We start from the raw sequence: 54,951 nt of genomic DNA, 5'->3' as shown, positions 1-54,951 counted from the left end.
CGCTTTGCAATAATGCAGTGCGACGGGTGTGGTTGGCCGCCTTAGTGATGATTTGCGTTTTTGCATGGCGAAAATCAGAAATGGTGCGCGCAGTCGCCGATACCTGCAAAGCAAAAGACATGCGTTAACTGTCCACCCGGCATCGCAGCGCAGCCAGTTTGACTATTCGAAGCTTCAAGCGGTTTTTACGTTAACCAGGCTTCTGGCGCTTCATCGGCATTCAGCCGAAAGCAGCAGCGCCTTTTTCTTTGCAGAGTTCCCGGTCCGGCTCCTGAGGGCAATATTGCAAAGCAATCTTGCATAAACGCAGCGCGAAGCGGACTCCGCGCTGCTGCTTGGCATTCAGAAAAAGGCCTGCAATCCCGTCTGAGCCCGGCCCAGGATCAGCGCGTGGACGTCATGGGTGCCCTCATAAGTGTTCACGGTCTCCAAGTTCACCATGTGGCGGATCACGTTGAACTCCAGGCTGATGCCGTTGCCGCCGTGCATGTCGCGCGCCATCCGGGCAATTTCCAGCGCTTTGCCGCAATTGTTTCGCTTGATGATCGAGATCATCTCCGGAGCGGCATTCGCCTCATCCATCAACCGGCCAACACGCAAGGACGCCTGCAGACCCAGGGTGATTTCGGTCTGCATGTTTGCCAGTTTCAGCTGGAACAGCTGTGTGTTCGCCAGCGGCCGGCCGAATTGAATGCGGTCCAACCCGTATTGACGGGCAGCGTGCCAGCAGGCCTCCGCCGCGCCCATAGCACCCCAGCTGATGCCGTAACGCGCACGGTTCAGACAGCCGAACGGCCCTTTCAGCCCTTCAACATGGGGCAGCAGCGCGTCCTCACCAACCTCAACGCCGTCCATCACGATCTCACCGGTGATCGACGCCCGCAAAGAAGCTTTGTTTTCGATTTTCGGCGCGCTGAGGCCCTTCAGGCCCTTGTCCAGCACAAAGCCGCGGATCTTGCCGCCATGGGCTTCGGACTTGGCCCAGACCACAAACACATCGGCAATCGGTGCATTGGAGATCCACATCTTGGACCCCTTAAGCCTATACCCGCCATCAATTTTTTCGGCGCGGGTTTTCATGCTTGCAGGGTCGGAGCCGGCATCCGGTTCCGTCAGGCCAAAGCAGCCGATCCACTCACCAGAGGCCAGTTTCGGCAGGTACTTCTGGCGCTGCTCCTCGCTGCCGTATGCGTAGATGGGATACATCACCAGCGAGCTTTGCACCGACATCATCGAGCGGTAGCCGCTATCCACGCGCTCCACCTCGCGGGCCACCAGGCCATAGGACACATAACCACCGCCAAGCCCGCCATACTCCTCCGGAATGGTGGTGCCCAGCAGGCCCATCTCGCCCATCTCCCGGAAGATTTCGGGATCGGTTTCCTCGTTTTCATAAGCACTTAGCACGCGCGGCTGAAGCTTTTCCTGGGCATAGGCGCGGGCCGAGGCGGAGATCATCCGCTCGTCTTCGGTCAGCTGGTCCTCCAGACGCAGGGCGTCTTCCCAGTTAAAACGGCCCAGATCCGGGGCATCCTTGGCGCGCAGGGCGGGTTTGTCGGTCATCTTGTCACCTCAGTGGTTCGCGATTTGGCCAGACCCTAACGGGAGGTGAACGGAAAAAACAGCGAGACTTTGGCAACAAAGCATGACAAACACTCATACATGATAGTGCCACGCAAGTTCCTGCCCTCGATTTCCTCCCTGCGAGCCTTGGAGGCGCTGGACCGGCTTGGCAGCGCCTCCGCCGCAGCGGATGAGCTGGCGCTGACGCAGGGCGCTGTCAGCCGCCAGCTGCAGACGCTGGAGCGGCAATTGGGGATGGAGCTGGTGCAGCGCGACCAAAAGAGGCTGGCGCTGACAACGGAAGCGCAGGATTACGCTGCGGAGATCCGGCAGGCCTTGAACCAGATCGTGCAATCCACCTTGCGTTTGCAGGCCGCACCGCTGGCCGGGACGCTCAACCTGGCGATCCTGCCAGCCTTCGGGATGCGCTGGCTGATGCCGCGGCTGCCGGAGTTTGCCCGGCTTCATCCGGATGTGACCATCAACATGGCCACCCGTCTGGAACCATTCAATTTTGCTACAGAACCCTTTGATGCCGCGATACATTTCGGAAACGCCGAGTGGCCGGGCACGCAATCTCTGCTTCTGAAGCACGAGCAGTTGCTGCCCGTCTGCGCACCGCAGCTTTTGGAGGGGCGCAGGGTTGAAGAGCCGAAAGACATTCTGAAGCTGCCGCTGCTGCACATTCAGACCCGGACAACCGCCTGGAAGGATTGGTTTGAGCAGAAAGGCATTGAGGCTGCCGCGGGATTAAGTGGTACAATCTATGATCAATTCGCAACCATCACCCAGGCGGCCCTGCATGGGCTGGGCGTTGCGCTGATGCCGGATTACCTGGTGGAGCAGGACTTGGCGACAGGCCGGCTGGTGGCGCTGCATCCGGAGGCGATTGAGACTGCAGGCGCCTACTACCTGGTCTGGCCGGAGCGGAAATCAAACGCGCCGGCTCTGATGAAGTTCCGCGGCTGGCTGGCAGGACAAGCGCAGCCGGAGGATCCGCTGCCGCGGTAAAAGTCAGGGGGTGACATGCGTGCACCCCCTGTACACCCCTTGTGCACCCCCCCGGTGCAGTTTCAGCCAGGCTTCAGCCCAAGGCGTAGCCGGCGCCGCGCACAGTGCGGACGGGATCGTCGCCGCCGTGCTGGGTCAGCGCCTTGCGCAAACGGCCGATATGAACGTCGACTGTGCGGGTGTCGACATAGATGTCGCGGCCCCAGACCCGGTCCAAGAGCTGTTCCCGGCTCCAGACCCGGCCCGGCTTCTCGATGAAGGTGGAGAGCAGCCGGAATTCGGTCGGCCCAAGCTTGAGCGGGTTGCCGCCCCGGCTGACCTTGTGGGTTTCGGCATCCAGAACGATGTCGTCGTATTCCAGCCGCACCCCGACTGTGGAGGGCCGGACCCGGCGCAGTTGGCTGCGCACGCGGGCCATCAGTTCCACCACCGAATAGGGTTTCACCACGTAATCATCGGCGCCGGTTTCAAGGCCACGCACCTTGTCCACTTCCTCGGACCGGGCGGACAGCATGATTACCGGGATATTGCGGGTTTCAGCGCGAGTCTTGAGGCGGCGGCAGACCTCGATGCCGCTGAGGTTGGGCATCATCCAGTCGAGGATGATGATGTCCGGCATGTCCTCCTCGACCACCAGCAGCGCTTCCTCGCCGTCCTTGGCCTTGAGCACGCGGAACCCGTCAGCTTCGAGATTGTAAGCCAGCACTTCCCGCTGCGCCATTTCGTCTTCTACAACCAGAACGGTGGGCTGGTCGGCAGCCATCGGTCAGATCTCCTGCGGTGTGGTCGAGGTGGTGTCGGCTTTCTTGCGGTCTTCTTCCGGCTTCTCGCCGGTGACCAGATAGATCACCTGCTCGGCGATCGCAGTCACATGGTCACCCATGCGTTCGGTGTTTTTTGCTATGAAATGCAAGTGCATACAGGCGGAAATGTTGCGCGGGTCTTCCATCATGTGGGTCAGGAACTCACGGAACAGGGCGTTGTACATCTGGTCCACATCGCGGTCGCGGGCGATCACGTCCGCCGCCAGTTCGGCATCACGCTGGATGTAGGAATCAAGCGCATCTTTCAGCATCCGCTCTACCTCGCGCGCCATACGGCGCAGGGCGGCAGTGCCTTCGCTGATGTTCGGCCCCTGAGCCAGAACCGTGGTCCGCTTGGCCATGTTTTTTGCATAGTCGCCAATGCGTTCCAGGTTACCGGCGATCTTCATCACCGACAGCACCAGCCGCAGATCAGAGGCGGTTGGCGACCGCAGGGCGATCAGCCGGGCGGTTTCCTCGTTGATCAGCTCTTCCAGCCCGTCGATGGCCTTGTCGCCCTGGCGCACGGTCAGCGCCAGTTCTTCGTCGCGGGTCTCAAGGGCACGGGCGGCTTCGCGGATGGCGTCCTCGACCAGACCGCCCATTTTCATGATCCGGGCTTGAATTGCCTCCAGATCGCGGTCGAATGCAGATGCAATATGCTGTGCAGTCATTTGTTTTTCCTAGAAATCAGCCGATCCGGCCGGTGATATAGCTTTCGGTGCGCGGATCTTCGGGGTTGGTGAAGATCTGGCCGGTGGGGCCGAATTCAACCAGGTTTCCGAGGTGGAAGAAGGCGGTCTTCTGGCTGACCCGCGCGGCCTGCTGCATCGAGTGGGTGACGATCACCACGGAATACTGGCTGCGCAGTTCGTCGATCAGTTCCTCAACCTGCGCAGTGGCAATCGGGTCCAGCGCCGAACAGGGTTCGTCCATCAGCAGCACCTCGGGTTCGGTCGCAACAGCGCGGGCGATGCACAGGCGCTGCTGCTGGCCGCCGGAGAGGCCGGTGCCGGGCGCATCAAGGCGGTCTTTCACCTCATCCCAGATGGCGCCGCGACGCAGGGATTTCTCCACGATTTCATCCAGTTCCGCCTTGTTCTTCGCCAGGCCATGGATGCGCGGGCCATAGGCCACGTTGTCATAAATCGACTTGGGGAACGGGTTCGGCTTCTGGAACACCATGCCCACCTTGGCGCGCAGCTGCACCGGGTCGACGCGCTTGTCGTAGATATCCTCGCCGTCCAGCAGGATGTCACCCTTCACGCGGCAGATGTCGATGGTGTCGTTCATCCGGTTCAGGCAGCGCAGGAAGGTCGACTTGCCGCAGCCGGAGGGGCCGATGAAGGCGGTGACGGTGTTGTCCTCGATCTCGACGTTCACGTCTTTGATCGCGTGGCTGTCGCCGTAATAGACGTTCACGTCCTTGGCGGCGATTTTGATGTTCTGGGTTTCCACGGTCTTATCCATCACGGTCATGTCGTTCATTGCACTATGCCCCTTTTACCAGCGGCGTTCAAAGCGGCGGCGCAGGATCACGGCAAGCGTGTTCATGGTCACCAGGAAGAGAAGAAGGATGATGATGCCGCCCCAGGCGCGTTCGTAGAATGCGGGGTCGGCGCGTTTGGCCCATTCGTAGATCTGGGCAGGCATGGCGGAGTTCGGCGCCAGCAGGCCGTCGGCAAGGGTTTCCGGCGCGTTGGAGGCGATGAAGCCGACCATGCCGATCAGCAGAAGCGGTGCGGTTTCCCCCAGCGCCTGTGCCAGGCCGATGATGGTGCCGGTCAGGATGCCGGGTGCCGCCAGCGGCAGCACATGGTGGAACACCGCCTGCATCTTGGAGGCGCCGACGCCCAGGGCAGCGTCACGGATCGAAGGCGGCACCGATTTCAGCGAGGCGCGGGTGGAGATGATGATGGTCGGGAGTGTCATCAGCGTCAGCACCAGGCCGCCCACCAGCGGCGCCGAGGTCGGCAGGTGCATATAGTTGATGAAGACCGCCAGGCCCAGGATGCCGAATACGATGGAGGGAACTGCTGCGAGGTTGGAGATGTTCACCTCAATCAGGTCGGTGAGCCAGTTCTGCGGCGCGAACTCTTCGAGGTAGATCGAGGCGGCGACGCCGATCGGCAGCGCCAGCGCCAGCACCACAAACATCATGAACAGCGAGCCCAGCATGGAGACGCCGATACCAGCTGCCTCCGGGCGGGCGTCGGAGGCATCCGCGCCAAAGATGAAGTCGAGGTTGAAGGTCTTCTCCAGCACCCCGGCAGCGGCCAAGGCGTCAACAAGATCAAGCTGTTCCGCAGAGATGTTCTTGTCGTTGACGATGCTTTCCCGGGTGACGCGGCCCTTCAGGTAGCCATCGACACGGCTGGATGCGAGGAAGCGGAACTCCACCGTCTGGCCGATCTGGTCCGGGTTGGCGATCACGTAGTCGCGCAGCTGAGCGGCGACGTCTTTGGACAGGATGCCGGCCAGCTCCTTGGACTTGAGGCCGGTCTCGATGCCCAGGTCCTCAATCGCGGCTTCCATCGCACCCTTGATGATCGGCGCGTATCCGAAGGTGGTGACCTTCTTGATGTCTTCAATGTTGCGCTCGCCCTTCTTGTCGAGCTTTGCTTCCAGCAATTCCACATTCAGCGTGACAAAGGTCTGCTGGAAGGCACCGGTGCCCTTGCTTACGATGGTGGTCACCAGCACCAGCAGCATGATCAGGCCCGCAGTAATCGCGGCAATGCCATAGGCCTTGAACCGGGTTTCAGCAGCGTTGCGTTTGCGGGTTTGTGCGGATTTCTCCAGCAGCGAGCCGCCGTGTTTACGGGGCGCAGCACCTGCGGGATTTTGGCTGAGGTCAGTCATTAGTCGTACTGCTCCCGGTATTTGCGCACGATATAGAGCGCCAGGACGTTCAGGCCGAGGGTCAGGACAAACAAGGTCAGGCCCAGAGCAAAGGCAACCAGCGTTTCGGGGCTGGCAAAGTCGGTGTCGCCGGTCAGCTGGCTGACGATGCGGGTGGTGATGGTGGTCATCGATTCCAGCGGGTTGGCGGAGAACTTGGCAATTGCGCCCGCCCCCATCACCACAATCATGGTCTCGCCAATGGCGCGGGAGGCGGCCAGCAGAACCGCACCGACGATGCCCGGCAGGGCTGCAGGCATCACAACCTGGCGCACGGTCTCGGACTTGGTGGCGCCAAGGCCCAGAGAGCCGTCGCGCATCGCCTGCGGCACTGCGTTGATGATGTCATCGGACAGCGAGGAGACAAAGGGGATCAGCATGATGCCCATCACGAGTCCCGCGGTCAGAACAGAGGTGGCGCCGGCCATCCATTCGACGCCCAGCAGGCCGCCCTTGCCGAAGAGGTCCGCCAGCGCGGGGCCAACAGTCAGCAGCGCAAACAGGCCGTAGACGATGGTGGGAATACCCGCGAGGATTTCCAGCAGCGGCTTGGCAAAGGCACGCACGGCGCCGCTGGCGTATTCCGACAGGTAGATGGCGGCAAACAGGCCAACCGGAACCGCCACCAGCAGGGCGATGAAGGAGATATAGAGCGTGCCCCACAGGAGCGGCAGGATCGACAGCTCACTGCCGCCGCGGAAGTTCGGCGCCCAGGTGGAGCCGAAGAAGAAGTCGGTCCAGCTGTGCAGGCCAAAGAAGTTCTTGGTTTCAAACAGCATCGACAGAACGATGCCAACGGTGGTCAGGATCGCCAGCGAGGCAGCCAGGATCAAGAGCGCCAGCACCACACGTTCCACCACGTTGCGGGCGCGGAAATCCTTGTGGGTGCGGCTGTAAGCGAAGGCAAAACCGCCAAGCGCCAGCAGCGCGACAACAACGGTCATGGCGGTGCGGCCGGTGTTCGACAGGTTGCGGTAAGCCTGTGCGGCATTCAGCACTTCGGGGCGCACGTCGTCGCCCAGGGCCACGCCAACCTCGCCCATCAGGGCGCGGACGTCCTGGCCGCTGTCAGCGACATTGCGGGCCTCGCGGGCGGTCAGCAGCCCCTGCTCCACTGCCAGGTCCAGGCCTTCGGCCACGCGGCGCACGTCGCTCATCACCAATCCGATGGAGGAGCTTTCCGGGATCGCCTCTGCCGGGATCATTCCGGAGACGCGGGTCTCGATAAACATCGGCTGGGCCAGCAGCCAGATCGCCAGGGCTCCGATGGCCGGCACAAAGGCAGCAAGAGCCACGTGGTAGCCGTAATATGATGGCAGCGAATGAAGGTCTTTGACGTTGCCCGCAGCGGTGGCAATCGCACGGCGGCGGCCGCCGTAGTAACCCGCGGCAGAAAGCGCAAGCAGGAGGGCAACAAGCCAGAAAGTGGGCATGAAAAGCTCCGGTTTTGGCGGTGTCTTTTATGGTGCGGCAGCCCTGCCGCGGAAGAAGCGCCGGGGCGGAGGTAGGCTCCGCCCCGGCAAGGATCAGATCACAGGCAGGACAGCTTAGGAGTTGCCGCCCATCACGGCTTCGTTGGCAACCGCTTCCTGGGTGTCCGCCAGTTCCGGGTCGGCAACCAGGCCGTATTCGGCCAGCGGGCCGTCTTCGCCGGCAACCTCGTCTGCGACGAAGAACTCAGCGTATTCCTTCAGGCCCGGGATCACGCCGATGTGGGCTTTCTTCACGTAGAAGAACAGCGGGCGGGAGACCGGGTATTCGCCGGTTGCGATGCTCTCGGTCGAGGGAACCACGCCGGACATGGTGGCAACCTGCAGCTTGTCGGTGTTGTTCTCGTAGAAGGCCAGGCCAAAGACGCCAATGCCGTCTTTGTTGCTTTCGATGCGGGCCAGGGTTTCGGTGTAGTCGCCGTCGATGTCGACCGATTTGCCGTCGGTGCGCAGGGCAATACAGGCTTTCTCAGCCGCTTTCTTCTTGGCTTTGTCGCTGTCGCCTTCGGCGTGGGCCAGCAGATGCTCAAACGCGCCGGTGGCTTCGCAGCCGGCCAGGATCACCTTGTCTTCGAACACTTCGCGGGTGCCGTGCTTGGTGCCCGGAACGAAGGCCTGGATGTCGACCGCCGGGAAGTCGGCGTTCACGTCGGCCCAGGTGGTGTTCGGGTTATCGACCAGCTCACCGTCAACCATCACCTTGTCGGACAGGGCCAGGAACCAGTCGGTCGGGGTGAACTCGAAGGAGTTTGCGCTGCTGTCGGAAGCAAACACGATGCCGTCATAGCCGATGCGCACTTCGATGATGTCGGTCACGCCGTTTTCGGCACAAGCGGCGATTTCCTTGTCTTTGATCTGGCGCGACGCGTTGGCGACGTCGATGGTGTTTTCACCCACGCCTTCGCAGAAACGCTTGAGGCCAGCGGAGGAGCCGCCGGATTCCACAACCGGGGTCGGGAAGTCAAAGTTTTCGCCAAAGGCTTCTGCCACGATGGAGGCGTAGGGCAGAACGGTGGACGAACCGGCAACCTGCACCTGGTCGCGCGCAGCAGCAGCGGTTGCGGAAACGGCGGCGATTGCCAGGGTGGATGCGGTCAGTTTCACAAAGGACATTTGTGTCTCCAAGAGTTTCATAGGTCGATCACCCCCTCGATGATCTTGCCGCCTCTCCTATGGGGTGGTGATGAGGCTTTTGTGACAGGTGTGTAACAGCCGTATGACAAAGCCGGTTTTTGGCGAAAAAATTCCGTCACAAATGAAAAACTGCCGGTCGTGGGACCGGCAGCGTTCTTTGACGGCCTGGTCGACGGCACAGCTGCCTACTCAGGAAGAATGACGGTAAAAACAGACCCTTGCCCCAGGTCGCTTTCAACACGCAGCCTTCCGCGGTGGCGGTTGATGATGTGTTTTACGATCGCCAGGCCAAGTCCGGTGCCGCCCATCTCGCGGGAGCGGTGGCTGTCGGCGCGGTAAAAGCGCTCTGTCAGGCGCGGCAGGTGGACGGCAGCGATTCCGGGGCCGTTGTCGATCACCTGGACCCGCGCGGCAGGCGCGCGCACCGACGGGTCGCGCTCAGTATGGGTCAGCACAACCCGCACCTGATCGCCGCCGTATTTCACCGCGTTTTCAACGAGGTTGGTGAACACCTGCTGCAGCTGATCCGGGTCGCCGGTAACACAGACCGGGTCCTCCGGCGCTTCCAGCGTCATTGTGGCGCCGCGGGCCTCTGCCACTGGCGCCAGCGTTTTGAGAGTGGAGGCCAGATGCGCGGTCAGGTCGACTTTCTCCTTGGGGCGGACCCGCTCCTCGCTTTCCACGCGATTGAGCGACAGAAGGTCCCCGACCAGGCGGTTCATCCGGCTGGCCTCGCCCTCCATGATCGTGAGGAACCGGTCGCGCGCGGCGGCGTCATCCCTGGCCGGGCCGCGCAGGGTTTCGATGAAACCGATCAGCGCCGTCAGCGGCGTGCGCAGTTCATGGCTGACGTTGCCGACGAAATCGCGGCGCATCTGGCTGGCCTGCTCGCGTTCGGTGATGTCGTCGAAACAGGCCAGTACCGCGCCGCCGCCCACCGCGCCGATGCCGGGCACATAGCGAAGTGTCACCGTGTAAGTGGTGTCCTGCGCGCCGTCGTTGGACAGGTGCCGTGCGGTGCGGGGTTGCTTGTCGTGCAGGCAGGCCTCAATCGCGGTGGCAACGCTAGGCTGGCGCAGGATGGTGGCGAAATGGCGCCCCTGGACGCCCTGCCCCAGCAAAGCTTCGGCGCCGCTGTTAATGGCGATGAAGCGTTCGGTCTGGTCCACCATCACCGCCGGCAGCGGAATGGCCGCCAGAAATCCTTCTATCAGATCAGTCGTCATATGTTCCCCGCTGTTGACCAGTCCGGCCTGCCTACTGCCCCAGTGTGAACCTGTTGTGGCAGCAACCGTTCAAGCAGCGCAAAACCGCCCGGTTTTCGCCGGTTACAGCGGTTTCAGCTCCGCCCGGAAGCGGCGCATGTTGTCCTGATAGAGCAGCGCGCTTTGCGTCAGCTTTTCAGCCAGCGCCGCGTCCACCTCCCGGACCACCTTTCCGGGGCTGCCCATCACCAGGGAGTTGTCGGGGATTTCCTTGTTCTCGGTGATCAAGGCTCCTGCCCCGATCAGGCAGTTCTTGCCGATCTTAGCCCCGTTCAGGATGGTTGCGCCCATGCCGACAAGAGAGTTCTCGCCGATGGTGCAGCCGTGTAGCATCGCCTTGTGGCCGATGGTGCAGTTTTTGCCGATGGTCAGCGGGTAGCCCGCATCAATATGCATGACCACGTTTTCCTGCACGTTGGTACCTTCGCAGATGCGGATTTCCTCGTGGTCGGCACGGATGGTGACGCCGAACCAGACTGAGGACCCTGCCTCCATCACCACCTTGCCGATCAGGTTGGCATCGGGGGCGACCCAGGTGTCTTCGTGGATTTGCGGCTGATCAGCGCCAAGAGCAAAAAGGGTCATGACTGTTCCTCGAACTGGGTTTGCAGGGCACGGACGTGATCCTGCAGCTTGGGCTGCTGGATGCGGCGCATGCGCTCGGCCTCGACGATGGTTTTCAGCTTGGCCTCTGTCTCGTCCAAGTCGTCGTTGACCAGCACATAGTCATAATAACCCCAGTGGCTGATCTCATCCCAGCTTTTCATCATCCGCTTGGAGATCACCTCGTCGCTGTCCTGCGCCCGGGTTTCCAGACGGCGGCGCAGTTCGGTGATCGAGGGCGGCAGGATGAAGATTGACAGCGCGTGCTTGCCCAGATCGGAGTTGCGGATCTGGATCTCACCCTGCCAGTCGACGTCGAACAGCACGTCCTGACCGGCCTCGATGGTGTCCTTCACCGGGCCAGCGGGCGAGCCGTAGAAGTTGCCGAAGACGTGGGCGTGCTCCAGCATGCCGCCCTCAGCCACCTTCTGCTTAAACTCGTCTTCGGACATGAAGTAGTATTCGCGGCCGTGCTCCTCACCCGGGCGCGGGGCGCGGGTGGTGGCGGAGACCGAGAAGGCAAGGCCCGGGTCCCAGGCCATCAGGCGGCGGGCCAAGGTGGATTTGCCTGCGCCCGAAGGCGATGAGAGGATGATCAAAAGGCCGCGGCGGTCCGCCATCAAAGCACTCCTTTTCTTATTCTATGTTCTGCACCTGCTCGCGCATCTGGTCGATCACGGTTTTCATCTCAAGCCCAACTGCCGTCAAGCCGGCATGCTGCGCCTTAGAGCAGAGAGTGTTGGCCTCGCGGTTGAACTCCTGCATCAGGAAATCGAGTTTGCGGCCCACAGCGCCGCCCTTCAGCAGCAGATCACGGGCAGCAGCCACATGGGCGCCAAGGCGGTCCAGTTCCTCGGTCACGTCGGCTTTGACCGCAATCAGCGCCAGTTCCTGCGCCACCCGGTCAGGGTCGGCGCCATCGGCGTTATCCATGACACGCGCCAGATTGGCCCGGAGCGTTTCGGCCATCTTGGCCTTGCGCTCTTCGGCGCGCTCTGCCGCTTGTGCGGTCAGCGCGGCGACCTGCTCCAGCTGGGTGTTAAGAATTACGGCAAGCGCCGCGCCCTCGGCCTCGCGCATCTGCACGAATTCCGCCACAAGGGTTTCCAGTTCCTTTGCAAGCGCAGCCACCAGAGGCGCCGGATCATCATCACCCGCGGACTGTTCCAGCACGCCCTTGAAGGACAGAAGCTCCGCTGCCGAGGCCGGACGCACCTCCACCCGGTTCTGCTTGGCGAGCGACTGCGCCTCTCCCAGTGCCTTGACTACGGATTTCAAAACCGCGGCGTTGACTTGCACCTGCCCGGCGCCGTCCTCAGTCCTAGTGATCCGGAGTGTCAGCGAGACATTGCCCCGCGCCAGCGCTTTGGACAGGGCGGAACGGGTCAGGTTTTCAAGGCCTTCCAGCCAATCCGGAACCCTAAGCCGGATATCCAGCCCCTTGGCATTGACCGACCTGAGCTCCCAGCTCCAGCTGTGCTGATCGGAGCTGCCCTGTGCCGAGGCAAAGGCGGTCATGCTGCGGATGGTCATAAGAAAGCCCCCTGTTCGCTGGTGATTAAACTGCTCTACTGTCTTGAAACTACAGGGTGCAAGCGCAATTGCAAAAACGGGCGCAAGCGAAGGCGTTAACCATTGCTTTAAGATTTAGTCCAAATTTGAATTAGATTGTGTCATCTTAACTTCAGGGTAACCATACCGGCCCTAAGTCTTAAGGCAGCAAGGAGCTGCGCGGGGACCACGGGATGTCCGGTGTTGCAGGGGATAATGAGATGATTTTTGGCAGCCGCAGTGGAGATGGCCTGTCTGACGGACAGGGAAACGTTGTATCCATGAACCGTTTCCGCAAGGGCGGCGCACTGTCGCCGCTGCGTCAGGCGGAAGCCTATTGGACCGCGCTGCGCCGTGGAGACGATGTGCCCAGCCGGTCGCAGATTGATCCGCGCGGTCTGGAAAACATCCTGAGCAACACCTTCATTCTGGAACGGATTGCGCCGGGCATCGCCCGTTTCCGTCTGGCCGGTTCGCTGGTCAATGAAATGGCGGGCATGGAAGTGCGCGGGATGCCGGTCACGGCGTTTTTCACCACAGATGCACGCAAGCAGCTGAGCAATGCGATGGAGCATATGTTCGACACGCCCGCGGTTGTGGAACTGGAGCTGCAGATTGAGGCGCCGCGCCTGAGCAAACCGCGCGAGGCCCGCATGCTGCTGCTGCCGCTGCGCAGTGATCTGGGCGATATCAGCCGGGTGCTGGGGGTTCTGGTGGCAGACGAAGCCGCTTCGGTCACATCGCAGCGGTTCTCGATCACCTCGATCGAAATGCGTGCCGTTGGCAAGCCTTCGGGCGCCGCGGAGTTCAAGGCTAAGCCGCGGGAAGACGCGAAGGAAGACCATGCAGATGTGAACCAGCCCAATCCCGGCTTTGCCGAGGTTCAGGCCCGTTTCAAGCCGGAGCGGTCGCTGCTGGAAGAGGCCAAGGCGCTGCTGGACCGCAGCCGGGCCGGCAAAGCGGCCGAACCGGCGGACCCTGCCCCTGCCAAGCACAAGGGCGCACCGCATCTGCGGCTGGTGGTCAGCCGCGACTGATCCGGTGCCGGCACTGGAAGATTTCTGAATTCAAGTACAAGGTCATAGCTGCTTGAATTGACTGCGCCCCGGAGGAGAACCTCCGGGGCGCCTTTTTGTTTGCCGCCAGCTGTCGCAGGCGGCCTTAGCCCGCCTGGCGCGCAGACTGCTCTGCGCGCAGGGCGGACAGTTCTTCGGCCACTAGGAAGGCCAGCTCCAGCGACTGGCTGGCATTCAGGCGCGGATCGCAGGCGGTGTGGTAGCGGTCGCTCAGGTCTTCTTCGGTCACCGCGCGGACGCCGCCGGTGCATTCGGTCACGTCCTGGCCGGTCATTTCGAAATGCACGCCGCCGGGGATGGTGCCCTCAGCCTTGTGAACACCGAAGAAGTCGCGCACTTCGCGCAGCACGCTGTCGAAGGGCCGGGTCTTGTAGCCGGTGGAGGACTTGATGGTGTTGCCATGCATCGGGTCGCAGACCCAGGTGACATTGGCACCCTCTTCCTTCACGGCCTTGACCAGCCGCGGCAGATGCTCCCCTGCCTTACCGGCGCCAAAACGGGCAATCAGGGTCAGCTTGCCGGCCTCGTTGTCCGGGTTGAGGCGTGACATCAGCACCTTCAGATCCTCGGCGCTGGTGGTCGGGCCGCACTTGAGGCCAATCGGGTTCAGCACGCCGCGGCAGAATTCCACATGAGCGCCGTCGGGCTGGCGTGTGCGGTCGCCGATCCAGATCATGTGGCCGGAGCCGGCCAGCCATTTGCCGGAGGTCGAATCGAGGCGGGTCAGCGCCTCCTCGTATTCCAGCAGCAGGCCTTCGTGGCTGGTGTAGAACTCCACGGTGGAGAATTCATGAGTGGTGTCGGCGGTAATGCCGGCGGCGCTCATGAAGTCGATGGTGTCCTGAATGCGGGTTGCGATCTCGCTGTACTTCTGGACTTCCTGCTCATCGGTGAAGCCGAGGGTCCAGGAGTGCACCCGGCTCATGTCGGCGAAACCGCCGGTGGAAAAAGCGCGCAGCAGGTTCAGCGTTGCAGCCGCCTGGGTGTAGGCCTGCAGCATCTTCTGCGGGTTCGGGATGCGGGCATCGGGTGTGAACGCCAGTTCATTGATGATGTCGCCGCGATAGCTGGGCAGTTCCACGCCATCAATGGTTTCGGTCGGCGCACTGCGCGGCTTGGCGAACTGGCCCGCCATGCGGCCAACCTTCACCACCGGCACCTTGGCACCATAGGTGAGCACCATGGCCATCTGAAGCATCACCTTGAAAGTGTCGCGGATGCCGTCGGCGCTGAACTGGTCAAAACTCTCGGCGCAATCGCCCCCCTGAAGCAGGAATGCCTCGCCGCGGCCAGCCGCGCCCAGGTGCTGTTTCAGGCGGCGCGCTTCGCCGGCAAAGACCAGCGGCGGATACTTGGACAGCTGAGCCTCGACAGCGTTCAGCGCTGCGGCATCGGTGTAGTCCGGCATCTGCACCCGCGGCTTGTTGCGCCAGTCCGATTTTTGCCATTCGCTCATGACTTTATCTCCGCATCAGAGGTCTTTAGAATATGTTGTGTGCTCTATACAAAATCCGCCGGGGGGAGACCAGTTTAGAATTGCGGAGACTTGACCCCGCGTCCAAGCTGTGAGCACGGTTTTCCGACTTGCCGCGGAGCGTGCTCCCGCGGCCCGACTTGTTTCTTGAAGGACGCCCGCCATGCAGACGCCACGCAAGCCTGCTGTTTCAGGAGTAGCCACCGGCCAGCCCAAGAGGTTTGTCTTTGTACTCCTCGACAAATTCACCCTGCTTTGCTTTTCGGCCGCCATGGAGTCGCTCCGGATCGCAAACCGGATGGCTGGGAAAGAACTGTATACCTGGTCCGTGGTGGGCGAAGGCGGCGAAACGGTAACCTGCTCCGCGGGCACCGTCTTTCAGCTTGATTCGGATCTGGACGAGCTGCAGCGCGACGACACCATCATGCTGTGCGGCGGTATAGACGTGCAGGATGCGTCTACCAAGAAGGTGCTGTCATGGCTGCGCCGCGAAGCCCGCAAGGGCCTGATGGTCGGCGGATTGTGCACTGCGTCCTACACCCTGGCCAAGGCCGGCCTGCTGGACGGCAAGCGCGCGACCATTCACTGGGAGAACGCCGACAGCTTCAGCGAGGAATTCGACGAGGTGGAGCTGGCAAAGTCTGTCTTTGTCATCGACGGCAACCGGCTGTCGACAGCCGGCGGCACCTCCTCCATCGACCTGATGCTCAAGCTGATCGCCAATGACCAGGGCGAGGATCTGGCCAATTCGGTGGCGGACCAGCTGATCTATTCCTCGATCCGGACCGATCAGGACACCCAGCGGCTGTCGATCCCGACCCGCATCGGCGTGCGCCATCCCAAGCTGTCGATGGTGATCCAGATGATGGAAGCCAATATCGAAGAGCCGATCAGCCCGTCAATCCTGGCCCAGGATGTGGGCATGTCCACCCGGCAGCTGGAGCGCCTGTTCCGACGCTACCTGAACCGCTCCCCCAAGCGCTATTACATGGAGCTGAGGCTGCAGAAGGCGCGCAACCTCTTGATGCAGACGGATATGAGCGTGATCAACGTGGCGCTGGCCTGCGGCTTTGCCTCGCCCTCTCATTTCTCTAAATGCTACCGGGCCCATTACGACACCACCCCCTACCGCGAGCGCGGCAGCAAGGCGGCGGCGTATAAGACCTAGGGAGCCTAAGGAACTGGTTCGGGAAGCTTTCAAAGCTTCCCGAAAACAACATCTGAGTTTGTGTTGAGGTCAAATTTCAGCACCACGATGCTATCGCCGCGGTCGTGAATAAAGGCATAATAGTAGCAGTAGTTCAGCACGTCCTCATTCCAATAGATCCGAACCTCCTTCTTGAAGCCGTTCATCAATTCCTTGCGTGCCGCTACGCTGCCGCCGGTAAAGCCGTGCGGATAAATTGCCGCCAATTGCTGCTGCGCGCTTTGCAATTGCTCGGGGGTGTATTCGTCACGGCCGCCCAGCCGGGTAATCAGCTGTTTGAAGTCACGTTGCTTGATGACTGTATCCACAAAGCGTTCATATGCTTCATACGAACTGAATACGCTGTCCTGCGCCAGAGCGGTAGCTGGAAGCAGCGCAATCAGCGCCGCGGCGAGAAATTTCCTCATATCAATCTTCCTGTTTTAGCTATTTTAAACGTGTGTCTCAGTTTTCGGGTGGCGCGGTTAATTGGAGATGCGAAACACCGCCCCTTCGCTCTCTGATGCGAACCAGATGCTGCCATCGGGCGCTTCCTGAACATCGCGGATGCGCCCGGTTTCGCTGCTGCGTATCTGCTCCACCTCTTTAAGGGGGGATCCGGATAGGCGGGAAATGTAGTCGAACTTGAGAGAGCCGACGAAAATATCGCCCCGCCACTCAGGCCACATCCGCCCGGAATAGATCATCATGCCCGACGGTGCGATGGACGGATCCCAGTACCACGCGGGCTGCTCCATGCCTTGCTTCAACGTGCCCTCGCCGATTTTTGCGCCTGAGTAATGCCGGCCGTAGGAGATCACCGGCCAGCCGTAGTTGGCGCCTTTGCGGACCCGGTTCACCTCATCGCCGCCCTTGGCGCCATGTTCCGCCACCCAAAGACTGCCCTGCAAATCAAGCGCCATTCCCTGCGGGTTGCGGTGGCCGTAGGACCAGATCTCTGGCTGGGCATCCGTGCGGCGGACGAAAGGATTGCTGCCTGGCACGGCGCCCTTCCTGTTGATCCGCACCACTGACCCCTGATGCAGCCGCAGGTTCTGGGCGCTGGGACGGTCGCCGCGCTCGCCCAAAGAAATGAACAACGTGCCATCCCGCGCCTCTACCACGCGGGAACCGAAGTGGCGGCCGCCGGTGGCGCCGGGCGCTGCCTCAAACAGGATGCGCAGGTCCGTCAGAGACCTGTTGTCCGCGCTGAGCCGGCCTGCGGCCAGGGCAGTGCCCGCGCCGCGCCCCTGCCGTTTGGCGAAGGTCAGGAATATCTCCTGGCTGGTTGCAAAATCGCGCGGCACCATCACGTCCAACAGGCCGCCCTGCCCCTCGGCAACGACGGCAGGCGTGCCGCCTATGCGATTCTTTTTTCCGTCCCGCACATGGAAAAGCGCGCCATCCCGTTCCGTCACCAGAACCGCGCCGTCCGGCAGAAACGCAAAGGCCCAGGGCACATCGAAGCCGCCTGCCATCTTCGTCACGCGAAGCTGACCCAGTCTGCTGTTCATCGTATCCGCTTGAACTGTTGGAGAAAACGGCAGCAGCAGAAGCACAGCCGTCAATATGCGTAACCAATGCAACATTTCCGCTTCCCCTTCTGTTACTTTAAGCTTAAATTAAACTCAGCTCCGCACCACATGACCTGATAATAGCGGAGAACAACGGGACGGACTCTTTGCTATCTCACGCCTCAACGGGACTTTTCTTTTCCAAACGGCTTGCCTAGGGTCCGATGTGAACATTTTTGTTCCAACAATGGGAGTTCTCAAATGAAGAAACTGCTGATGGCCACCGCGGCCGCTGCGCTGACGGCTGGCACCGCAAATGCCGGCGGCCATGCCAAGGAAGTGAAACTGGGCGTTCTGTTCGGCTTCACCGGTCCGATTGAATCGCTGGCACCGGCCATGGGCGACGGCGCCGAGCTGGCCATGGAAGAAGTCACCAAATCCGGCAAGCTGCTGGACAGCGCCACCGTGACTTCCGTGCGCGCTGACACCGGCTGCATCGACAACGGCCTGGCCGTGGCAAACGGCGAGAAACTGGTAGCCGAAGGCGTGAACGGCATCATCGGCGGCGACTGCTCCGGTGTGACCGGCGCGATCCTGCAGAACGTGGCGATCCCGAACGGCATGGTGATGATCTCGCCCTCCGCAACCTCGCCCGGCCTGTCGACCATGGAAGACAACGGCCTGTTCTTCCGCACCTCGCCGTCGGACGCACGCGAAGGCCAGGTGATGGCCGAGATCCTGAAAGAGCGCGGTATCAACTCAATCGCCCTGACCTACACCAACAACGACTACGGCAAGGGCCTGGCGGACGCGATCCAGTCCTCGTTCGAGGAAGTTGGCGGCGAAGTCACCATCGTGACCGCGCATGAAGACGGCAAGGGCGACTACTCCGCGGAAGTCGGCGCGCTGGCCTCCGCTGGCGGCGATATCCTGGTGGTTGCAGGTTACCTGGACCAGGGCGGCCTGGGCATCATCCAGGGATCGCTGGACTCCGGTGCGTTTGACACCTTTGGCCTGCCCGGCGGCATGATCGGCGACAGCCTGCCCGCAAATGTTGGCGCGGACCTCGACGGCTCGTTCGGCCAGATCGCGGGTTCCGACAGCAAAGGCGCGGAAATCTTTGCCGAAATGGCAAAAGAACGCGGCTTTGACGGCACCTCGGCCTACGCGTCCGAGTCCTATGACGCAGCGGCGCTGTTCCTGCTGGCAATGCAGGCCGCCAACTCCACCAACCCGGCGGATTACGTCGGCAAGATCCTGGACGTGGCAAACGCCCCGGGCGAGCCGATCAACCCGGGTGAGCTGGGCAAGGCGCTGGAAATCCTCGCCGCTGGCGGTGACATCGATTATCAGGGCGCAACCGGCGTTGAGCTGATCGGCCCGGGTGAGAGCGCAGGCTCCTACCGCGAGATCGAAGTGAAGGACGGCAAGAACGAAACCCTTCGCTTCCGCTGATAAGCATCTGAAAAGCAACCAAGATAGGCCAGCCCGGGTTCCGCCCGGGCTGTTCTAAATTAAAAACGCCGCGAAAACGCGGCAGGGGATGAAATGACATGATCGTCGTCGAGGACTTGCACAAGCACTTCGGCGGGTTCCACGCGGTTGACGGCGCCTCGCTGGAAATCGCCAAGGGGTCCATAACCGGTTTGATCGGCCCGAACGGGGCTGGAAAGACCACACTTTTCAACGTTATCGCTGGCGTTCTGGAGCCGACTTCGGGCCGGGTCACTATGGACGGTGAGGATATCACCGGCCTGCCGCCGCATGAGCTGTTCCACAAGGGGCTGCTGCGCACCTTCCAGATCGCGCATGAGTTCTCCTCGATGACCTGCCGGGAAAACCTGATGATGGTTCCGGGCGCGCAATCAGGCGAGACGCTGTGGAACACCTGGTTCGGCCGCAAGCGGATCGCTGACGAGGAACGCGCACTGCGGGCCAAGGCCGACGAGGTGCTGGAGTTCCTGACGATCAGCCATATCGCGGATCTGAAAGCGGGCCAGGTATCCGGCGGCCAGAAGAAGCTGCTGGAGCTTGGCCGCACCATGATGGTGGACGCCAAGATCGTCTTCCTCGACGAGGTTGGCGCCGGTGTGAACCGCACCCTGCTATATACCATTGCTGACGCCATCAAGCGCCTCAACGAGGAGCGCGGATACACTTTTGTCGTCATTGAGCACGACATGGAATTCATCGGCCGCCTGTGCGACCCGGTGATCTGCATGGCCGAGGGCAAAAAGCTGGCCGAGGGCACCCTGGACGAGATCAAGGCAAACGAACATGTGATCGAGGCCTATCTGGGCACCGGTCTGAAAAATAAAGACAAACTGGAGGCGGGCGCATGAGCGACAACCCCTACCAGGACGATCATGGCAACAAGGATGCCTCGATCACCAACACGAAAGGCATCGGCACGATGCAGCCCGCCCATCTGAAAAGCGGCCCCACCCACAAGGTCGAGGGCGGCCCGTTCCTGATCGGCGACACCATGACCGGCGGGTACGGCAAGGGTCCGGACATCCTGCATGACTGCACTATCGCCGTCGACAAGGGCGAGATCGCTGTGATCGTCGGCCCCAACGGCGCCGGCAAGTCGACCGCGATGAAGGCTGTGTTCGGGATGCTGAACGTGCGCTCCGGCGCGGTGCGGCTGGACGGCGAGGACATCACCCAGCTGACCCCACAGGACCGGGTGGTCAAGGGCATGGGTTTTGTGCCGCAGACCAGCAACATCTTCACCTCGATGACGGTGGAGGAGAACCTGGAAATGGGCGCCTTCATCCGCACCGATGATTTCCGGGACACGATGGAGCAGGTCTATGATCTGTTCCCGATCCTGCGCGACAAGCGCAACCAGCCCGCCGGCGAGCTGTCCGGCGGCCAGCGCCAGCAGGTGGCTGTGGGCCGCGCGCTAATGACCAAGCCCAAGGTGCTGATGCTGGACGAGCCGACAGCGGGTGTGTCCCCCATCGTGATGGATGAGCTGTTCGACCGCATCATTGAGGTCGCCCGCACCGGGCTGCCGATCCTGATGGTGGAGCAGAACGCCAAGCAAGCGCTTGAGATCGCGGACAAAGGCTATGTTCTGGTGCAGGGGCGCAATGCCTATACCGGCACCGGCAAGGAGCTGCTGGCCGATCCCGAAGTGCGCAAGTCGTTCTTGGGGGGGTGAGATGAAGAAAAACTTTGTGATCCCATGCATGTGTTTTTTAGGTGCTGCGTGCAGCACGTCTGAACCACATGATCAAACGACTGTAGCGTTGGACTGCCTCCTTGATGGCAAACAGGAAACCCAGAACCGGCTAGGAGACTGGGTTGAAAAGCCGCTTCGGTTTGTTGTTCAAAAAACTGCCCAATCTTCCGGAGAAAAGAGCTCCTACTATTCCTCTAGCTTTTGCGGCAACGATTGCTTCCACGAACTGGAGCGCACAAGCTCCGGGGAGCAGGAAGTATTCAAGCACTACGATGATTTAGAGCTGAGTTGGACGCCCCAGAATAGCCAAGCAGTACTTCGCGTGGTTTCGAGAAACTTAGTGGACCGAAACCAGCAGCCGGAAACTTCTATCTACAGCGGGACATGCACCGCGGGAGCGGCCTACTAATGGATCTTCTCAACGCCCTCGTGGCGCTTACCAATTTTGTTGTTGTCCCCGGGCTGGCCTATGGCAGCCAGCTGGCGCTTGGCGCGCTGGGGGTGACGCTGATCTACGGGATCCTGCGGTTCTCGAACTTTGCCCATGGCGATACCATGGCGTTTGGCGCGATGGTCACGATCCTGATCACCTGGGCGTTCCAGTCCATGGGGATCAGCGCAGGACCGCTGCCAACAGCGCTGCTGGCGCTGCCCTTTGGCATCCTGGGCACCATCGGCCTGGCGCTGCTGACCGACCGGACCGTTTACCGGTTCTACCGCCAGCAGAAGGCCAAGCCTGTGATCTTCGTGATGGTCTCGCTCGGTGTGATGTTCATGATGAACGGCATCGTGCGTTTCATCATCGGCCCCGGCGATCAGCGGTTTGCCGATGGCGAGCGGTTCATCATCAAAGCACGCACCTTCAAGCAGATGACCGGGCTTGACGAAGGCCTGGCAATCAAGACCACCCAAGGCATCACCGTGATCACCGCAATCATCGTGGTGGCGGTGCTGTTCTGGTTCCTGAACAAGACCCGCACCGGCAAATCCATGCGGGCCTATTCGGACAACGAAGATCTGGCGCTGCTGTCGGGCATCAACCCGGAGCGCGTGGTGATGTACACTTGGATGATCGTCGCGGCGCTGGCGACCATTGCGGGTGTGCTTTACGGTCTCGACAAGTCGTTCAAACCCTTCACCTATTTCCAGCTTCTGCTGCCGATCTTTGCCTCCGCCATCGTGGGCGGCCTTGGCAATCCGATCGGGGCCATTGCCGGCGGGTTCATCATCGCCTTCTCCGAGGTGACAATCACCTATGCGTGGAAAAAGGTGCTGACCTACGGCCTGCCGGACAGCCTGGCGCCTGACGGGCTCGTTCAGCTCCTCAGCACCGACTACAAGTTCGCGGTCTCCTTCGCGATCCTGATTGTCGTCCTCCTGTTCAAGCCTACCGGCCTTTTCAAAGGGAAAGCGGTATGACCGAGACCATGAAACATACCCTTCTTTTCGTCTTTGTCGGCGTGATGATCCTCGCAGAAGGCATGACCGACTTCCTGTTCTTCTCTGGCTCCTGGAACTCGGCGCTGGTGATCCTGAACATGGGGCTGATTTCGGCCATCATGGCCATCGGGGTCAACATCCAGTGGGGCTTTGCCGGTCTGTTCAACGTCGGCATCATGGGCTTCACCGCGCTTGGCGGGCTGGCCGTGGTTCTGATGTCGACCCCAGTGATCCCGGCGGCCTGGTCGTCCGGAGGTGTCAGCATCGTGATGGCATTGGTGATGGGCGCGCTGACAGTTGTGTCGGCGGTGATGATCACCAAGTTCATGCCAGGTGGCAAACTGCGCACCGTTGTTCTGCTCGCTGTGCTCATCGTGGGCTTCTTTGTCTACCGTGCGATCTTTGATCCGGCGGTGGGTTCGGTCGAGGCTATCAACCCCGCGCTGCAGGGCAATATCGGCGGCCTGGGCTTGCCGGTGCTGCTGGCCTGGCCTGCGGGCGGTCTGCTGGCTGCCGGTGCTGCCTGGCTGATCGGCAAGACCGCCCTGGGTCTGCGCTCGGATTATCTGGCAATTGCAACACTGGGCATTGCCGAGATCATCATCGCCGTCCTGAAAAACGAGGACTGGCTGTCGCGCGGCGTGAAGAACGTGGTCGGCCTGCCCCGCCCGCTGCCCTATGAGGTGGATCTGCAAAGCGATCCGTCCTTTGTGGAGCGCGCGGCCAGCTGGGGCATGGACCCGGTCACCGCCTCCACCGTCTATGTGAAGGCTGGCTATGCGCTGATGTTCACCGTGGTGCTGCTGGCGCTTCTGTGGATGGCGCAGATGGCGCTGAAAAGCCCCTGGGGCCGGATGATGCGCGCGATCCGCGATAATGAGGTTGCGGCAGAGGCAATGGGTAAGGACGTGACCCGCCGCCATCTGCAGATCTTTGTGCTGGGATCCGCCATCTGCGGCATTGCCGGGGCGATGATGACCACGCTAGACAGCCAGATGACACCGGGCACCTATAACCCGCTGCGGTTCACCTTCCTGATCTGGGTGATGGTGATTGTCGGCGGTTCCGGCAACAACTTCGGCGCGGTGCTGGGCGGCATGCTGATCTGGTTCTTCTGGATCAAGGTGGAGCCCATGGGTATCCTGCTGATGGAACTCGTCACCTCCGGCATGGCAGAAGGCAGCGCGCTGAAGGCGCATCTCTTGGAAAGCGCCTCGCACATGCGGCTGTTTACCATGGGGCTGATTTTGCTACTGGTGCTCAGGTTCAGCCCGCGCGGCCTGATTCCGGAGAAATAACCGCCGCTTTGCTGGAAAACAGCATATTGCGTGAAAAATTGACTGCCGCTCAGGACGCCCTGGGCGGCAGTTTTCTTGCCTGCCTATGCGCTCGGTGCTCTGCCGTGGAACCCGCGGGTTTTAATGATTTATTTCCCCTCTCGCGATATTCGGAGGGAAACCGACCGAGGTGAGCCAGTTATGAAAACCAAGTCCAAGTTAATAAAACTTACGGCCGTTGCGGCAGCCTTGAGCGGCTGTGTCAGCCCGGAGAATTACGAAACAACCCCAGTGCAGCTGCAAACCAGCAAGGGCATTGTCACCTGCCAGCTCTACACCAAGGAGCGGGTATTGTGGGACCGTTCCATCGACAGGCCCGCTACCATGTCCGTGCAAGAGGCTGATGCCATCTGCAAGCAGGAAGGCCAGCGGCAGAAAGACGGCGGCTGACGCCGCTGCCGTTTCTGACACCGGCTGCGCCCTAGCGCCCCTTGAACAGGCTGCCGAGAATTCCGCGGACAATACGCCGCCCGGTGGTGCCTTTCAGCTCCTTGATCACGGCTTCTGACATCGCAGAAGTGAACGTATCCTTTTGCCGGTACGAGCGGGAAGAAGAGCGGCTGACCCGTGAGCCTGAGTAACGGCGGCCGGCGTTGAACTCGCGTGCCGCTGGTTCCTGGGCATCCTCTGCTGCCGCTTCTGAGGCTTCGGCTTCCTGAGCCGCAGCCGCTGTCCGCTGCGCGAGGATCTCATAGGCAGAGCGCCGGTCCACCGGATTGTCGTATTTCCCGGCCATGTCAGAGGCTTTGAGCATCTCCTTGCGCTCGCCGTCTGTAATCGGTCCCAACTGCGTGCTGGGCGGCCGGATCAGTGTGCGCTCCACCACGCCGGGCACGCCTTTTTTCTGCAGCATGGAGGTTACCGCTTCGCCGACGCCAACCTCGCGGATGGCGTCTTCGGTCGAAAACCGGGGATTCTCGCGGTAGGTTTCAGCCGCCAGCCGCAGGTTCTTGCGGTCCTTGGCAGTAAAGGCGCGCAGCGCGTGCTGAATGCGGTTGCCGAGCTGGCCCAGAATGTCCTCCGGCACATCGGCCGGGTTCTGGGTGATGAAATAGATCCCAACCCCCTTGGAGCGGATCAGCCGGGCGACTTGTTCCACCTTGTCGGTCAGCGCCTTCGGCGCGTCTTCAAACAACAGATGCGCTTCATCAAAGAAGAAGACCAGCCGCGGTTTGTCGGGGTCTCCAACTTCGGGCAGTTCCTCAAACAGTTCGCTGAGCAGCCATAGCAGGAAGGTCGAATAAAGCCCCGGCGCTGCCATCAGCTTGTCCGCGGCCAGAATGTTGACCATGCCCTTTCCGGACGCATCGCAGCGCATCAAATCGCTGAGCGCCAGGGCCGGTTCGCCGAACAGCCCGGCGCCGCCCTGGTTCTCCAGCACCAGGAGACGCCGCTGGATGGCCCCAATTGAGGCCGTTGATACATTGCCGTAGCGCAGCGAAAGCTGGCTGCGGTTTTCGCCGATCCAGACCAGCAACGCCTGCAGGTCTTTCAGATCCAAAAGCGGCAGCCCTTCCTCGTCAGCGAGCCGGAAGGCGATGTTCAGAATACCCTCCTGCGCCTCGCTCAGCTCCAGCAGCCGTGCCAGCAGCAGCGGCCCCATCTCGGCTACGGTGGTGCGCACCGGATGGCCCTGCTTGCCATAGAGATCCCAGAAGGTCACCGGGCAGGCATGGTAAGTGTAACCGGCAAAACCGATTTTACCCGCGCGGGAAGTGAAGGCCTCATGCAGCTTGTGGCTTTCCGTGCCCGCCTTTGCCAGCCCTGACAGATCCCCCTTCACATCCGCCAGGATCACCGGCACGCCCGCGTTGGAAAACCCCTCTGCCAGGATCTGCAGGGTGACGGTCTTGCCGGTGCCGGTAGCACCCGCAATCAGCCCATGGCGGTTGGCATATTTCAGGCTCAGCCCCTGCGGCTCGCCATATTCTTCGCCGCCGCCGCCAATGAATAAGCTATCTGCCATCTCTGCCCTGCCCGTTCTTTTTCCTGTGGATAACAATACAAAGTTAACTTTTGAATGCGATAGTCAATCTTGCCCGCCCCAGCACAATGCGGTTGCCGTGGCGGACATTTCCTCCCTGTCAGACTGGGCCGTGCCTCGCGCACGGCCTTCTTTTTGGGCAAATACTGCCTGTAAAACGGGCATCCTCAGCCATAAACTCATCCCGCAGCCTGCAATTTTCATGAATTGCAGGCCGTCCTTATTTTTTTTGAACTTGCATGTTGACCGATGGCCAACCCTTTCGTAACGTCCTACGCAATAACTAAGTCGGCCAGTCCGACGGGGAGAAACAAATACGAAAAAGGGAACCATCGGGTTCCCTTTTTTGTATTTTATCAGCATCTTCCAAGACTGAAGCGCTGTGCGCGGATTTCCCCGCTATTCCTTTGTTATTGGCCTGACACTGCCAGGACAGCGTGCTAAACGCGTTGGCAGCGTCTTTAGAAAAATGAGGCATTCATGTTGAAGTCCCTGACCCCGATCACGCTTGCCGCGGTGCTGGCGATGACCGCGCCGCTGGCGGCGCAGGAAACCGCCGCCGAAGAAACCGGCACCACCGAACAGGCCGCCGGGGCGGAAACCACAGAGCAGGCAGACCAGGCGGAATCGACCGCAGACCAGCTGCTGGACCTGGGGGAACCGGTCAATGACGGCCCCAAGCTGGGTGAACGCTACTCCAAAGAAAAGCATGGCGACTGGGATCTGGCCTGCATCAGGACCGAGGCCGAAAACGACCCTTGCTCGCTGCTGCAGGTTCTGAACGGCCCGCAAGGCAACCCGATGGCAGAAGTATCGATGTTCCGTATCGACCAGCAAGGCGGCCAGGCCGTTGCAGGCGCGACCGTGATCGTGCCGCTGGAAACCCTGCTTCCTGCCGCGCTGACCATCTCCATCGATGGCGCGCCAGCCAAGCGCTACAACTATTCCTTCTGCAATCAGCTGGGCTGCGTTGCGCAGATCGGCCTGACCCAGGGCGACATCGACGCCTTCAAGAAGGGCAAGGAAGCCGTGCTGTCGCTGCGTCCGGCGCCGGCACCGGATCAGGTTGTTTCGATGAAGCTGTCGCTGAGCGGCTTTACCGCGGGCTATGACGTCGTGGATGTCGTCAAGCAGTAAGCTCTGCAATCAGCTGAAAGAAAACGCCGCGCGCCCCAAGGGCCGCGGCGTTTTTTCTTTAAGTGCGGTCAGACCCTGCGCAGAGCAAGCACCGCATTCAACCCGCCAAAAGCGAAGGCGTTTGACAGGGCAACATCGACCCTGGCTTCGCGCGCCTCATTCGGGACCACATCCAGCGCGCATTCCGGGTCCGGTTCCTCATATCCGATGGTCGGCGCAATCACCCCGTCGCGCAACGCCATGATACATGCCAGTAGCTCCACCGCACCGGTGCCGCCGATCAGGTGACCGTGCATGGATTTGGTGGAAGAAATCATCAGACTATCAGCATGCGGGCCGAACACATCCGCCACAGCGGCGCATTCGGTCTTGTCATTGGCTGCAGTGCCAGTGCCATGGGCATTGATGTAACCGACCTCGGAGGCATCTAGGCGGGCATCCTGTAGCGCGCCGGCAATGGCCCGCGCCGCGCCCTGCTTGCTGGGCATCACAATGTCCGCCGCGTCCGAGGACATGGCAAAGCCAATGACTTCGCACAGAATTTCTGCATTGCGGGCCTTGGCGTGCTCATACTCTTCGAACACGAAGATACCTGCGCCTTCCCCCTGAACCATGCCGTTGCGGTTGGCACTGAACGGGCGGCAGGCGTCCTTGGACATAACCCGCAGCCCTTCCCAGGCCTTGACCCCGCCAAAGCACAGCATGGATTCGGAGCCGCCGGTGACCATTACCGGGCTCATCCCGGAGCGTACCATCTGGAACGCCTGTGCCATCGCGTGATTTGACGACGCGCAGGCTGTGGAGACGGTAAAGCTTGGGCCTTTGAGGTTGAACTGCATCGACACATGGCCGGCTGCGGCATTGTTCATCAGTTTGGGCACCACAAACGGATGCACCCGGTTTTTGCCGTCCTCGTAGACGCTGCGGTAATTCTCATCCAGCGTCTGCATTCCGCCGCCGGAATTGCCTAGGACGACGCCAGCCTTGGCCGACAGCTCACCGTGAAATTCCAGGCCCGACTGCTCAATCGCCTCCCTGGCCGCAGTCAGGGTGAATTGCGTGAAGCGGTCATACAGGCTCATCTGCTGACGGTTGAAGCGGCCCTCAGCCTCAAAGCCGCGGACTTGGCCGCCGATCTTGATCGCCAGCCGCTCCACATCGCGGAAATCCAGTTCGCCAATCCCGCACTGGCCCGTGCGCATAGCGGCCAGAGTTTCGGGCACCGAATGACCCAGGGCGTTGATGGTTCCCGCCCCGGTGATGACAACGCGTTTCATGGAGCTTTACGCTTTTTCCAGGATCAGCTTGTCGATCCCGGCGACGATTGCCGCGACATTGGAAATGTCAAAATCACTCTTTTCCGGCTCATTGGCATTAAAAGGAATCGAAATGTCGAACTCTTCCTCGATCGCAAATATGCTTTCGACCAGTCCCAGGCTGTCGATGCCAAGATCCTCCAGCGTGCTATCCAAGGTCACGTCTGAAGGCTCCAGAACCGCTTGTTCTGCAATGATTGCAATGACCTTGTCCTGCGTGCTCATGTATGGATCCCCGATTTTCTGCCTGAGGCTGATGTAGGTATTCGGCGGTTACTTGAAAACAGCCTTTTTTAACAATTCGATGTCACGCATCAAACGCGGCAGGCGGCGCTGTGCTTTATACATCTCGGTGTGGGTTTCCATTTTCACACCAGGGTAGCCCATGATCACGCGGCCGGCAGGCACGTTGGACAGGATCTTGGTGCCGCCGCCGGCAATCACCCCGTCACCGATGAAGATATTGTCGACCACGCCGCACTGGCCGCCCAGCACAACGTTGTTGCCGATATCGACTGATCCGGACACACCTGTCTGCCCGCAGAGCAGACAGTCGTTGCCGACGCGGGTGTTGTGGCCGACATGCACGAGGTTATCGAGCTTGGTGCCATCGCCGATCACTGTGTCACGGATGGTGCCATTGTCGATGGTGCAGTTAGAGCCGATCTCGACATCGTCACCGATCGTAACAGCGCCCAATGAGTGGATGCGGACCCAGGATTGTGCTTTGGCCTCGCCCTGATCACCCAAGGTCTTGCGCGCGTTCTCAGCCCCGGACACTTCAGGGGTTACATAGGAGAAACCATCGCCGCCAACCCGTGCACCGGGCTGAGCGCGGAACCGGTCACCGATGGTGGCCCGGGCCCCGATCGAGACCATCTCGCGCAGGTGAGCGTCTTCGCCGATCACAGCGTCAGAACCGACATAGCAATGCGGGCCAATCACCGAGCGGGCACCGATCCTGGCACCGGCCGCAACCACGGTCAGCGGACCAACCGAAACGCCTTCTCCCAGTTCTGCGGAAGGATCTATGACGGCAGACGGGTGGATGCCTTCAGCAAACCCCTGGCCGCGGTCCAGCATTGCGGTGACGCCGGACATGGTCATCCGCGGGCGTGGAGCAAAGATTGCAGCCTTAAGGCCAAAGGATTGCCAGTCAGCCCCTTCCCACAAAATCGCAGCAAGTGCCTTGCCTGCCTTCAGTCCGTCGGCATACTTCGGCGCCATCGCCATGGCGAGCTGATCAGCCCCGGCATCCTGCGGTTCAGCAGCACCTGCAACTTGCAGATCCAGCTCACCCTGGGCCTCGGCGCCCAAGGACTCGGCGATCTGGCGGATTGTGAACATGGCAGGCCCTTTCAGAATAATCCTGTATGGGCCTGACATTTACCCCTGAACGCTGGGCAGCACCACCCCTGCCCGTTCCAGAGCGGACCAGACCTTGGCGTCGCGGCCGTAGACATCGCGGCGGAATTCTGCGCGGCCTTTACCGGACACAACAGCGGTGCGGTAAATGATATGCACCGGCACTTTCTGCTCCAGTTCAACCTTGGTTTCCCTGCCCGAATTCAAAATGCGGTGGAAGAACTCCTTGGGGTTTTCGGTCTGCTTAGCCAGCAGCGCGTAGGCAAACTCGAACGGCTGGGCCAAGCGGATGCAGCCATGCGAGAAGGCGCGCACTTCGCGGGCAAACAGGCTCTTCTGCGGGGTGTCATGCAGGTAGATGTTGTACTTGTTCGGGAACATGAACTTGACCAGCCCCAGCGCATTGCGGCTGCTGGGCGGCTGGCGCATGGAGAACGGGAAGTTGCGTGCCGTGTACTGCGAAAAATCAGCGGAACCGCGGTTCACCACCCGGCCGCGCCGGTCAGTGATCTGGATATGGCCGACAGCATTGGGATTGCTCTGCAGCTTGGGCAGATATTCCTTGGTGATGATCGAGCGCGGCACATACCAGCTCGGATTGATCACCATATGCTCCATCTCGTCCGAGAATTCCGGGCTGCGGCGGTCGTGGGTGTTCTTGCCGATAACCGAACGGGTCTCAAAGGTCACGTCGCCGTTGTCGACGATCTTGGCGGTGAAATCGGTCTGGTTGACCAGAATATGCCGCTCACCGCGATCCGGCGTCAGCCAGCGCTCCCGCTCCATCGCGATGATGATGGATTTCAGACGCGCGCTGACCGGCTTGTTGATCTCATCAATTGTGCCGGGACCTGCCACGCCATCGGTTTCCAGGCCGTGATCGGATTGGAAGCTCTGCACCGCCTTCTCAAGTGCCGCGTCATAGGTTCGGGTGGCGCTGCGCGGCAGGTAGCCCATCAGCATCAGCCGGTTGCGCAGCGCAATAACGGCCGGGCCCTGATCACCCGTCTCCAGTTTCTTGGCATTCACGGCCGGACCCCAGCCGCCAGCTGCCATGATCTGCTCCAGCCGCAGCTTCTCCCGCATCAAACCGCGGTACTGAGGCGATGCCGGAACCAGGCTGCGCATATAGGCATAGGGCTGGGTATCACGGATTCCAGCCAGGAAGCTTGCCCCGTCGACCGTATGCTTTTTACGCACCATGCCGTCATCAATCCGCGACGGAACCAGCAGGCCGGTCTGCAGGTCAGTGGCGTAGTCCACCAGTGCCTGGCTCAGCGCCGCCTCGACATTGCCGATGTCGCGGGTCGTCTGCACGTCGCGCATTTGCTGCATCAGTGCAGCAACTTCGGCTGAACGGTCCGGCAGCCCATGGGCCTGGGTCTCGTTCAGGGCCGCAAGCAATGCATTGCGGCGCTGGCGCGAGGCCTCATCCTGACCGGTCCAAATCGCCTGGTAACCGTTTTCGCGATAGAACTGCGCAACAGCCTCGCTGCCATAGGCGGCTTCAGCGACCGCCTGGCGGAAAGCCGCCGAAACCTCAGCCTGTGCCGAACCGGAAACCGCCCCGGCTGCCAGTCCGCCCAGTGCCAAGGCGAACAGCCCGGCCTTGAATCCCGGCAAGAAGTTTCCTGCAAAAGCACGCGTCATAATTTCCGGTCCTTGCGCCGATTTTTGTCAATTCTGGCAGTGCCTACCTGAAATTCTGGTAAATGCCAGCCGCTGTTGTCCATTCACAATTGCGAAAAGTCAGCTTTGATGCAGCAAAGCCGCGTCTATGAAACCCGGCTGCAACAGTCGCGGGGAAAAGTTCCATGCGCCTCCCCTTATGCGCAAGAAATCGCCGAAAACCGGGATATCCGTTACAGCGCGGCAAAGAAATGTTGGATCAGGATTCTCTGTGTGCCATACATGCCGCACGTTAACTTCAATTGTTAGCGAGCCCGTAACATCGGGCGACTAGGCAGGACTAAAAGCGTACGGGACGGCGCAGTGACAATGGCAAAAACCACGGGCACGGGGATTTCCCGGCGTTCTCTCTTGGGTGTATTTGCTGCAACCGCAGTGGCAGCAGCCCCAACATTCTCCAATGCAGCAGGTTTCCTTCGCGGCGGCGGAGACATCCGGCGCATCCGCATGTATTCAGGCCGCACCGGCGAACGCCTGGATATGGTGTACTGGATCGACGGCGACTACATCAAAGACGCTGTTAAGGAAATCAACCACTTCATGCGGGATTGGCGCACCGATGAAGTCAAGAATATGGATCTGCGCACCATCGACATCATGGCGGCTTCCCACAATCTTCTGGATGTGAATGAGCCCTACATGCTGCTGTCCGGCTACCGCAGCCCCAAGACCAACGCCATGCTGCGCAGCCGCTCGCGCGGGGTTGCAAAAAACTCGCTGCACATGCGCGGCCAGGCTGCCGACCTTCGCCTGGCGTCCCGCTCGGTCTCGCAAATGGCGCAAGCGGCTGAAGCGTGCCACGCCGGCGGTGTTGGTAAATACCACCGTTCGAATTTTGTGCATATGGATTGCGGTGTTGTCCGCTCCTGGCGCGGCTAACCCTGCCCTCCATTGCAAGAATGCAAGCCTGCCCAATGGTGCAGGCTTTTTCTTTTCTGGGCATCCGGCCGCAGCCGCAATTTCTTGGCCGCCTCAGGAAATTGGAAACAGGCAGTTTTTCCCGTTGCAGAGGCAACCAACCGCGGGTATACCCCGGCATAACAACGCACCTGTAGCTCAGCTGGATAGAGCGCTGCCCTCCGAAGGCAGAGGCCAGAGGTTCGAATCCTCTCAGGTGCGCCATATACACCTTAAAATTCAAAACATTGTAAGCTCTTAAAGCTATCTAAAGAGTCCGCCGCTAGCTACTCTGCCTATACTTCCTAATGCGACGATAGAGGCAGAATGGTACAGACCAACTCCATTTTCCGGACAGCGAAACCAACAGAACCCCGGCTTCGTCTGAATTTGCCCTGCACTGTCAATTTGTCCGGATCTGTGCGGGAAGCCATTGTTTACAACATCAGCTACAGTGGGTTTGCCGTCCGCCTGCCAGAGGGGCAAAACAATTTTAGCCTGGCAGAGCTGAAATCTGTCTCCATCGAAGATATCGCAGAGTTTGAGGTTCGAACCCGCTGGCGGAAGGACACGAGAATTGGCTTCGCGTTCCTCAGTAAGCGCGGTGCACGGCCAATATTGGATGCTTATTTTGCCAAGATCGGCGAGTTCCCGACCTGAAAAGCAGCCCCCTCTTACGCCAGATCAGCGCTTAGCGCCTTGGTGAGCGCCTTCAGGACGTCACTTTGCCGCTTTGTTTTCCCTAGTTCCGGCGGCCAAGTCAGCCAATAGCCATCAATCGTGGCCAATTCGGCGGCTGGCAGACTGATCAATTGCCCGGTCAGCAGCAAATTGGCCGCCAGCGCCTTGGATCCCAGGACCACCCCCATTCCAAGCCGGGCCGCTCGCAGGGCATGGGCCATGGAATCCACCGAAACCGGCCCGGCCTCCGGCGCCGGCTCTCCGGTCACCCGCGCCCACTCGCTCCAGCCCGGCCGTTCTCCGCGCAGCTCAATGGCCGGCAATTGACGCCAGTCCTCAGTATGGTCCGGGGCCGCCATCGGTTGAAGAACCTCATTGGCAAGCAGGACACCTGCTCGGCCCTGCCAGCTGCCGCGCCCGTAGCGGATATGCAGCGCACCATCCGCCGCTTCAAAGTCCAACCGCTTCGGCACGGTTTCCGTCACAATCTGCAGTTCAGGATGACTTTCAGAAAACGCCGTAAGCCCCGGCAACAAAATCATTTCCAGATGTGATGGCTGGGCAGCGATACGCAGTTCCCGAACACTATGGCCAAACAGGTTTTCAGTGCCCTGCTCCAGCGCGCGAAGGGAATCATGGACCAGCGGCAGGTAGCTTTCGCCATCCACCGTCAAAGTCACACCACGTGCTGAACGGATGAACAATTGCCGCCCCAGCCAAGCTTCCAGGTTGCGGATCCGCTGGCTCACGGCGGCCTGAGTTGCCCCAAACTCCTCCGCAGCGGCGGTGAAACTGCCATGACGGCCTGCAGCCTCGAACACTTTGAGCCAGTCCAGCGGCGGCAAGCCTTGTTTGGTAACTTTCTTGGGCATTAGAAAACCTAACTCTCAAACCCCAATTTCCGTAGTTCTCTTGATGGCTCACCAGCGGTAGCAAGGCAAGTAAGAACCAGGCCAACCGGAGACACTCTCATGCCCCGTTCCGTAACTGCTGACGCATCCGGCAGCTTTCTGACCCTGACATTCGAAGACGGCCTCGAAAGCCGCTTTCATGCGATCTGGCTGCGCGACAACGCGCTTGACCCGGAAACACGCGCCCCTGGCAACGGCCAGCGGCTGATCACCATTGGTGACATTCCCGCAGACACCAAGATCAGCACCGCACTGGTAGAAGACGGCGCACTGACTGTGACCTTCGCACCGGAAGGCAAGACCGTGGCCTTCCCGGGCGCCTGGTTGAAGGCACACGCCTATGATGTTGATCAGGCAAGTGAATTTGGCCGCATGGCACCGGGCATCGAGACCTGGAACAGTGGCCTGCCGGCCCCCACGTTCGATTGGAACAAAGTGCAGTCCGACCCAAGCGTCAAACGCGATTGGCTGAACGCGATCGCCCGTCTGGGTTTCGCCAAGCTGGTGAACGGTCCGGTCGAAGAAGGCGCCCTCATCGAGAACGCTGAAATGTTCGGTTTTGTGCGCGAAACCAACTACGGCAAGTACTTCGAAGTCCGCACAGAGGTGAACCCGACCAATCTGGCCTTCACCGGCCTGGGCCTGCAGGCACATACCGACAACCCCTATCGCGACCCGGTACCCAGCCTGCAGATCCTCTATTGCCTGGAGAACTCTGCAGAAGGCGGTGACAGCATTGTGGTGGACGGTTTCCGCGCCGCCGAACGGCTGAAGGCGGAAAACCCCGAAGGCTTTGCCCTGCTGGCAGGCTACCCGGCCCGGTTTGAATACAAGGGGTCCGACGGTGTGCATCTGCGCTCCCGCCGACCGATGATCGAGCTGTCACCTGATGGCGAGATGATCGGGATGCGCTTCAACAACCGATCCTCTGCCCCGTTTGTCGACATTCCCTTTGACAAGATGGAGGCCTACTACGCCGCCTACCGGCGCCTGGGTGAATTCATCGACGATCCGGACATGGGCGTCTCCTTCAAGCTGGAGCCGGGCGAAAGCTTCATCGTCGACAACACCCGGGTGATGCACGCTCGCCTCGGCTACTCCGGCTCCGGATCGCGCTGGCTGCAGGGCTGCTACGCGGACAAGGACGGGCTGCTGTCGACCCTGAACGTGCTGAACGCGCAGCTGGAGAGCTGAGACATGAGCAAGCCAGACGTCAGCCAGCTGAACCGGGACAATATCGTCGACTTCATCGGCGGCATCTTTGACCGCCGCGGCGATGAGGAATACCTGGGCGAACCGGTCACCATGGCCGAACACATGCTGCAAGGCGCCACCATCGCTGAGCAGAACGGCCAGCCGGAAGAGATCATCGTGGGGGCGCTCCTCCACGATATCGGCCATTTCACCAGCGAATTCGGAACATTCTCCATGGACGACACCGAGGACCGTTACCATGAGGAAGCCGGAGCCGAGGTGCTGGAGCAGTTCTTCCCCTCTGTGATCACCGACTGCGTCCGTTATCACGTGGCTGCCAAGCGCTATCTCTGCGCCACCAAGCCGGAATATTTCAACCGTTTGTCAGAGGCTTCGATCCATTCCCTGAACCTGCAGGGCGGACCGATGAATGCAGAGGAAGTTGCCGAGTTTGAGAAGAACCCGAACCTGAAGCAGATCATCGCGGTGCGCTATCTGGACGAGGCTGGAAAGCGGGACGACATGGACACTCCGGATTACTGGCACTTTGCGCCGATGGTCCAGCGGATGGTGGACAAGCACATGGGAACGGGAGGTTCCGCAAAATGAGCGCGCCCGAGTATATCTTCGAGGCCAGCACCAAACCTTCGCTGCCCTGGCATGAGGTTCCGCTGATCCGGGCCACCGAGGAAATCGTCAAGGGGTATGGCTGCCTGGTGGACGATCCGGAAAGTTTTGAGATCGAAATCGTGCAGTGGCCCGCGCAAGGCTGGCGGCCGATTGACGAAGGCACGGGCGACGAGGCCGGCTGGGTCGAGGGCACTTTCCGCGGTGATTGGCGCGGCGACGTGCTCTATGGCGAGAACGAAGCGGTCAACGGCAACTATGTGCTAGGCTGGTCCACCGACCCGCAGACGGCACAGGTTGAAGCTCAGACCGCAGCACGGGATCAGGTTCTGCTATGGCACATGAACTATCACCCCGACGGCGGCCAGTTGTTTTATCCGCTGGACAACAAACCCTTCATCATTCCCGCGGCGCTGCCCGGGGATGATCTGAAACCGGAGAAAGTCGTGGCGTTCTGGTGTGACGGGTCCAAGGGGCTCTACATCCACCCCAATATCTGGCACGAGGGGATCTTTCCGGTGCAAGACAGCCAACGGTTCCTCGACCGGCAAGGCAAGGTGCACGCCCGGGTCAGCTGCGATGTGGGCAAGGAGTTCGGCGTTTACCTGTCCTGCCCGCTGCGCGAAGACAAGATCCAGGGCTAAAGCCTGAAAGAAAAAAAACGGCACCTCCACGGGTGCCGTTTTTTGATTGTCAGGTGAAAAGCTTAAGCAAACAGCTCGTGCGCCAGCTCCAGCGCGTCGACCAAGGTGTCGACTTCTTCCTTGGTGTTATAGAGACCAAAGGACGCACGGCAGGTGGCGGAAACCCCAAGATGGTCCATCAGCGGCCCGGCGCAGTGATGGCCGGCGCGCACTGCGACACCCTTCTTGTCGAGGATAGTAGAGATATCGTGGGCGTGTGCCGCACCTTCCATGGTGAAGCTGAAAATTGCAGCCTTGCCAGGCGCTTGCCCCTGCACATTGATCCAATTCAATCCGGTCAGCCGCTGCATCGCATAGTCGCGCAGGCCGCCCTCATGCTTGGCAATATTGTCCATGCCAAGATCCATCATGTATTCCAGCGCCACACCCAGGCCGATAGTCTGCACGATGCCCGGCGTGCCGGCCTCGAACTTCATCGGCGGATCGTTGTAGATGATCTGCTCCTTGGAGACTTCCTTGATCATGTCGCCGCCGCCGATGAAGGGGCGCATCTCCGCCATGCGTTCCGGCTTGATATAAATCGCACCGGACCCGGAGGGACCATAGAGCTTGTGCCCGGTAATCGCGTAGAAATCGCAGCCGATATCCTGCACATCGACCGGCATGTGCACAGCGCCCTGCGAGCCATCGACAAGAACCGGCACCCCCTTGGCATGGGCGCCCTGGGTGATCGCCTTTACATCCACAACGGTGCCCAGCACGTTGGAGCACTGGGTGACGGCCACCAGCTTGGTCTTGGGGCCAATCGCATCAACGACCTTCTGCGGGTCGAGACTGCCATCCGCAGCGGTGTCCACCCATTTCAGCACCACGCCCTGACGTTCGCGCAGGAAGTGCCAGGGCACGATATTCGCGTGGTGTTCCATCACCGACAGGACGATCTCGTCGCCTGCTTCAAATCGTGGCATCGCCCAGCCGTAGGCAACCAGATTGATGCCCTCGGTGGTACCGGAGTTCAGTACAATGGTGTTCTCGTCGCCGGCATTCAGGAACCGCGCTATGATACCGCGGACAGCTTCGTATTTCTCAGTTGCGAGGTTGGAAAGAAAGTGCAAGCCGCGGTGAACGTTGGAATATTCCTCCGCATAGGCTTTGGTTACAGCGTCGATCACCACCTGCGGTTTCTGGGCCGAAGCACCGTTGTCGAGATAGGTCAGCGGTTTGCCGTTCACCTCCCGCGACAGGATCGGAAAGTCGGCACGGATTTTTTCCAGGTCATACATTTTCGGGAAGTCCCAGATTGGCTGGGCCGATCAGACCCACGATAAAGAGAAGAGCAAAGACCAGGATCATGCTGGCCATCAAAACCACCCCCAGCGAGCGCCAAACGGAACCAAAACGGTGCGCCGCGTTTACGAAATGCAGGAGGATGAAGAACACAACAATGTTGGCCGCAATATTCAGCAGTGCGGCCAGGGAAGGCATCACCAGAAACACAACCACGATGGCACCGTTCAGCCCCGCCTGCAGCAGCTGCAGCCAAGTGACAAGGGCCAACAGTGCGGATAGATTGCCCTGCCCGCCCAGCCAGCGGCCGGTCGAGGACAGCATGGCGATAAAGCAGAGCTGCAGGATCAGCACCATGGCGAAGTAAACGCCTGGCGAGAAACGCGGCAGCAGAACCTCTGGCGGCAGCGGGAACAGGATTTTCTGAACCGTGTAGACGCAGGTGTTCAGCACCACCGACAGCAGGAAGGCGGTCCACAGTGCCTCCCGCGGCCAATCCCGCGCCAGGATCTGATGCGCAGCATCGCGCGGTGACTTGAGCGTCAAGAGGGCAAAGGAGGCCAGCGCATTCATGGTTTGGTCCAATAGCCCTGGATCATGCCTGACACCCAGAACCAGAAAAACACGGCGCACCACAGGATGCCCACCAGGGTCAGGGCCGGACCGGGGCCGATGAATCCGGCCACCAGCCCGTTCAACAGCATCAGCGGGCTGGCTGCCAGAAAGGCCCAGAACAGGGCCAGCCGCGCACGGTAGGCGTCTCCCTGCCCGCCCATGGCGCGGGCGATCCAATGGGCTACCAGCGCCAGAACATACAGCAGCAGCGGCGCGATAAAGACCAGCGCCAGCAGCGATCCGCCCAGCAGCATGTTCAGCTCCTGGCCGGTCAGATGCGCCTCGCGCGCCAGTTTCGGCATCTGCGCGACAAAGGTCAGCACGCAGCCCGCGAGCAGAAACACCAGCAACCGGTCCTCGCGGGCGCCCATGCTCAGAAGCCGCGCAAATACCTTGCGCGGCCCCTTGTAGGTTGCCGGGATATCCGTTGTGACGGACATCAGCGGCGCCGGGCCAGCCAGCCTTCGAGGCGGGAAACGATATCGGCGGCGATCTCCGCGTCCTCGATCTCATCCACCGCTTCAGCCAGGAAGGCCAGTGTCATCAGGTCGGTTGCCTCCGCATGCGGGACACCGCGGGAGCGCAGGTAGAACAGGCCTTCCTCATCAATCGCACCAGAGGTGGACCCGTGCGAGCAAGCCACGTCGTCGGCATAGATTTCCAGCTCAGGCTTGGCCAGGAACTGGCTGTCGTCATCCAGCAGCAGCGACTGGGAAATCTGATACCCGTCGGTCTTTTGCGCGCCTTCCTTCACCAGGATCTTGCCCTGGAACACACCGGTGGCACCGTTGCGAAGCACTTTCTTGAACACCTGGCGGCTTTCGCAGTTCACCGCGTCATGGGTGATAAAGACGGTGTCGTCGTGGTGGAAGTCGCCGTCGCCCACGCAGGCGCCTGCGATATGGGCCACAGCGTCGTCGCCGGTCAGCTCAATCACCGCCTCGTTGCGGGTCAGCACGCCGTTCACGGTCAGGGTGAAGGACTTGAAAACCGACTCGGTGCCGAGACGCGCAAACAGATGGGTCGCCGCACGGCGCTCGTGGTCGCGGCCCTGGGCGCGCACCAGATGCATCGTGCCGCCATCGGCGATGTCGATCTCCATGCATTTGTTGAAGCGCGACGCAGCCGGGCCGTTCTCCAGAACAGTCACCTCGGCACCGCTTTCCACGCGGATCACATGGTGCAGGATCGCGTCAGAGTTTTCATCCGAATGCACATAGGTGAAGTTCAAGGGCTTCGAGACCTTGCCGGTCACCCGGATCGCCACGCCATCACTGGCAAAGGCGGTGTTCAATGCCGCCAGCGGACGTTCCACCGGGGTCTGGCCGCGCGCCTCAAGAACGCCGTACAGGTCCTTGGCCCAATGGATATCCTTGCAGCAGATATCCTCGATCCGGTCGATGGTCAGGCCTTCCAGCGCCAGATCGTCGGAGGCCTCGGCGTCGAACAAACCGTCCACAAAGACAATGTTCAGACGCTCAAACGCATTGAACATCGGCACTTCGTCTGCGTGGAACACGGCTGCCTTGGGCGCATCCGCCTGCACCAGCGTGTCCGGCTTGGTGTATTTCCAGTATTCATCGCGGCGCGACGGCAGGCCCATGGTCTGGACCCGCGACAGCGCTGCCTGGCGGGCCGCCTTGAGGCAGCCGCTTTCGGGCAGGGTCAGCGCCGACAGCCGCGCCTCGGTTGCGCTTTGCTTGACTTCGGGCAGGGCCATTTACGCCTCCTCTGCCAGGATGCCGGCGTAACCGTTGTTTTCGACTTCCAGCGCCAGCTCGGGGCCGCCGGTCTTGACGATGCGGCCACCCGCCAGGATGTGCACCACGTCGGGTTTGATGTGGTCCAGCAGGCGCTGGTAGTGGGTGATCACCAGAAAACCGCGGCCCTCGTCACGCAGGGCGTTGACGCCTTCGGCCACCAGCTTCATCGCATCGACGTCGAGACCGGAGTCGGTTTCGTCCAGGATGCACAGCTTCGGCTCAAGCATCGCCATCTGCAGGATCTCGTTGCGCTTCTTCTCACCGCCGGAGAAGCCGACGTTGACCGGGCGCTTCAGCATCTCGGCGTCGATCTTGAGGGTCTTCGCCTTGGCGCGCACTTCCTTCAGGAAGTCGGAGGCCGACAGTTCCTCTTCGCCGCGGGCCTTGCGCTGCGCGTTCACCGCGGTGCGCAGGAAGGTCATGTTGCCGACGCCGGGGATTTCCACCGGGTACTGGAACGCCAGGAACATGCCCGCTGCGGCGCGCTCTTCCGGCTCCATCTCCAGGATGTCTTCGCCTTCCAGCTCAGCCGAGCCATCGGTGACCTCATAGCCGTCGCGGCCCGACAGGACATAAGACAGGGTGGATTTGCCCGAACCGTTCGGTCCCATGATCGCATGCACCTTGCCGGCTTCGACCTTCAGATCGACGCCTTTCAGGATCTGCTTTTCCTCGTCTTCCAGTTTGACGTGCAGGTTCTTGATTTCGAGCATTTTCTTCCTCGTCTCACATGTCTAGCAGGCCTTCGGCCCGCGATATTCCCATGACCCGTTGGGGCCGTTTCATTCCTATCCCAGCACCACTGCGGTGCCGCTGGCCGAGACCATCAGCATGGACTGCCCGACCACTTCGTAATCCAGATCAACGCCCACAACGGCGTTTGCGCCCTTGGCCCGGGCGCGGTCTTCCAGCTCTGCCAGCGCGGTTTCGCGCGCATCCTGCAGCTTGCTTTCATAGGCACCGGAGCGGCCGCCGACGATGTCGGTGATCGAGGCAAAGACATCGCGCACCACATTGGCACCCATGATCGCCTCACCCACCACGATGCCCTTGTATTCGGCAATCTGGTAACCTTCGACGTTTGGTGTGGTTGTGACGATCATTTTGACTCTCCAGTGTTTTTCCGCCGCCCTGCTCGAATTGACCCGATAATAAGGCCAACCATCATGCCCACCGCGCCAAATCCACCGTATCCAACGCAAAACAAGATCCAGGCAGCATCAGCGTCTTTTGACTCGATCAATGATGTGACGCTGAATCCGCCGGAAACTCCAATCAGGAAGGCAAATAGTGCCCCAGTCTTTAGAATCTCTGCATTTCCTTTGTCGACATCAGCCCAGACACCGGGCGCGACATTCAGTCGTTCCATTTGACTTTGGCCGCCCCCGTTCTGCATGACTTAACCCACAGACCCTTCCAGCGAGATCGCAACCAGCTGCTGGGCTTCCATGGCAAACTCCATCGGCAGCGCCTGCAGCACGTCCTTGCAGAAGCCGTTGACCACCAGGGCCACCGCCTCTTCCTCGTCCATGCCGCGCTGGCGGCAGTAGAACAGCTGGTCGTCATCCACCTTCGAGGTGGTCGCCTCATGCTCCACGCGGGAGGAGTTGTTCTTGACCTCGATGTAGGGAACCGTGTGCGCCCCGCATTTGTCGCCGATCAGCAAGCTGTCGCACTGGGTGTAGTTGCGCGAATTCTTCGCCTTGGGGTGCATCGACACCAGACCGCGGTAGGTGTTCTGCGCCTTGCCGGCCGAGATGCCCTTGGACACGATGCGCGACTTGGTGTTCTTGCCCAGATGCACCATCTTGGTGCCGGTGTCGGCCTGCTGCATGTTGTTGGCGATGGCGATCGAGTAGAACTCGCCCTGGCTTTCATTGCCGCGCAGGATGCAGGAGGGGTATTTCCAGGTCACGGCGGAGCCGGTCTCTACCTGGGTCCACATAACCTTGGCGCGGTCTCCGCGACAATCGGCGCGCTTGGTCACAAAGTTGTAGATGCCGCCCTTGCCGTTCTCATCGCCCGGATACCAGTTCTGGACGGTGGAGTATTTCACCTCGGCGTCTTCCTCGATGATAATTTCCACGACCGCGGCGTGCAGTTGCGCGGTGTCGCGCTGCGGTGCGGTGCAGCCTTCGAGGTAGGAGACATAAGAGCCCTTGTCGGCGATGATCAGGGTGCGCTCGAACTGGCCAGTGTTTTCAGCATTGATACGGAAATAGGTCGACAGCTCCATCGGGCAGCGCACGCCCGGCGGCACATAGACAAAGGAACCGTCCGAAAACACAGCGGAGTTCAGCGTCGCATAGAAGTTGTCGGAGACCGGAACCACCGAGCCGAGGTATTTCTTCACCAGTTCGGGATGCTCGCGGATTGCCTCGGAGATCGAGCAGAAGATAACGCCCGCCTCTTTCAGCTCCTTCTGGAAGGTGGTGCCAACGGAAACGGAGTCGAACACCGCGTCCACGGCAACCTTGCGGCCTTCTTCCGGGGTCTCGCCCGCGCCCTCGACGCCGGCCAGAATCATTTGTTCTTTCAGCGGGATACCGAGCTTTTCGTAGGTCGCCAGCAGCTTAGGGTCGACCTCATCCAGCGATTTGGGCTTGGTTTCCATCGACTTGGGGCGGGCATAGTAATACTGGTCCTGGAAGTCGATTTCCGGGTAGCTGACCATCGCCCAGTTCGGCTCGTCCATCTGCTCCCAGCGTTCGAAAGCCTTCAGGCGCCATTCGGTCATCCATTCGGGCTCTTCGTTCTTTTCCGAGATCAGCTTGACGATATCGGGGTTCACGCCCTTGGGCGCGTATTCCATCTCGATATCGGTTTCCCAGCCGTATTTATAAGCACCGCCGACCTCGCGCACCGCATCCACGGTCTCCTGGTCAACACCTTCCTTGACTTGGGTCTGGTCCAAAGCGGCCATTGTCATCTCCTCACTCACGCCGCGCGGGCGCGATGTTTCTTTTCTTTCTGCAGCCACGCCTCGGCAAAGCGCAGCACGTCTTCTTCCGTTGTCTCCGGCCCCAGCGACACCCGTACGGCGCCTTGGGCTGTGGCCTCGTCATATCCCATTGCGGTCAGCACCGCGCTGGCGCGCACCTTGCCGCTGGAGCAGGCGCTGCCGGCGCTGATGGCAAAACCTGCAAGGTCCATCTGCATGACCTGGGTTTCGCCCTTCCAGCCCGGCGTTGCGAAACACAGGGTGTTCGGCAGCCGCTTCTGATCCTTCCCGACAAAAATAGTATGGCTTACGCCAGACACAAGCGCCTTTTCTAGAATATTTCTAAGTTCTGCAACCCTGTCCCAGACACCATTTGCCAAATCTTTTGCAGCTGCTTCAGCTGCGGCGCCGAAGCCCGCGATTCCAATGATATTTTCGGTGCCGGAGCGGCGCCCCATTTCCTGGCCGCCGCCCTTGATCTGGGCCGGCAGATCTGTGCCGCGTTTCATCACCACGGCGCCGATGCCCTTGGGGCCACCCAGCTTATGCGCTGAAATCAGCGCCATTTGCGCGCCCAGCCAGTTGAACGCCACCGGCAGTTTGCCAAAGGCCTGGGTGGCATCGGTGACGGCCAATCCCTCTGGCAGTGTCTGCACAATGCCGGTTTCGGAGTTGGCCAGCTGAACTGTGGATTGCGCCGGATCGCTGATCTGAACCGCACCGTCACCAGTGACCTGCAAGTCCTCGACGGTCCAAGCCCGCACTGCATCATGCTCCACCGGCGCGCCATGCAGTCCGCGTCCGGCCAGCGCCAGCGCTGCGCCTTCGGTTGAGCCGGAGGTGAACACGATATCCGCCCCGTCCGCACCAAAAGCTGCACCCACCTGCGCCCGCGCCTTCTCCACCAGCGCCTTTGCAGCCCGGCCTTCGGCATGCACCGACGACGGGTTGCCGCAGACCTCCATCGCCGCAATCATCGCCGCCTTCGCCTCAGGCCGCAGCAGGGCGGTGGCATTATGGTCGAGGTAAACACGTTTCATAGAGTCATCTTTTCGCGGGCAGCTGCCGCGTCATAAGCTGCCTTGCCCCAATTGGCAAAGCTTCCGCGCAGTTTTTGCGCGGAATACACCCTATCCGGGCTGCTTGCTTCGGATACGGCGCACTCCACGTCAGTCATCCACCACCGCAAACAGGCTGGGCACAGCCGGGCAAGGAGCCAGATCGTTCTTGATCACATCCGACAGACGGGTCTGGTGCAGGAACACATAGACGTGCGCGCTCAAGCCCTCCCACAGACGGTTGGTCAGCGATTGCGCGCGGCTGCCCGACAAAGCGCCGGATGCCCCTGCCCCCTTGTGCATGGCGTCTACGGTTTCATCCACAGCCGACAGCACATCCACCACCCGCACCTCGGATGGAGGCATCGCCAGACGGTAGCCGCCGCCCGGGCCGCGCACCGACTCGACCAGCCCGGCGCGGCGCAGTTTCACAAACAGCTGCTCCAGATAGGGCAGCGAAATGTCCTGACGCTTGGAAATGTCGCCCAGCGGCACCAGATCACCCTGCGGCTGCAGCGCGATATCCGCCAGCGCAACCATCGCATAGCGCCCTTTTGTGGAAAGCTTCATAATTTACCCCTCGAAACCAGGGCGCGAGTGCGAAAACATTGACCTTCCCTCCGACTGTGCGTATCTCAGCCTGACGGTGTATGGCGAGGCCAGCGCCCGTGATTAGAACTGTTCTAAGATGCCTGACCGAACCCGTCAAGTATTCTGCCGGCAGACCCGACAACGAGAGTAGGATTTTAACCGCCCATGCCCGAGGTCATCTTTCCTGGACCCGAAGGCCGCCTCGAAGGCCGCTACCACCCGCAAAAAGAAAAAGACGCCCCGATCGCCATCGTGCTGCACCCGCATCCGCAGTTTGGCGGCACCATGAACAACAAGGTGGTCTACAACCTCCACTATGCGTTCTACAACATGGGCTTCACGGTTCTGCGGTTCAATTTCCGCGGCGTCGGCCGCAGCCAGGGCGAATACGACCAGGGCGTCGGTGAGCTGTCCGATGCCGCCTCGGCGCTGGATTACCTGCAGTCGATGAACTCCAACTCCAAGCATTGCTGGGTTGCGGGCTTCTCCTTCGGCGCCTGGATCGGCATGCAGCTCTTGATGCGCCGCCCGGAGATCACCGGCTTCATCTCTGTTGCGCCGCCGGCCAATATGTATGACTTCTCCTTCCTGGCGCCCTGCCCGTCCTCGGGCCTGATCATCAATGGCACCGCTGACCGTGTGGCCCCGCCCGCGGACACTGCCAGCCTAGTCGGCAAGCTGCATGAGCAGAAGGGCATCACCATCACCCACACCGAGGTGGAGGGTGCGGATCACTTCTTCCAGGAGCCGCATATGGACACGATGATCGGCACTGTTTCCGATTACGTGAAACGCCGCCTGACGGAGAACACCCGCTGATGAGCGGCACCATCGAAACGCTGGCCCAGAAACTGGCGGTCGATACCCTCAAGGTGCAGGACGCCAGTGGTGAAGAGCGGTTTTACGTGGAGGTGGGCCAAGTTCTTGGCGCCGCCTCCCAATCGCTCGAAGAAGCGTTTCTAACCGAAATCCGGGTACGCCTGGCAGAACGCAAAGCGCGCGACTTTCTCAACAAGAAAGTCGCCGAGCTGCAGGCACAGGTCAGCGCCAAAGGTGAGGCGTGAGTGCCCGCCTGGAGGCTCAGTTTGCCTTTCTGCTGGAAGCTGACAAGCTTCGCCGGATTGAGCGCCAGAACCTGATCATCGATTGCAGCCGCTGCGAGAACTCCGCCGAGCACAGCTGGCACTTGGCGCTTTATGCTCTGGTCCTTTCTCCCTTTGCAGCGCCTGAAGTGGATGTATTCCGCGCCATCCGCATGCTGCTTCTGCACGATCTGGTTGAGATCGACGCAGGCGACCACCCGATTACCGATGAAGTCGACTGGGAAGCCGTTGCAATGGCAGAACAGGCTGCTGCGCAGCGGCTGTTTGGACTGTTGCCAGCCGACCAAGGCACTGAATTCATGTCCCTGTGGCACGAGTTCGAAGCCGCCGAGAGCCCCGACGCACAATTTGCCAAGCGGGTGGATCACTGCCAGCCGATCTTTCAAACGCTCTATGGCGCCGCACCGCTGGACTGGCATGTCGATGTGGTCCGGCAGAACCTGTTTGGCGGCCGGGCGGCAGCTCTGGAGCAACAACTGCCAGAGGCATTCCACCACGCGCTGTCGCTGCTGGGGGAAGACACAGGGCACGATTGCAGCCGCCTGACCGCCCGCCTGCCCTTCCTGAATGAGGCGGACAAGCTGAAACTGGTGACCCGTGCCTCCAAGCTCGGCGACGGGTCGAGGCATGAAAACTCGGCGGAGCACAGCTGGCACATCATGCTGTATGCTTGGGTGCTGGCGGAGCACAGCACTGAGTCAATTGATGTGGATCGTGTCCTGCAGATGCTGCTGCTGCATGATCTGGTAGAGATCGACGCAGGCGATGCGCCGATCCACGGGGTGATAGACCCCGCAGCCCTTGCCGCTTTGGCAGCCAAGGAAGAAGCCGCCGCAGACCGCCTGTTCGGAATGCTGCCCGCGGAGCAAGGCAAGCCCATTCGGGCAATCTGGGAAGAGTTCGAGGCCGCGAACAGCCCCGATGCCGTATTTGCGAAATCAATCGACCGAGTGCAGCCGGTGCTGTTGAACCTGCTGAACGGCGGCGGAAGCTGGGTCGATTATGACGTCAGCCTGCCGCAGCTCGATGCCCGGGTCGGCGGCAAGGTCAGCCGTGGCGCGCCGGATGTCTGGACCTATGTGCGGGCGCAGATCGAGCCCTGGTTCCGCGAAGCAGGCCGCTTGTAGACATTTGAGCAGCCCCGCCGCGGGGCTGCACTTCACTCCAGAAACGGTTGAAACGGCTGGGTTTCCGCGCCCTCGGGCGTCATCGTCAGAAACTCGCCCGGCTGCAGTTCGTTCCAGGCCTCTCCGGTGTCTTCAAGCGGCTCCGACACCACCGCCCAGCCCTGCATGCTCTGGCTCCATCGGTAGTAGACCGATGGCGCGATACTGTCGGAGGAATAGCGCGCGGCATACAATGTCTGCCCATCCGACATCGCCACCGATAGCCGCATGTGCGGTGTGGTGCCCCGCGCCCGTGATAGGCCCTCCATTCGAGCCACAGCGCGCTCCAGCGCCCCTTTCGGATCCGCATCCAGCCCCTCCCGCAAAGCCAGCAGAAACAGAACCTCGCTGTCGGTCGCGCCCCTGCGGTGCTCATACAGCTCGTCCGGGATGCACATATCGGCATGGCGGCGGAACTTCTCGAAACCTCCGACCTGGCCATTATGCATAAAGCTCCACTTGCCTGCGGTAAACGGATGGCAATTGTTGCGGCTGGTCGCAGACCCGGTGGAGGCCCGCACATGCGCCAAGAATAGCCGGGATTGCACCTGATGAACCAGCGCCCGCAAGTTGCAATCCGACCAGGCCGGGTAAACATCACGGTACAGCCCAGGCTCAGCCCGCTGGCCATACCAGGCAATCCCGAACCCGTCGCCATTGGTGGCAGTCTTGCACTCCACCGCCTTTTGGCTTTGCGCAATCAGCGAATGCGCAGGTGTTGATATGATGTCCTCCAGAAAGACGTCGGCACCTGTGTAGGCAGCCCAGCGGCACATGCGGCAATCCCCATTCCGTTTCCGGGAATCAGATCAGTGTTTCAATCCGATCCCAATTATTGGAACAAGCTCCTAAGAATTTCCCAATTCACAGTCCAGTGTGCCTGCGCACAATGGAGTGTTCATTCTGCGCTCCTTGCGGAATCCGCCCTGCCGCTGCCGCATCGGGACTTTCCTGGCACGCATAGATCGGATAGGCGGGAGATCAGGCCTGCGGGTTTACTTGAGGCAAGCGTTTGAGGGAGGCTGAGATGCCGGTTCACTACGTCTACCTGATCATTGCGGTGGCAGCAGAAACCATCGGTACAACGGCCCTGCAGGCCAGCCAGCAGTTCAGCAAGCTTGGCCCCTCGCTGATCGTGCTGGTCGCCTACGCTTTCTCTTTCTACATGATGGGGCTCACGCTCAAATTCATGCCGGTTGGCATTGTCTATGCGATCTGGTCCGGCCTCGGCATTCTGCTGATCGCGGTCATCGCTTTCATCGTTTTCGGGCAAAAGCTGGATCTGCCTGCCGTGATCGGCATGGGTCTGATCATGTCCGGCATCATTATCATTCACCTGTTTTCCAAGACTTCAGGCCATTGATCCGCATTTGCGGGGCTTCCGGGCGGTTTTCCTCTGGCCTTTGTGCGGGGTTCGGGCTATGCGCGGCCCAACTTCCTTACAAAGGCGAACGTCATGGACTTGCGCAACATTGCGATCATTGCTCACGTTGACCACGGCAAAACCACGCTTGTGGACGAGCTGCTGAAACAATCCGGCGCCTTCCGCGAAAACCAGGCTGTGGCGGAACGCGCCATGGACAGCAACGATCTGGAGCGCGAACGCGGCATCACCATTTTTGCCAAGCCGACTTCGGTCGAGTGGAACGGCACCCGCATCAACATCGTCGACACCCCCGGCCACGCCGACTTTGGCGGCGAGGTGGAGCGGATCCTGTCGATGGTCGACGGCGTGGTGCTGCTGGTGGACGCCGCCGAAGGCCCGATGCCGCAGACCAAGTTCGTGACCTCCAAGGCGCTGGCCCTGGGTCTGCGTCCGATCGTGGTGCTGAACAAGGTCGACAAACCGGACGCCGAGCCTGACCGCGCGCTGGACGAATGCTTTGACCTCTTTGCCTCGCTGGACGCCACCGAGGATCAGCTGGACTTCCCGCATATGTATGCGTCCGGCCGTTCCGGCTGGGCCGATGCAGAACTGGATGGCCCGCGCAAGGACCTGCACGCGCTATTCAACCTGATCGTGAACCACGTGCCGGAACCCAAGCAGATCAAGCGCCAGGACGAAGATTTCCGGATGCTGGCCACCACCCTGGGCAGCGACCCGTTTGTGGGCCGCCTGCTGACCGGCCGCGTCGAATCCGGCAAGCTGAAGGTCGGCGCCACCGTGCAGGCGATTTCCCGCATCGGCCAGAAGATCGAACAGTTCCGCGTGACCCGCATCCAAGCCTTCCGCGGCCTAGCCCAGCAGGACATCGAAGAGGCCCAGGCAGGCGACATCGTTTCCATCGCCGGCATGTCCAAGGCCACCGTGGCCGACACCATCTGCGCCCTCGCCGTGGATGAGGCGCTGGACGCCCAGCCGATCGACCCGCCGACCATCACCGTGACCTTCGGCATCAACGACAGCCCTCTCGCTGGCCGCGACGGTAAGAAAGTGCAGTCCCGCGTGATCCGCGACCGGCTGATGAAAGAGGCCGAAAGCAACGTTGCCATCAAGATCCAGGACACCCCCGGCGGCGAAGCGTTCGAAGTTTCCGGCCGCGGCGAACTGCAGATGGGCGTCCTGATTGAAAACATGCGCCGTGAAGGCTTCGAACTGTCGATCTCCCGCCCGCAGGTGATCATGAAGGAAGTCGACGGCGTCCGCATGGAGCCGATCGAAGAAGCCACCATTGACGTGGATGACGAATACTCCGGCGCAGTGATCGAGAAGCTGACCGGCGCCCGCAAGGGTGAACTGGTCGAGATGAAGCCCGCAGGTGCAGGCAAGACCCGGATCATCGCCCACGTCCCCTCGCGCGGCCTGATCGGCTATCACGGCGAGTTCCTGACCGACACCCGCGGCACCGGCGTGCTGAACCGCGTTTTCCACGGCTGGGCGCCGCACAAGGGCGCGATCCCAGGCCGCCGCGCCGGCGTGCTGATCTCGATGGAGAACGGCCAGTCCGTGGCTTACGCGCTGTGGAATCTGGAAGAGCGCGGCAAGATGATGATCGGCGCCCAGGCCGACATCTACACCGGCATGATCATCGGTGAGCATTCGCGCGACAACGACCTGGAAGTGAACCCGCTGAAAGGCAAGAAGCTGACCAACGTGCGGGCATCCGGCACCGACGACGCCGTGCGCCTGACCACACCGATGACGCTGTCGCTGGAAGAGGCCATCGCCTACATCAACGATGACGAACTTGTTGAGGTGACGCCGAACAACGTGCGCCTGCGCAAGCGTTACCTGGACCCGCATGAGCGCAAGCGGATGTCCAAGGCAAACGCCTAATGAACAGAAGACGGCGGCAGAGACATCTGCCGCCGTTGTTTTTCATTCTGAGACGGTTAAAAGCGTAACCCTGTCTCCCAAGGCCACCCTGCCCGGTTCCAGCACTTCGGCATACCAGCCGCCATGGCCGCGCATCGCATTGTAACCGCCGTGGCCCAGCACTTCCTCCATCCGCGAACACGGTGGACAGGGACCGGTGACACGCAGCACCGCACTGCCGACCCGCAGCGAAGCTTTGCGCAGGGCTGCAAGGTTGATACCTGAAATCACGAGATTTCGGCGAAGCTGGGCAGGCGTCACCGTCTCCAACCCAGCAAGGGCCGCGATGACCGGTAGATGTTCAGCCTGAATCAGCGTCACGGCGCGTTTCCCAGCCTTGGCGTGATCGCCGGTAAAACCAGCTGAACCCAGTTCGGAACTATCAGGTGTCAGAACCTCTTCCCGGCGCCCGGGACGCACACCAATCCACGCCACCCGGCCCGGGGCCGCGTGGCGTTTCAGCATTTCCGCAAATGCGGTGACCATTACTCGGAGGTTTCCACCACCATCAGCTCGCGCTCAGACGCGCCGCGCGCATGGTTCAGGGCTTCCTGGTATTCGGGGCTGTGATAGCAATCCACCGCCGCTTCGACACTGGGGAATTTCGCAACCACGTTGCGCGGGCGCTCCTTGCCCTCCAGCTGCACGAACCGGCCGCCTCGGGCAATGAATTCCCCACCGTGCGCGGCGATGGCCGGGCCTGCAAGCTCAGCGTATTTGCCATAGGCATCGGCGTCGGTGACGGTCACATGTGCGATCCAGAGTGCGGGCATCAGAGCCTCCCTTAGTGATGATCTTTCCGGCAGCTTAGGCAGTTTGCCGGAAAGACCAAGCATTTTTTGACCAAATGGTCAGCCTGCCAGCAAAGCCTCTGCTGCCTTGATGGCTTCCTCGGCGCCGGAGAAGTCCTTGCCGCCGCCCTGGGCCATATCAGGACGGCCGCCGCCACCCTTGCCGCCCACAGCAGGAACCGCGGCCTTCAGCACGTCAACGGCAGAGATGTCGCCGGTCAGATCATCGGTGACGCCAGCGGCAACGGCCACCTTGCCGTCGTCCTCCGCGATCAGCAGGATCACACCGGAGCCGATGTTCTGCTTGTGCGCATCAATCAGCCCGCGGAGATCTTTGCCGGAAACCCCCTGCAGAGCCTGGGCCAGGAACTTCTTGCCATTGACGTCCTTGACCTCAGCGCCGCCACCGGAGCCGCCGCCCATTGCAATCTGCTGCTTGAGGTTGGAAATCTCGTTCTGCAGCGCTTTGCGCTCTTCCATCATTGCCTTGAGGCGGTCCAGAACCTCCGCAGGCTGCGCCTTCAGCGCACCAGCGACCTCAACCATGCGGCCTGCCTCGCGCTCCAGATGCTCAACCGCCGCGGCACCGGTCAGCGCCTCGATCCGGCGCACCCCAGCAGAGGACGCGCTGTCGCCCAGGATAACAAATGTGCCGATGTCGCCGGTCTGCTTCACATGGGTGCCGCCGCACAGTTCGATCGAATAGGTATCGCCATCGTGGCCTTTGCCGGTCGGTGCACGGCCCATGGAGACAACGCGGACCTCTTCGCCGTACTTCTCGCCGAACAGCGCCTGGGCGCCAAGCTCGCGTGCATCATCCGGGGTCATGATCCGGGTGGACACGGGCGTGTTCTGACGAATGAAATCATTCACTTCCGAGCCGACCTTGGCAAGTTCATCCGCGCTCATCGCCTTGTTGTGGCTGAAATCGAACCGCAGGCGGTCCTCAGCATTCAAAGAGCCCTTCTGCGCCACATGTTCACCCAGCGCGTTGCGCAGCGCCTCGTGCAGCAGGTGAGTGGCCGAATGGTTGGCGCGGATCTTGCTGCGGCGCGCGTGATCCACTCCCATCGCCGCGCCCTTGCCAACGGCAATTTCACCCTCGGTCACTTCGGCGATGTGCAGGAACAGACCCTCCACCTTCTTGGTGTCGGTGATACGTGCTGCGCCGCCTTCAACGGTCAGCACGCCGGTGTCACCTACCTGGCCGCCGCTTTCGCCATAAAACGGCGTCTGGTTCAGGATCACCTGCACCGTGTCGCCCTTGGCCGCGGACTGCACCTGCGCGCCGTCCTTGACGATGGCTACGATCTGGCCTTCAGCCTTCTCGGTCTCATAGCCTAAGAAATCAGTGGTGCCGGCTGCGTCCACGATGTCGAAGTAAACCTTCACATCCGCGGCTTCGCCCAAACCAATACCGCCAGCGCGGGACTTTTCTTTCTGCTCTTTCATCGCAGCGTCGAACCCATCGGTGTCGACCTCGATTTCCTTGGCGCGCAGGGCGTCCTGCGTCAGGTCGAGCGGGAAGCCGTAGGTGTCATACAGCTTGAACGCAGTCTCACCCGGCAGCACGTCGCCCTTGCCCAGATCGGCAGAGGCTTCGTCCAGCAGTTTCAGACCCCGGTCCAGGGTTTTGAGGAAACGGGTTTCCTCCTGCTCAAAGGTCTCCTCGATCAGCGCCTGCCCTTGGCCAAGTTCCGGATAGGCTGCGCCCATCTTCTGAACCAGCGACGGCACCAGCTTGTGCATCACCGGATCGGTGGCGCCCAGCAGCGAGGCATGGCGCATCGCGCGGCGCATGATCCGGCGCAGCACATAGCCGCGGCCTTCGTTCGACGGCAGAACGCCTTCGGCAATCAGGAAGGAGCAGGAGCGCAGGTGATCGGCGATCACCCGGTGATGCACGTTCTGATCGCCAAACGGATCGGTGTTGGTGACGTTCGCCGAGGCTTCGATCAGCGACTTGAACAGATCGGTCTCATAGTTGTCGTGGGTGCCCTGCAGCAGCGCCGCGATCCGCTCCAGCCCCATGCCGGTGTCGATGGACTGCATCTCCAGATCCACCATCGAGCCGTCCGCGAACTTCTCGTTCTGCATGAAGACGAGGTTCCAGATCTCGATGAAGCGGTCGCCGTCTTCCTCCGGCGAGCCCGGAGGGCCGCCCCAGATGTGGTCGCCGTGGTCATAGAAGATCTCGGTGCAGGGGCCGCAGGGGCCGGTATCGCCCATCTGCCAGAAATTGTCCGAGGTGGCGATACGGATGATCCGGTCCTCCGGCACGCCGATCTTTTTCCAGATGTCAAAGGCTTCGTCATCGGTGTGATAAACGGTGGTGTAAAGCCGGTCCTTCGGAACCTCGAGTTCCTTGGTGATCAGCTCCCAGGCAAAAGGGATCGCCTCATGCTTGAAGTAGTCGCCAAAGGAGAAATTACCGAGCATTTCGAAAAACGTGTGGTGGCGCGCGGTGTAACCGACGTTGTCGAGGTCGTTGTGCTTGCCGCCAGCCCGCACGCATTTCTGCGAAGTGGTGGCGCGCTTGTAGTCGCGTGTTTCCACTCCGGTGAAACAGTTCTTGAACTGAACCATGCCCGAGTTGGTGAACATCAGGGTCGGGTCATTGCGCGGCACCAGCGGGCTGGAGTCGACCACCTCATGCCCCTGTTTGGCAAAGTAGTTCAGAAAGGTTGAGCGGATATCGTTGAGCGTCGGCATATGCGGGATCTCTTGCGGGCTTTTCTAAGCGTTCCGGGCAGGTTTAACCCCGCACCAGGGCGCTGTCCACAGCGGGAAGCGGCGTCACCCCGCGAAAAAGGGCGCAGCTCGCGCCACGCCCTAAATGTTTCGGGATTTGATCAGATTTTCCGGCGTTTAGGCCTCAAGGATATCGTCCGCGTCGTCTGTCGCCGGGCGCTCGAATTCCAGCCCGTGGGAGGCGCGGATCTTGTCCTCAATGTCAAAGGCAACAGACGGGTTTTCCTTCAGAAAGGTCTTGGCGTTTTCCCGCCCCTGCCCGATCCGTTCATCCCCGTAGGAGAACCAGGCGCCGGACTTGTTGACGACACCGGCCGCCACGCCCAGATCCAGCAGTTCGCCCATCTTGGAAATGCCTTCGCCATACATGATGTCGAATTCCACCTGCTTGAACGGTGGCGCCACCTTGTTTTTCACCACCTTGACGCGGGTTGCGTTGCCGACCACCTCATCCCGGTCCTTGATCGCACCGATGCGGCGGATGTCCAGACGGACGGAGGAGTAGAATTTCAGCGCGTTGCCGCCGGTGGTGGTTTCGGGGGAGCCGAACATCACGCCGATCTTCATGCGGATCTGGTTGATGAAGATCACCATGCATTTGGAGCGGCTGATGGAGCCGGTCAGCTTGCGCATCGCCTGGCTCATCAGGCGGGCCTGCACGCCGACGTTGCTGTCGCCCATGTCGCCCTCAAGCTCCGACTTCGGGGTCAGTGCTGCCACCGAGTCGACGATCACCATATTTACCGCGCCAGAGCGCACCAGGGTATCAGTGATTTCCAGCGCCTGTTCGCCGGTGTCGGGCTGCGAAATCAGCAGCTCATCCAGATCAACGCCCAGCTTGGCCGCATACTGCGGGTCCAGCGCGTGTTCCGCGTCGACAAAGGCGCAAACGCCGCCTTTCTTCTGCTGTTCTGCAATGCAGTGCAGGGTCAGCGTTGTCTTGCCGGAGCTTTCCGGGCCGTAGATTTCAATGATCCGCCCCATCGGCAGGCCGCCGATCCCCAGCGCGATGTCGAGCCCCAGAGAGCCGGTCGAGCTTGCCTCGATCTCCTGCAGAGCAGTGCCATCGCCGAGCTTCATGATCGAGCCTTTGCCGAACTGCCGCTCAATCTGGGCAAGCGCGCTGTCGAGCGCCTTTTGCTTGTCACCGCTTACTTTATTTTTCATGGTCAAAAGATCCGCCATAGTCCCTTGTCCTTTTCTATGTGTCACACACCGGGGCGCGCGGCAATCACTGCTTTGTTCACCTCTTGTTCCTTATGAGATCAAAAAGAGAACATTGCAACAAGTTTCTGGTGTACCCACTTCGGGACCGGGATGTTAAAGATTGGTTTATGGTTAATCGGCAGCAAGATTATTTACCGGGCAGTTAACGGAATGATGATATTTTTCAAGGAACGGCTGGCACTTCTGTCTGTTCCCAAAACCGGAACCACCGCGTTTCAGGCGGCCTTGCGCGACCGCGCCGATCTGGTGATTTCCGATCCTCCTGAGCTGAAACACGCGCCGCTCTACCGCTACAACCGCTGGATCCGGCCGATGTTCGAGAAGGTCTGCGGTGCTGAACTGGAGGTTGCGGCCGTCGT

The 54,951-nt window shown here is 60.8% G+C and carries 58 protein-coding genes and 1 tRNA gene (2 of these 59 running past the window's edge); 23 read left to right on the top strand and 36 right to left on the bottom strand.

Annotated elements, in window-relative coordinates; genetic code table 11:
• Positions 1-121, bottom strand: partial view of a hypothetical protein gene (locus RA24_RS22340; protein WP_152612860.1) — the beginning only. It extends 155 nt beyond the left edge of the window; 121 of the gene's 276 nt are visible here — the first part of the coding sequence; its start codon is at positions 119-121; its stop codon lies beyond the left edge, outside the window.
• A 221-nt stretch (positions 122-342) separates the two neighbouring features.
• Positions 343-1,563, bottom strand: coding sequence for an acyl-CoA dehydrogenase (locus RA24_RS16405; RefSeq protein WP_039145942.1), 1,221 nt, complete (start codon positions 1,561-1,563; stop codon positions 343-345).
• 99 nt (positions 1,564-1,662) lie between these two features.
• Here RA24_RS16405 and RA24_RS16400 point away from each other — a divergent pair, with 99 nt between their 5' ends.
• Entirely contained in the window at positions 1,663-2,574 is a 912-nt protein-coding gene (locus tag RA24_RS16400) for a LysR substrate-binding domain-containing protein (protein WP_039192953.1), read from the top strand.
• Between the two features lie 73 nt (positions 2,575-2,647).
• Here RA24_RS16400 and phoB read toward each other — a convergent pair whose 3' ends face one another.
• The 10 genes from phoB to RA24_RS16350 form a co-directional block, all read right to left on the bottom strand.
• Positions 2,648-3,337 (bottom strand): phosphate regulon transcriptional regulator PhoB, encoded by a 690-nt coding sequence (gene phoB / locus RA24_RS16395; RefSeq protein WP_039145938.1) that lies wholly within the window; start codon positions 3,335-3,337, stop codon positions 2,648-2,650.
• Between the two features lie 3 nt (positions 3,338-3,340).
• Complete coding sequence (phoU, locus tag RA24_RS16390) at positions 3,341-4,051, bottom strand: phosphate signaling complex protein PhoU (protein ID WP_039192950.1); 711 nt, start codon at positions 4,049-4,051, stop codon at positions 3,341-3,343.
• A gap of 16 nt (positions 4,052-4,067) precedes the next feature.
• The gene (pstB, locus tag RA24_RS16385) at positions 4,068-4,865 is read right to left on the bottom strand and encodes a phosphate ABC transporter ATP-binding protein PstB (RefSeq protein ID WP_019296319.1); all 798 of its coding nucleotides are present in this window, start codon (positions 4,863-4,865) and stop codon (positions 4,068-4,070) included.
• Positions 4,866-4,880: 15 nt separating this feature from the next.
• Positions 4,881-6,239 carry a phosphate ABC transporter permease PstA gene (gene pstA, locus RA24_RS16380; protein WP_039192947.1) on the bottom strand — a complete coding sequence of 453 codons (1,359 nt, stop codon included), beginning with the start codon at positions 6,237-6,239 and terminating at the stop codon, positions 4,881-4,883.
• Positions 6,239-7,711, bottom strand: a complete 1,473-nt coding sequence (gene pstC / locus RA24_RS16375; protein ID WP_039192944.1) for a phosphate ABC transporter permease subunit PstC — start codon at positions 7,709-7,711, stop codon at positions 6,239-6,241. The genes pstA and pstC overlap by 1 nt, the downstream gene beginning before the upstream one ends.
• Before the next feature lie 114 nt (positions 7,712-7,825).
• On the bottom strand, positions 7,826-8,881 hold the full coding sequence (locus RA24_RS16370; RefSeq protein ID WP_039192940.1) for a substrate-binding domain-containing protein: 1,056 nt from the start codon (positions 8,879-8,881) through the stop codon (positions 7,826-7,828).
• Positions 8,882-9,087: 206 nt separating this feature from the next.
• Positions 9,088-10,128: a sensor histidine kinase gene (locus RA24_RS16365; RefSeq protein ID WP_039192937.1), complete on the bottom strand. Its 1,041-nt coding sequence runs from the start codon at positions 10,126-10,128 to the stop codon at positions 9,088-9,090.
• Positions 10,129-10,230: 102 nt separating this feature from the next.
• Entirely contained in the window at positions 10,231-10,752 is a 522-nt protein-coding gene (locus RA24_RS16360) for a gamma carbonic anhydrase family protein (protein WP_039192935.1), read from the bottom strand.
• Positions 10,749-11,390: a guanylate kinase gene (gene gmk, locus RA24_RS16355; protein WP_019296313.1), complete on the bottom strand. Its 642-nt coding sequence runs from the start codon at positions 11,388-11,390 to the stop codon at positions 10,749-10,751. The genes RA24_RS16360 and gmk overlap by 4 nt, the downstream gene beginning before the upstream one ends.
• 16 nt (positions 11,391-11,406) lie before the next feature.
• Positions 11,407-12,303, bottom strand: coding sequence for a YicC/YloC family endoribonuclease (locus RA24_RS16350; protein WP_019296312.1), 897 nt, complete (start codon positions 12,301-12,303; stop codon positions 11,407-11,409).
• A 239-nt stretch (positions 12,304-12,542) separates the two neighbouring features.
• Between RA24_RS16350 and RA24_RS16345 the strand changes: the two genes are divergently transcribed.
• Complete coding sequence (locus RA24_RS16345; RefSeq protein ID WP_039193068.1) at positions 12,543-13,358, top strand: PAS domain-containing protein; 816 nt, start codon at positions 12,543-12,545, stop codon at positions 13,356-13,358.
• A 124-nt stretch (positions 13,359-13,482) separates the two neighbouring features.
• On the opposite strand, the gene RA24_RS16340 is transcribed toward RA24_RS16345, so the two are convergent.
• Complete coding sequence (locus RA24_RS16340; RefSeq protein WP_019296310.1) at positions 13,483-14,853, bottom strand: class II 3-deoxy-7-phosphoheptulonate synthase; 1,371 nt, start codon at positions 14,851-14,853, stop codon at positions 13,483-13,485.
• Between the two features lie 181 nt (positions 14,854-15,034).
• Between RA24_RS16340 and RA24_RS16335 the strand changes: the two genes are divergently transcribed.
• Entirely contained in the window at positions 15,035-16,039 is a 1,005-nt protein-coding gene (locus RA24_RS16335) for a GlxA family transcriptional regulator (protein ID WP_039192932.1), read from the top strand.
• Between the two features lie 29 nt (positions 16,040-16,068).
• Here RA24_RS16335 and RA24_RS16330 read toward each other — a convergent pair whose 3' ends face one another.
• A complete protein-coding gene (locus tag RA24_RS16330; RefSeq protein WP_019296308.1) occupies positions 16,069-16,485 on the bottom strand; it encodes a hypothetical protein in 417 nt (138 codons plus the stop codon).
• Between the two features lie 57 nt (positions 16,486-16,542).
• Complete coding sequence (locus tag RA24_RS16325) at positions 16,543-17,646, bottom strand: PQQ-dependent sugar dehydrogenase (protein WP_039192929.1); 1,104 nt, start codon at positions 17,644-17,646, stop codon at positions 16,543-16,545.
• Between the two features lie 186 nt (positions 17,647-17,832).
• On the opposite strand from RA24_RS16325, the gene RA24_RS16320 reads away from it, so the two are divergent.
• From RA24_RS16320 to RA24_RS16295, 7 genes are all read left to right on the top strand, one after another.
• Entirely contained in the window at positions 17,833-19,026 is a 1,194-nt protein-coding gene (locus tag RA24_RS16320) for an ABC transporter substrate-binding protein (RefSeq protein ID WP_039192926.1), read from the top strand.
• A gap of 98 nt (positions 19,027-19,124) precedes the next feature.
• On the top strand, positions 19,125-19,913 hold the full coding sequence (locus tag RA24_RS16315) for an ABC transporter ATP-binding protein (protein WP_019296305.1): 789 nt from the start codon (positions 19,125-19,127) through the stop codon (positions 19,911-19,913).
• The gene (locus RA24_RS16310) at positions 19,910-20,740 is read left to right on the top strand and encodes an ABC transporter ATP-binding protein (protein ID WP_019296304.1); all 831 of its coding nucleotides are present in this window, start codon (positions 19,910-19,912) and stop codon (positions 20,738-20,740) included. The genes RA24_RS16315 and RA24_RS16310 overlap by 4 nt, the downstream gene beginning before the upstream one ends.
• A gap of 1 nt (position 20,741) precedes the next feature.
• Positions 20,742-21,170 carry a hypothetical protein gene (locus tag RA24_RS22335; RefSeq protein WP_152612858.1) on the top strand — a complete coding sequence of 143 codons (429 nt, stop codon included), beginning with the start codon at positions 20,742-20,744 and terminating at the stop codon, positions 21,168-21,170.
• Positions 21,170-22,180: a branched-chain amino acid ABC transporter permease gene (locus tag RA24_RS16305; RefSeq protein WP_019296303.1), complete on the top strand. Its 1,011-nt coding sequence runs from the start codon at positions 21,170-21,172 to the stop codon at positions 22,178-22,180. Before RA24_RS22335 ends, RA24_RS16305 begins: the two co-directional genes overlap by 1 nt.
• A complete protein-coding gene (locus tag RA24_RS16300) occupies positions 22,177-23,499 on the top strand; it encodes a branched-chain amino acid ABC transporter permease (protein WP_039192924.1) in 1,323 nt (440 codons plus the stop codon). The genes RA24_RS16305 and RA24_RS16300 overlap by 4 nt, the downstream gene beginning before the upstream one ends.
• 180 nt (positions 23,500-23,679) lie before the next feature.
• Positions 23,680-23,928, top strand: coding sequence for a hypothetical protein (locus RA24_RS16295; RefSeq protein ID WP_019296301.1), 249 nt, complete (start codon positions 23,680-23,682; stop codon positions 23,926-23,928).
• Positions 23,929-23,959: 31 nt separating this feature from the next.
• On the opposite strand, the gene RA24_RS16290 is transcribed toward RA24_RS16295, so the two are convergent.
• Complete coding sequence (locus RA24_RS16290) at positions 23,960-25,504, bottom strand: helicase HerA-like domain-containing protein (RefSeq protein ID WP_039171117.1); 1,545 nt, start codon at positions 25,502-25,504, stop codon at positions 23,960-23,962.
• Between the two features lie 498 nt (positions 25,505-26,002).
• Between RA24_RS16290 and RA24_RS16285 the strand changes: the two genes are divergently transcribed.
• Positions 26,003-26,659, top strand: a complete 657-nt coding sequence (locus tag RA24_RS16285; RefSeq protein ID WP_019296299.1) for an invasion associated locus B family protein — start codon at positions 26,003-26,005, stop codon at positions 26,657-26,659.
• A 68-nt stretch (positions 26,660-26,727) separates the two neighbouring features.
• Here the strand turns inward: RA24_RS16285 and RA24_RS16280 are convergent, their stop codons facing one another.
• From RA24_RS16280 to RA24_RS16265, 4 genes are read right to left on the bottom strand one after another with little or no spacing between them, the layout of a single operon-like run.
• Positions 26,728-27,936: a beta-ketoacyl-[acyl-carrier-protein] synthase family protein gene (locus RA24_RS16280; protein WP_039192921.1), complete on the bottom strand. Its 1,209-nt coding sequence runs from the start codon at positions 27,934-27,936 to the stop codon at positions 26,728-26,730.
• Positions 27,937-27,942: 6 nt separating this feature from the next.
• Positions 27,943-28,200, bottom strand: coding sequence for an acyl carrier protein (locus RA24_RS16275; protein WP_019296297.1), 258 nt, complete (start codon positions 28,198-28,200; stop codon positions 27,943-27,945).
• Between the two features lie 48 nt (positions 28,201-28,248).
• Positions 28,249-29,322 (bottom strand): UDP-3-O-(3-hydroxymyristoyl)glucosamine N-acyltransferase, encoded by a 1,074-nt coding sequence (gene lpxD / locus RA24_RS16270; protein WP_039192918.1) that lies wholly within the window; start codon positions 29,320-29,322, stop codon positions 28,249-28,251.
• Between the two features lie 39 nt (positions 29,323-29,361).
• Positions 29,362-30,990 (bottom strand): L,D-transpeptidase family protein, encoded by a 1,629-nt coding sequence (locus RA24_RS16265; RefSeq protein WP_039192916.1) that lies wholly within the window; start codon positions 30,988-30,990, stop codon positions 29,362-29,364.
• A gap of 348 nt (positions 30,991-31,338) precedes the next feature.
• On the opposite strand from RA24_RS16265, the gene RA24_RS16260 reads away from it, so the two are divergent.
• The 3 genes from RA24_RS16260 (at position 31,339) to RA24_RS16250 (ending at position 32,586) form a co-directional block, all read left to right on the top strand.
• The gene (locus RA24_RS16260) at positions 31,339-31,908 is read left to right on the top strand and encodes a YcbK family protein (RefSeq protein WP_029204823.1); all 570 of its coding nucleotides are present in this window, start codon (positions 31,339-31,341) and stop codon (positions 31,906-31,908) included.
• Positions 31,909-32,074: 166 nt separating this feature from the next.
• Positions 32,075-32,151: transfer RNA gene (locus tag RA24_RS16255), tRNA-Arg, on the top strand.
• Between the two features lie 102 nt (positions 32,152-32,253).
• Entirely contained in the window at positions 32,254-32,586 is a 333-nt protein-coding gene (locus tag RA24_RS16250; protein WP_082020377.1) for a PilZ domain-containing protein, read from the top strand.
• A gap of 14 nt (positions 32,587-32,600) precedes the next feature.
• On the opposite strand, the gene RA24_RS16245 is transcribed toward RA24_RS16250, so the two are convergent.
• On the bottom strand, positions 32,601-33,479 hold the full coding sequence (locus RA24_RS16245; protein WP_039192913.1) for a LysR family transcriptional regulator: 879 nt from the start codon (positions 33,477-33,479) through the stop codon (positions 32,601-32,603).
• A gap of 99 nt (positions 33,480-33,578) precedes the next feature.
• Between RA24_RS16245 and tmpA the strand changes: the two genes are divergently transcribed.
• Genes tmpA through RA24_RS16230 form a run of 3 tightly spaced genes read left to right on the top strand, consistent with a single transcriptional unit; the run spans position 33,579 to position 35,983 of the window.
• Positions 33,579-34,712: a 2-trimethylaminoethylphosphonate dioxygenase gene (gene tmpA / locus RA24_RS16240; protein ID WP_039192910.1), complete on the top strand. Its 1,134-nt coding sequence runs from the start codon at positions 33,579-33,581 to the stop codon at positions 34,710-34,712.
• 3 nt (positions 34,713-34,715) lie between these two features.
• Positions 34,716-35,321 (top strand): (R)-1-hydroxy-2-trimethylaminoethylphosphonate oxygenase, encoded by a 606-nt coding sequence (gene tmpB / locus RA24_RS16235; protein ID WP_019296290.1) that lies wholly within the window; start codon positions 34,716-34,718, stop codon positions 35,319-35,321.
• Positions 35,318-35,983, top strand: a complete 666-nt coding sequence (locus tag RA24_RS16230; RefSeq protein WP_039192909.1) for an ureidoglycolate lyase — start codon at positions 35,318-35,320, stop codon at positions 35,981-35,983. Before tmpB ends, RA24_RS16230 begins: the two co-directional genes overlap by 4 nt.
• A 62-nt stretch (positions 35,984-36,045) precedes the next feature.
• Here the strand turns inward: RA24_RS16230 and RA24_RS16225 are convergent, their stop codons facing one another.
• The 10 genes from RA24_RS16225 to RA24_RS16180 form a co-directional block, all read right to left on the bottom strand.
• Positions 36,046-37,266, bottom strand: coding sequence for a cysteine desulfurase (locus RA24_RS16225; RefSeq protein WP_039192907.1), 1,221 nt, complete (start codon positions 37,264-37,266; stop codon positions 36,046-36,048).
• A complete protein-coding gene (locus tag RA24_RS16220) occupies positions 37,259-37,843 on the bottom strand; it encodes a YIP1 family protein (RefSeq protein WP_039192905.1) in 585 nt (194 codons plus the stop codon). Before RA24_RS16220 ends, RA24_RS16225 begins: the two co-directional genes overlap by 8 nt.
• Positions 37,840-38,325 (bottom strand): YIP1 family protein, encoded by a 486-nt coding sequence (locus RA24_RS16215; protein WP_039145907.1) that lies wholly within the window; start codon positions 38,323-38,325, stop codon positions 37,840-37,842. The genes RA24_RS16220 and RA24_RS16215 overlap by 4 nt, the downstream gene beginning before the upstream one ends.
• On the bottom strand, positions 38,325-39,605 hold the full coding sequence (locus RA24_RS16210; protein ID WP_039145905.1) for a SufB/SufD family protein: 1,281 nt from the start codon (positions 39,603-39,605) through the stop codon (positions 38,325-38,327). The genes RA24_RS16215 and RA24_RS16210 overlap by 1 nt, the downstream gene beginning before the upstream one ends.
• A complete protein-coding gene (gene sufC, locus RA24_RS16205; protein WP_039171088.1) occupies positions 39,606-40,361 on the bottom strand; it encodes a Fe-S cluster assembly ATPase SufC in 756 nt (251 codons plus the stop codon). It lies immediately after the preceding gene.
• A 75-nt stretch (positions 40,362-40,436) separates the two neighbouring features.
• A complete protein-coding gene (locus RA24_RS16200; protein WP_008560327.1) occupies positions 40,437-40,751 on the bottom strand; it encodes a heavy metal-binding domain-containing protein in 315 nt (104 codons plus the stop codon).
• Entirely contained in the window at positions 40,748-41,017 is a 270-nt protein-coding gene (locus tag RA24_RS16195; protein WP_152612857.1) for a hypothetical protein, read from the bottom strand. Before RA24_RS16195 ends, RA24_RS16200 begins: the two co-directional genes overlap by 4 nt.
• A gap of 30 nt (positions 41,018-41,047) precedes the next feature.
• A complete protein-coding gene (sufB, locus tag RA24_RS16190) occupies positions 41,048-42,571 on the bottom strand; it encodes a Fe-S cluster assembly protein SufB (protein WP_039192900.1) in 1,524 nt (507 codons plus the stop codon).
• 14 nt (positions 42,572-42,585) lie between these two features.
• Positions 42,586-43,629 carry a cysteine desulfurase family protein gene (locus RA24_RS16185; RefSeq protein ID WP_039192897.1) on the bottom strand — a complete coding sequence of 348 codons (1,044 nt, stop codon included), beginning with the start codon at positions 43,627-43,629 and terminating at the stop codon, positions 42,586-42,588.
• A 129-nt stretch (positions 43,630-43,758) separates the two neighbouring features.
• Complete coding sequence (locus RA24_RS16180; RefSeq protein ID WP_019296280.1) at positions 43,759-44,217, bottom strand: Rrf2 family transcriptional regulator; 459 nt, start codon at positions 44,215-44,217, stop codon at positions 43,759-43,761.
• 186 nt (positions 44,218-44,403) lie between these two features.
• On the opposite strand from RA24_RS16180, the gene RA24_RS16175 reads away from it, so the two are divergent.
• From RA24_RS16175 to RA24_RS16165, 3 genes are read left to right on the top strand one after another with little or no spacing between them, the layout of a single operon-like run.
• On the top strand, positions 44,404-45,057 hold the full coding sequence (locus RA24_RS16175; protein ID WP_019296279.1) for an alpha/beta hydrolase: 654 nt from the start codon (positions 44,404-44,406) through the stop codon (positions 45,055-45,057).
• A complete protein-coding gene (locus RA24_RS16170) occupies positions 45,057-45,302 on the top strand; it encodes a hypothetical protein (protein WP_019296278.1) in 246 nt (81 codons plus the stop codon). Before RA24_RS16175 ends, RA24_RS16170 begins: the two co-directional genes overlap by 1 nt.
• Entirely contained in the window at positions 45,299-46,468 is a 1,170-nt protein-coding gene (locus RA24_RS16165; RefSeq protein ID WP_039192895.1) for an HD domain-containing protein, read from the top strand. Before RA24_RS16170 ends, RA24_RS16165 begins: the two co-directional genes overlap by 4 nt.
• Before the next feature lie 32 nt (positions 46,469-46,500).
• Here the strand turns inward: RA24_RS16165 and RA24_RS16160 are convergent, their stop codons facing one another.
• Positions 46,501-47,283, bottom strand: a complete 783-nt coding sequence (locus tag RA24_RS16160; RefSeq protein ID WP_039171075.1) for a class II glutamine amidotransferase — start codon at positions 47,281-47,283, stop codon at positions 46,501-46,503.
• A 251-nt stretch (positions 47,284-47,534) separates the two neighbouring features.
• On the opposite strand from RA24_RS16160, the gene RA24_RS16155 reads away from it, so the two are divergent.
• Positions 47,535-47,870, top strand: a complete 336-nt coding sequence (locus tag RA24_RS16155; protein WP_019296275.1) for a DMT family transporter — start codon at positions 47,535-47,537, stop codon at positions 47,868-47,870.
• A 93-nt stretch (positions 47,871-47,963) separates the two neighbouring features.
• Complete coding sequence (gene typA, locus RA24_RS16150) at positions 47,964-49,784, top strand: translational GTPase TypA (RefSeq protein ID WP_019296274.1); 1,821 nt, start codon at positions 47,964-47,966, stop codon at positions 49,782-49,784.
• 42 nt (positions 49,785-49,826) lie between these two features.
• Here typA and RA24_RS16145 read toward each other — a convergent pair whose 3' ends face one another.
• The 4 genes from RA24_RS16145 to recA all read right to left on the bottom strand — a co-directional run bounded on the left by RA24_RS16145 (position 49,827) and on the right by recA (position 54,550).
• A complete protein-coding gene (locus tag RA24_RS16145; protein WP_039145891.1) occupies positions 49,827-50,309 on the bottom strand; it encodes an MOSC domain-containing protein in 483 nt (160 codons plus the stop codon).
• Positions 50,309-50,596 (bottom strand): DUF1330 domain-containing protein, encoded by a 288-nt coding sequence (locus RA24_RS16140; RefSeq protein WP_019296272.1) that lies wholly within the window; start codon positions 50,594-50,596, stop codon positions 50,309-50,311. The genes RA24_RS16145 and RA24_RS16140 overlap by 1 nt, the downstream gene beginning before the upstream one ends.
• Positions 50,597-50,674: 78 nt before the next feature.
• Positions 50,675-53,326 (bottom strand): alanine--tRNA ligase, encoded by a 2,652-nt coding sequence (gene alaS / locus RA24_RS16135; protein ID WP_039192892.1) that lies wholly within the window; start codon positions 53,324-53,326, stop codon positions 50,675-50,677.
• Positions 53,327-53,482: 156 nt separating this feature from the next.
• Positions 53,483-54,550 (bottom strand): recombinase RecA, encoded by a 1,068-nt coding sequence (gene recA, locus RA24_RS16130; protein WP_019296270.1) that lies wholly within the window; start codon positions 54,548-54,550, stop codon positions 53,483-53,485.
• A 192-nt stretch (positions 54,551-54,742) separates the two neighbouring features.
• Here recA and RA24_RS16125 point away from each other — a divergent pair, with 192 nt between their 5' ends.
• Positions 54,743-54,951: the beginning of a hypothetical protein gene (locus tag RA24_RS16125; RefSeq protein WP_039145885.1), read on the top strand. Its footprint extends 391 nt past the window's final position; 209 of the gene's 600 nt are visible here — the first part of the coding sequence; it begins with the start codon at positions 54,743-54,745; its stop codon lies off the right edge, out of view.

This window comes from Leisingera sp. ANG-M6 (genome assembly GCF_000813905.1).
Taxonomy (GTDB): Bacteria; Pseudomonadota; Alphaproteobacteria; order Rhodobacterales; family Rhodobacteraceae; genus Leisingera.
This window is presented reverse-complemented; position numbering and strand designations above follow the sequence as displayed.

Excerpts from the sequence above, each read along its gene's own strand:
- RA24_RS16180 (WP_019296280.1), bottom strand. The coding sequence starts at position 44,217 with ATGAAGCTTTCCACAAAAGGGCGCTATGCGATGGTTGCGCTGGCGGAT.
- tmpA (WP_039192910.1), top strand. The coding sequence starts at position 33,579 with ATGCCCCGTTCCGTAACTGCTGACGCATCCGGCAGCTTTCTGACCCTG.
- RA24_RS16155 (WP_019296275.1), top strand. The coding sequence starts at position 47,535 with ATGCCGGTTCACTACGTCTACCTGATCATTGCGGTGGCAGCAGAAACC.
- RA24_RS16335 (WP_039192932.1), top strand. The coding sequence starts at position 15,035 with ATGCAGACGCCACGCAAGCCTGCTGTTTCAGGAGTAGCCACCGGCCAG.
- RA24_RS16145 (WP_039145891.1), bottom strand. The coding sequence starts at position 50,309 with ATGGTCACCGCATTTGCGGAAATGCTGAAACGCCACGCGGCCCCGGGC.
- pstB (WP_019296319.1), bottom strand. The coding sequence starts at position 4,865 with ATGAACGACATGACCGTGATGGATAAGACCGTGGAAACCCAGAACATC.
- phoB (WP_039145938.1), bottom strand. The coding sequence starts at position 3,337 with ATGGCTGCCGACCAGCCCACCGTTCTGGTTGTAGAAGACGAAATGGCG.
- RA24_RS16265 (WP_039192916.1), bottom strand. The coding sequence starts at position 30,990 with ATGACGCGTGCTTTTGCAGGAAACTTCTTGCCGGGATTCAAGGCCGGG.
- RA24_RS16215 (WP_039145907.1), bottom strand. The coding sequence starts at position 38,325 with ATGTCCGTCACAACGGATATCCCGGCAACCTACAAGGGGCCGCGCAAG.
- RA24_RS16185 (WP_039192897.1), bottom strand. The coding sequence starts at position 43,629 with ATGAAACGTGTTTACCTCGACCATAATGCCACCGCCCTGCTGCGGCCT.
- RA24_RS22335 (WP_152612858.1), top strand. The coding sequence starts at position 20,742 with ATGAAGAAAAACTTTGTGATCCCATGCATGTGTTTTTTAGGTGCTGCG.
- RA24_RS16320 (WP_039192926.1), top strand. The coding sequence starts at position 17,833 with ATGAAGAAACTGCTGATGGCCACCGCGGCCGCTGCGCTGACGGCTGGC.
- RA24_RS16300 (WP_039192924.1), top strand. The coding sequence starts at position 22,177 with ATGACCGAGACCATGAAACATACCCTTCTTTTCGTCTTTGTCGGCGTG.
- pstA (WP_039192947.1), bottom strand. The coding sequence starts at position 6,239 with ATGACTGACCTCAGCCAAAATCCCGCAGGTGCTGCGCCCCGTAAACAC.
- RA24_RS16175 (WP_019296279.1), top strand. The coding sequence starts at position 44,404 with ATGCCCGAGGTCATCTTTCCTGGACCCGAAGGCCGCCTCGAAGGCCGC.
- RA24_RS16220 (WP_039192905.1), bottom strand. The coding sequence starts at position 37,843 with ATGAATGCGCTGGCCTCCTTTGCCCTCTTGACGCTCAAGTCACCGCGC.
- RA24_RS16315 (WP_019296305.1), top strand. The coding sequence starts at position 19,125 with ATGATCGTCGTCGAGGACTTGCACAAGCACTTCGGCGGGTTCCACGCG.
- RA24_RS16195 (WP_152612857.1), bottom strand. The coding sequence starts at position 41,017 with ATGGAACGACTGAATGTCGCGCCCGGTGTCTGGGCTGATGTCGACAAA.
- RA24_RS16210 (WP_039145905.1), bottom strand. The coding sequence starts at position 39,605 with ATGGCCCTGCCCGAAGTCAAGCAAAGCGCAACCGAGGCGCGGCTGTCG.
- RA24_RS16170 (WP_019296278.1), top strand. The coding sequence starts at position 45,057 with ATGAGCGGCACCATCGAAACGCTGGCCCAGAAACTGGCGGTCGATACC.
- RA24_RS16345 (WP_039193068.1), top strand. The coding sequence starts at position 12,543 with ATGATTTTTGGCAGCCGCAGTGGAGATGGCCTGTCTGACGGACAGGGA.
- pstC (WP_039192944.1), bottom strand. The coding sequence starts at position 7,711 with ATGCCCACTTTCTGGCTTGTTGCCCTCCTGCTTGCGCTTTCTGCCGCG.
- RA24_RS16365 (WP_039192937.1), bottom strand. The coding sequence starts at position 10,128 with ATGACGACTGATCTGATAGAAGGATTTCTGGCGGCCATTCCGCTGCCG.
- RA24_RS16295 (WP_019296301.1), top strand. The coding sequence starts at position 23,680 with ATGAAAACCAAGTCCAAGTTAATAAAACTTACGGCCGTTGCGGCAGCC.
- RA24_RS16250 (WP_082020377.1), top strand. The coding sequence starts at position 32,254 with ATGGTACAGACCAACTCCATTTTCCGGACAGCGAAACCAACAGAACCC.
- RA24_RS16160 (WP_039171075.1), bottom strand. The coding sequence starts at position 47,283 with ATGTGCCGCTGGGCTGCCTACACAGGTGCCGACGTCTTTCTGGAGGAC.
- RA24_RS16360 (WP_039192935.1), bottom strand. The coding sequence starts at position 10,752 with ATGACCCTTTTTGCTCTTGGCGCTGATCAGCCGCAAATCCACGAAGAC.
- RA24_RS16290 (WP_039171117.1), bottom strand. The coding sequence starts at position 25,504 with ATGGCAGATAGCTTATTCATTGGCGGCGGCGGCGAAGAATATGGCGAG.
- RA24_RS16310 (WP_019296304.1), top strand. The coding sequence starts at position 19,910 with ATGAGCGACAACCCCTACCAGGACGATCATGGCAACAAGGATGCCTCG.
- typA (WP_019296274.1), top strand. The coding sequence starts at position 47,964 with ATGGACTTGCGCAACATTGCGATCATTGCTCACGTTGACCACGGCAAA.
- RA24_RS16285 (WP_019296299.1), top strand. The coding sequence starts at position 26,003 with ATGTTGAAGTCCCTGACCCCGATCACGCTTGCCGCGGTGCTGGCGATG.
- phoU (WP_039192950.1), bottom strand. The coding sequence starts at position 4,051 with ATGACTGCACAGCATATTGCATCTGCATTCGACCGCGATCTGGAGGCA.
- RA24_RS16230 (WP_039192909.1), top strand. The coding sequence starts at position 35,318 with ATGAGCGCGCCCGAGTATATCTTCGAGGCCAGCACCAAACCTTCGCTG.
- RA24_RS16200 (WP_008560327.1), bottom strand. The coding sequence starts at position 40,751 with ATGATCGTCACAACCACACCAAACGTCGAAGGTTACCAGATTGCCGAA.
- sufB (WP_039192900.1), bottom strand. The coding sequence starts at position 42,571 with ATGGCCGCTTTGGACCAGACCCAAGTCAAGGAAGGTGTTGACCAGGAG.
- alaS (WP_039192892.1), bottom strand. The coding sequence starts at position 53,326 with ATGCCGACGCTCAACGATATCCGCTCAACCTTTCTGAACTACTTTGCC.
- sufC (WP_039171088.1), bottom strand. The coding sequence starts at position 40,361 with ATGCTCGAAATCAAGAACCTGCACGTCAAACTGGAAGACGAGGAAAAG.
- RA24_RS16340 (WP_019296310.1), bottom strand. The coding sequence starts at position 14,853 with ATGAGCGAATGGCAAAAATCGGACTGGCGCAACAAGCCGCGGGTGCAG.
- RA24_RS16280 (WP_039192921.1), bottom strand. The coding sequence starts at position 27,936 with ATGAAACGCGTTGTCATCACCGGGGCGGGAACCATCAACGCCCTGGGT.
- RA24_RS16400 (WP_039192953.1), top strand. The coding sequence starts at position 1,663 with ATGATAGTGCCACGCAAGTTCCTGCCCTCGATTTCCTCCCTGCGAGCC.
- RA24_RS16305 (WP_019296303.1), top strand. The coding sequence starts at position 21,170 with ATGGATCTTCTCAACGCCCTCGTGGCGCTTACCAATTTTGTTGTTGTC.
- RA24_RS16405 (WP_039145942.1), bottom strand. The coding sequence starts at position 1,563 with ATGACCGACAAACCCGCCCTGCGCGCCAAGGATGCCCCGGATCTGGGC.
- RA24_RS16140 (WP_019296272.1), bottom strand. The coding sequence starts at position 50,596 with ATGCCCGCACTCTGGATCGCACATGTGACCGTCACCGACGCCGATGCC.
- RA24_RS16330 (WP_019296308.1), bottom strand. The coding sequence starts at position 16,485 with ATGAGGAAATTTCTCGCCGCGGCGCTGATTGCGCTGCTTCCAGCTACC.
- gmk (WP_019296313.1), bottom strand. The coding sequence starts at position 11,390 with ATGGCGGACCGCCGCGGCCTTTTGATCATCCTCTCATCGCCTTCGGGC.
- RA24_RS16225 (WP_039192907.1), bottom strand. The coding sequence starts at position 37,266 with ATGTATGACCTGGAAAAAATCCGTGCCGACTTTCCGATCCTGTCGCGG.
- RA24_RS16260 (WP_029204823.1), top strand. The coding sequence starts at position 31,339 with ATGGCAAAAACCACGGGCACGGGGATTTCCCGGCGTTCTCTCTTGGGT.
- RA24_RS16350 (WP_019296312.1), bottom strand. The coding sequence starts at position 12,303 with ATGACCATCCGCAGCATGACCGCCTTTGCCTCGGCACAGGGCAGCTCC.
- lpxD (WP_039192918.1), bottom strand. The coding sequence starts at position 29,322 with ATGTTCACAATCCGCCAGATCGCCGAGTCCTTGGGCGCCGAGGCCCAG.
- RA24_RS16275 (WP_019296297.1), bottom strand. The coding sequence starts at position 28,200 with ATGAGCACGCAGGACAAGGTCATTGCAATCATTGCAGAACAAGCGGTT.
- recA (WP_019296270.1), bottom strand. The coding sequence starts at position 54,550 with ATGGCGGATCTTTTGACCATGAAAAATAAAGTAAGCGGTGACAAGCAA.
- RA24_RS16245 (WP_039192913.1), bottom strand. The coding sequence starts at position 33,479 with ATGCCCAAGAAAGTTACCAAACAAGGCTTGCCGCCGCTGGACTGGCTC.
- RA24_RS16370 (WP_039192940.1), bottom strand. The coding sequence starts at position 8,881 with ATGTCCTTTGTGAAACTGACCGCATCCACCCTGGCAATCGCCGCCGTT.
- RA24_RS16325 (WP_039192929.1), bottom strand. The coding sequence starts at position 17,646 with ATGTTGCATTGGTTACGCATATTGACGGCTGTGCTTCTGCTGCTGCCG.
- tmpB (WP_019296290.1), top strand. The coding sequence starts at position 34,716 with ATGAGCAAGCCAGACGTCAGCCAGCTGAACCGGGACAATATCGTCGAC.